The sequence below is a fragment of the Enterococcus sp. DIV1315a genome, assembly GCF_051712325.1.
Classification (GTDB): Bacteria; Bacillota; Bacilli; order Lactobacillales; family Enterococcaceae; genus Enterococcus; species Enterococcus faecalis.
Genome location: NZ_JBIOOS010000001.1, coordinates 2,028,602 through 2,086,272 on the forward strand (window position 1 = coordinate 2,028,602; position 57,671 = coordinate 2,086,272).

The 57,671-nt window shown below is 37.0% G+C and carries 53 protein-coding genes (2 of these 53 running past the window's edge); 15 read left to right on the plus strand and 38 right to left on the minus strand.

The annotated features are described in order from the left end of the window. The 14 genes from rnr to groES all read right to left on the minus strand — a co-directional run. A protein-coding gene (gene rnr / locus IGJ03_RS09615) for a ribonuclease R (protein ID WP_375804580.1) crosses the window boundary here: on the minus strand, positions 1-2,100 show its 5' portion. 270 nt of this gene lie to the left of the window's left edge; the window shows 2,100 of its 2,370 coding nt (coding positions 1-2,100); the start codon lies at positions 2,098-2,100; its stop codon lies beyond the left edge, outside the window. Further along, positions 2,100-2,873: an alpha/beta hydrolase gene (locus IGJ03_RS09620; RefSeq protein WP_002389815.1), complete on the minus strand. Its 774-nt coding sequence runs from the start codon at positions 2,871-2,873 to the stop codon at positions 2,100-2,102. The genes rnr and IGJ03_RS09620 overlap by 1 nt, the downstream gene beginning before the upstream one ends. Positions 2,874-3,018: 145 nt before the next feature. Continuing rightward, entirely contained in the window at positions 3,019-3,255 is a 237-nt protein-coding gene (gene secG, locus IGJ03_RS09625) for a preprotein translocase subunit SecG (protein ID WP_002356546.1), read from the minus strand. Positions 3,256-3,422: 167 nt separating this feature from the next. After that, the gene (locus IGJ03_RS09630) at positions 3,423-3,698 is read right to left on the minus strand and encodes a GNAT family N-acetyltransferase (RefSeq protein WP_375804579.1); all 276 of its coding nucleotides are present in this window, start codon (positions 3,696-3,698) and stop codon (positions 3,423-3,425) included. Then, positions 3,688-3,972: a (4Fe-4S)-binding protein gene (locus IGJ03_RS09635; RefSeq protein WP_002356543.1), complete on the minus strand. Its 285-nt coding sequence runs from the start codon at positions 3,970-3,972 to the stop codon at positions 3,688-3,690. The genes IGJ03_RS09630 and IGJ03_RS09635 overlap by 11 nt, the downstream gene beginning before the upstream one ends. 91 nt (positions 3,973-4,063) lie before the next feature. Further along, positions 4,064-5,893 carry a heavy metal translocating P-type ATPase gene (locus IGJ03_RS09640; protein ID WP_002368884.1) on the minus strand — a complete coding sequence of 610 codons (1,830 nt, stop codon included), beginning with the start codon at positions 5,891-5,893 and terminating at the stop codon, positions 4,064-4,066. Between the two features lie 168 nt (positions 5,894-6,061). Continuing rightward, a complete protein-coding gene (gene nadE, locus IGJ03_RS09645) occupies positions 6,062-6,889 on the minus strand; it encodes an ammonia-dependent NAD(+) synthetase (RefSeq protein ID WP_002356540.1) in 828 nt (275 codons plus the stop codon). A gap of 2 nt (positions 6,890-6,891) precedes the next feature. Then, the gene (locus tag IGJ03_RS09650) at positions 6,892-8,376 is read right to left on the minus strand and encodes a nicotinate phosphoribosyltransferase (RefSeq protein ID WP_002356538.1); all 1,485 of its coding nucleotides are present in this window, start codon (positions 8,374-8,376) and stop codon (positions 6,892-6,894) included. A 77-nt stretch (positions 8,377-8,453) separates the two neighbouring features. Further along, positions 8,454-8,864, minus strand: coding sequence for a GtrA family protein (locus tag IGJ03_RS09655; protein ID WP_002356537.1), 411 nt, complete (start codon positions 8,862-8,864; stop codon positions 8,454-8,456). A gap of 218 nt (positions 8,865-9,082) precedes the next feature. Then, entirely contained in the window at positions 9,083-10,630 is a 1,548-nt protein-coding gene (locus IGJ03_RS09660; RefSeq protein ID WP_010712728.1) for a glucosaminidase domain-containing protein, read from the minus strand. 16 nt (positions 10,631-10,646) lie between these two features. Further along, the gene (locus IGJ03_RS09665) at positions 10,647-11,357 is read right to left on the minus strand and encodes a hypothetical protein (protein WP_010712729.1); all 711 of its coding nucleotides are present in this window, start codon (positions 11,355-11,357) and stop codon (positions 10,647-10,649) included. 23 nt (positions 11,358-11,380) lie between these two features. Then, entirely contained in the window at positions 11,381-12,100 is a 720-nt protein-coding gene (locus tag IGJ03_RS09670; RefSeq protein WP_002382640.1) for a response regulator transcription factor, read from the minus strand. A gap of 303 nt (positions 12,101-12,403) precedes the next feature. Then, the gene (groL, locus tag IGJ03_RS09675; RefSeq protein ID WP_002362559.1) at positions 12,404-14,029 is read right to left on the minus strand and encodes a chaperonin GroEL; all 1,626 of its coding nucleotides are present in this window, start codon (positions 14,027-14,029) and stop codon (positions 12,404-12,406) included. Between the two features lie 57 nt (positions 14,030-14,086). Beyond that, complete coding sequence (gene groES / locus IGJ03_RS09680) at positions 14,087-14,371, minus strand: co-chaperone GroES (RefSeq protein WP_002356531.1); 285 nt, start codon at positions 14,369-14,371, stop codon at positions 14,087-14,089. A gap of 233 nt (positions 14,372-14,604) precedes the next feature. Here groES and IGJ03_RS09685 point away from each other — a divergent pair, with 233 nt between their 5' ends. Continuing rightward, positions 14,605-14,781, plus strand: coding sequence for a hypothetical protein (locus IGJ03_RS09685; protein WP_002356530.1), 177 nt, complete (start codon positions 14,605-14,607; stop codon positions 14,779-14,781). 18 nt (positions 14,782-14,799) lie between these two features. Further along, on the plus strand, positions 14,800-15,453 hold the full coding sequence (locus tag IGJ03_RS09690; protein WP_002356529.1) for a CPBP family intramembrane glutamic endopeptidase: 654 nt from the start codon (positions 14,800-14,802) through the stop codon (positions 15,451-15,453). A gap of 42 nt (positions 15,454-15,495) precedes the next feature. On the opposite strand, the gene IGJ03_RS09695 is transcribed toward IGJ03_RS09690, so the two are convergent. Beyond that, positions 15,496-16,146, minus strand: a complete 651-nt coding sequence (locus IGJ03_RS09695) for a redox-sensing transcriptional repressor Rex (RefSeq protein WP_002356528.1) — start codon at positions 16,144-16,146, stop codon at positions 15,496-15,498. A 213-nt stretch (positions 16,147-16,359) separates the two neighbouring features. On the opposite strand from IGJ03_RS09695, the gene IGJ03_RS09700 reads away from it, so the two are divergent. The 4 genes from IGJ03_RS09700 to IGJ03_RS09715 all read left to right on the plus strand — a co-directional run bounded on the left by IGJ03_RS09700 (position 16,360) and on the right by IGJ03_RS09715 (position 22,045). Then, positions 16,360-18,306: an ABC-F family ATP-binding cassette domain-containing protein gene (locus IGJ03_RS09700; RefSeq protein WP_010777871.1), complete on the plus strand. Its 1,947-nt coding sequence runs from the start codon at positions 16,360-16,362 to the stop codon at positions 18,304-18,306. Between the two features lie 14 nt (positions 18,307-18,320). Then, on the plus strand, positions 18,321-18,953 hold the full coding sequence (locus IGJ03_RS09705) for a GntR family transcriptional regulator (RefSeq protein WP_002356525.1): 633 nt from the start codon (positions 18,321-18,323) through the stop codon (positions 18,951-18,953). A gap of 199 nt (positions 18,954-19,152) precedes the next feature. After that, entirely contained in the window at positions 19,153-20,343 is a 1,191-nt protein-coding gene (locus IGJ03_RS09710) for a quaternary amine ABC transporter ATP-binding protein (protein ID WP_002388977.1), read from the plus strand. After that, the gene (locus IGJ03_RS09715; RefSeq protein ID WP_002356521.1) at positions 20,336-22,045 is read left to right on the plus strand and encodes an ABC transporter permease/substrate binding protein; all 1,710 of its coding nucleotides are present in this window, start codon (positions 20,336-20,338) and stop codon (positions 22,043-22,045) included. Before IGJ03_RS09710 ends, IGJ03_RS09715 begins: the two co-directional genes overlap by 8 nt. A 283-nt stretch (positions 22,046-22,328) precedes the next feature. Here IGJ03_RS09715 and IGJ03_RS09720 read toward each other — a convergent pair whose 3' ends face one another. The 5 genes from IGJ03_RS09720 to IGJ03_RS09740 form a co-directional block, all read right to left on the minus strand. Next, a complete protein-coding gene (locus IGJ03_RS09720; protein ID WP_002384134.1) occupies positions 22,329-23,063 on the minus strand; it encodes a YcjF family protein in 735 nt (244 codons plus the stop codon). A 119-nt stretch (positions 23,064-23,182) separates the two neighbouring features. Further along, on the minus strand, positions 23,183-24,085 hold the full coding sequence (locus IGJ03_RS09725; RefSeq protein ID WP_010713166.1) for a diacylglycerol/lipid kinase family protein: 903 nt from the start codon (positions 24,083-24,085) through the stop codon (positions 23,183-23,185). Between the two features lie 122 nt (positions 24,086-24,207). Then, complete coding sequence (locus IGJ03_RS09730) at positions 24,208-25,221, minus strand: CdaR family transcriptional regulator (protein WP_002374210.1); 1,014 nt, start codon at positions 25,219-25,221, stop codon at positions 24,208-24,210. Positions 25,222-25,362: 141 nt separating this feature from the next. Then, a complete protein-coding gene (locus tag IGJ03_RS09735; protein ID WP_002367172.1) occupies positions 25,363-26,511 on the minus strand; it encodes a glycerate kinase in 1,149 nt (382 codons plus the stop codon). Positions 26,512-26,532: 21 nt separating this feature from the next. Next, complete coding sequence (locus IGJ03_RS09740; RefSeq protein ID WP_002359581.1) at positions 26,533-27,825, minus strand: GntP family permease; 1,293 nt, start codon at positions 27,823-27,825, stop codon at positions 26,533-26,535. A 1,065-nt stretch (positions 27,826-28,890) separates the two neighbouring features. On the opposite strand from IGJ03_RS09740, the gene IGJ03_RS09745 reads away from it, so the two are divergent. Further along, positions 28,891-30,657, plus strand: coding sequence for a cell division protein (locus tag IGJ03_RS09745; RefSeq protein WP_425135937.1), 1,767 nt, complete (start codon positions 28,891-28,893; stop codon positions 30,655-30,657). Positions 30,658-31,627: 970 nt separating this feature from the next. Here the strand turns inward: IGJ03_RS09745 and IGJ03_RS09750 are convergent. From IGJ03_RS09750 to IGJ03_RS09770, 5 genes are read right to left on the minus strand one after another with little or no spacing between them, the layout of a single operon-like run. After that, entirely contained in the window at positions 31,628-32,701 is a 1,074-nt protein-coding gene (locus IGJ03_RS09750; protein ID WP_002359578.1) for an ABC transporter substrate-binding protein, read from the minus strand. Continuing rightward, positions 32,698-33,534 (minus strand): ABC transporter permease, encoded by an 837-nt coding sequence (locus IGJ03_RS09755; RefSeq protein ID WP_002356512.1) that lies wholly within the window; start codon positions 33,532-33,534, stop codon positions 32,698-32,700. Before IGJ03_RS09755 ends, IGJ03_RS09750 begins: the two co-directional genes overlap by 4 nt. Further along, complete coding sequence (locus IGJ03_RS09760) at positions 33,534-34,340, minus strand: ABC transporter permease (RefSeq protein ID WP_002356510.1); 807 nt, start codon at positions 34,338-34,340, stop codon at positions 33,534-33,536. Before IGJ03_RS09760 ends, IGJ03_RS09755 begins: the two co-directional genes overlap by 1 nt. 18 nt (positions 34,341-34,358) lie before the next feature. Continuing rightward, positions 34,359-35,444: an ABC transporter ATP-binding protein gene (locus IGJ03_RS09765; protein WP_425135938.1), complete on the minus strand. Its 1,086-nt coding sequence runs from the start codon at positions 35,442-35,444 to the stop codon at positions 34,359-34,361. A gap of 25 nt (positions 35,445-35,469) precedes the next feature. Beyond that, positions 35,470-36,012, minus strand: a complete 543-nt coding sequence (locus tag IGJ03_RS09770; protein WP_002356507.1) for a helix-turn-helix domain-containing protein — start codon at positions 36,010-36,012, stop codon at positions 35,470-35,472. Positions 36,013-36,275: 263 nt separating this feature from the next. On the opposite strand from IGJ03_RS09770, the gene IGJ03_RS09775 reads away from it, so the two are divergent. The 4 genes from IGJ03_RS09775 to IGJ03_RS09790 are packed head-to-tail and all read left to right on the plus strand — an operon-like array spanning position 36,276 to position 39,247. After that, the gene (locus tag IGJ03_RS09775) at positions 36,276-37,268 is read left to right on the plus strand and encodes a YhdH/YhfP family quinone oxidoreductase (protein WP_002356506.1); all 993 of its coding nucleotides are present in this window, start codon (positions 36,276-36,278) and stop codon (positions 37,266-37,268) included. Positions 37,269-37,283: 15 nt separating this feature from the next. Then, positions 37,284-38,057: a phosphopantothenate--cysteine ligase gene (gene coaB, locus IGJ03_RS09780; RefSeq protein WP_131639103.1), complete on the plus strand. Its 774-nt coding sequence runs from the start codon at positions 37,284-37,286 to the stop codon at positions 38,055-38,057. Next, on the plus strand, positions 38,054-38,608 hold the full coding sequence (coaC, locus tag IGJ03_RS09785) for a phosphopantothenoylcysteine decarboxylase (protein ID WP_002359573.1): 555 nt from the start codon (positions 38,054-38,056) through the stop codon (positions 38,606-38,608). Before coaB ends, coaC begins: the two co-directional genes overlap by 4 nt. Before the next feature lie 3 nt (positions 38,609-38,611). Beyond that, positions 38,612-39,247: an ECF transporter S component gene (locus IGJ03_RS09790; RefSeq protein WP_002356501.1), complete on the plus strand. Its 636-nt coding sequence runs from the start codon at positions 38,612-38,614 to the stop codon at positions 39,245-39,247. Between the two features lie 55 nt (positions 39,248-39,302). Here IGJ03_RS09790 and IGJ03_RS09795 read toward each other — a convergent pair whose 3' ends face one another. Beyond that, the gene (locus IGJ03_RS09795; RefSeq protein WP_010824834.1) at positions 39,303-40,508 is read right to left on the minus strand and encodes an aminoacyltransferase; all 1,206 of its coding nucleotides are present in this window, start codon (positions 40,506-40,508) and stop codon (positions 39,303-39,305) included. Between the two features lie 237 nt (positions 40,509-40,745). Beyond that, positions 40,746-41,252, minus strand: a complete 507-nt coding sequence (locus tag IGJ03_RS09800) for a QueT transporter family protein (RefSeq protein ID WP_002356499.1) — start codon at positions 41,250-41,252, stop codon at positions 40,746-40,748. 262 nt (positions 41,253-41,514) lie between these two features. Between IGJ03_RS09800 and IGJ03_RS09805 the strand changes: the two genes are divergently transcribed. After that, positions 41,515-42,474 carry a diacylglycerol/lipid kinase family protein gene (locus IGJ03_RS09805; protein WP_002356498.1) on the plus strand — a complete coding sequence of 320 codons (960 nt, stop codon included), beginning with the start codon at positions 41,515-41,517 and terminating at the stop codon, positions 42,472-42,474. A 66-nt stretch (positions 42,475-42,540) separates the two neighbouring features. Here IGJ03_RS09805 and recD2 read toward each other — a convergent pair whose 3' ends face one another. From recD2 to IGJ03_RS09825, 4 genes are all read right to left on the minus strand, one after another. Next, positions 42,541-45,150, minus strand: a complete 2,610-nt coding sequence (gene recD2, locus IGJ03_RS09810; protein ID WP_429861507.1) for an SF1B family DNA helicase RecD2 — start codon at positions 45,148-45,150, stop codon at positions 42,541-42,543. A 26-nt stretch (positions 45,151-45,176) separates the two neighbouring features. Further along, positions 45,177-45,821 carry a histidine phosphatase family protein gene (locus tag IGJ03_RS09815; RefSeq protein ID WP_425135940.1) on the minus strand — a complete coding sequence of 215 codons (645 nt, stop codon included), beginning with the start codon at positions 45,819-45,821 and terminating at the stop codon, positions 45,177-45,179. A gap of 216 nt (positions 45,822-46,037) precedes the next feature. Beyond that, positions 46,038-46,544 (minus strand): tRNA (uridine(34)/cytosine(34)/5-carboxymethylaminomethyluridine(34)-2'-O)-methyltransferase TrmL, encoded by a 507-nt coding sequence (trmL, locus tag IGJ03_RS09820; protein WP_002359567.1) that lies wholly within the window; start codon positions 46,542-46,544, stop codon positions 46,038-46,040. Positions 46,545-46,857: 313 nt separating this feature from the next. Then, positions 46,858-47,703: a methyltransferase domain-containing protein gene (locus IGJ03_RS09825; RefSeq protein WP_002362280.1), complete on the minus strand. Its 846-nt coding sequence runs from the start codon at positions 47,701-47,703 to the stop codon at positions 46,858-46,860. A 129-nt stretch (positions 47,704-47,832) separates the two neighbouring features. On the opposite strand from IGJ03_RS09825, the gene cutC reads away from it, so the two are divergent. Further along, a complete protein-coding gene (gene cutC / locus IGJ03_RS09830; RefSeq protein WP_010823105.1) occupies positions 47,833-48,462 on the plus strand; it encodes a copper homeostasis protein CutC in 630 nt (209 codons plus the stop codon). A 117-nt stretch (positions 48,463-48,579) separates the two neighbouring features. Here the strand turns inward: cutC and mgtE are convergent, their stop codons facing one another. From mgtE to IGJ03_RS09850, 4 genes are read right to left on the minus strand one after another with little or no spacing between them, the layout of a single operon-like run. Next, a complete protein-coding gene (gene mgtE / locus IGJ03_RS09835; RefSeq protein WP_002362548.1) occupies positions 48,580-49,941 on the minus strand; it encodes a magnesium transporter in 1,362 nt (453 codons plus the stop codon). Between the two features lie 30 nt (positions 49,942-49,971). Then, positions 49,972-50,865, minus strand: a complete 894-nt coding sequence (locus IGJ03_RS09840) for an RluA family pseudouridine synthase (RefSeq protein WP_375804577.1) — start codon at positions 50,863-50,865, stop codon at positions 49,972-49,974. A 7-nt stretch (positions 50,866-50,872) separates the two neighbouring features. Beyond that, on the minus strand, positions 50,873-51,670 hold the full coding sequence (locus tag IGJ03_RS09845) for an NAD kinase (RefSeq protein ID WP_002356486.1): 798 nt from the start codon (positions 51,668-51,670) through the stop codon (positions 50,873-50,875). A 12-nt stretch (positions 51,671-51,682) separates the two neighbouring features. Then, positions 51,683-52,357: a GTP pyrophosphokinase gene (locus IGJ03_RS09850; RefSeq protein WP_002356484.1), complete on the minus strand. Its 675-nt coding sequence runs from the start codon at positions 52,355-52,357 to the stop codon at positions 51,683-51,685. Positions 52,358-52,553: 196 nt separating this feature from the next. On the opposite strand from IGJ03_RS09850, the gene IGJ03_RS09855 reads away from it, so the two are divergent. Continuing rightward, entirely contained in the window at positions 52,554-53,132 is a 579-nt protein-coding gene (locus tag IGJ03_RS09855) for a CYTH domain-containing protein (RefSeq protein ID WP_375804576.1), read from the plus strand. 63 nt (positions 53,133-53,195) lie between these two features. Continuing rightward, on the plus strand, positions 53,196-53,855 hold the full coding sequence (locus tag IGJ03_RS09860; protein WP_375804575.1) for a ClpXP adapter SpxH family protein: 660 nt from the start codon (positions 53,196-53,198) through the stop codon (positions 53,853-53,855). A 91-nt stretch (positions 53,856-53,946) separates the two neighbouring features. On the opposite strand, the gene pepF is transcribed toward IGJ03_RS09860, so the two are convergent. The 3 genes from pepF to IGJ03_RS09875 all read right to left on the minus strand — a co-directional run. After that, complete coding sequence (gene pepF / locus IGJ03_RS09865; RefSeq protein WP_375804574.1) at positions 53,947-55,758, minus strand: oligoendopeptidase F; 1,812 nt, start codon at positions 55,756-55,758, stop codon at positions 53,947-53,949. A 47-nt stretch (positions 55,759-55,805) separates the two neighbouring features. Then, the gene (locus IGJ03_RS09870) at positions 55,806-56,984 is read right to left on the minus strand and encodes a competence protein CoiA (protein WP_002384101.1); all 1,179 of its coding nucleotides are present in this window, start codon (positions 56,982-56,984) and stop codon (positions 55,806-55,808) included. Positions 56,985-57,072: 88 nt separating this feature from the next. Next, positions 57,073-57,671 carry the 3' portion of an adaptor protein MecA gene (locus IGJ03_RS09875; RefSeq protein WP_002356478.1) on the minus strand. It continues 64 nt past the right edge of the window, so only the last 599 of its 663 coding nucleotides appear in the window; the start codon falls outside the window, past its right edge — the gene reads right to left on this strand; the stop codon is at positions 57,073-57,075.

The window sequence follows — 57,671 nt, forward strand, 5'->3', positions numbered from 1 at the left end:
TTGAACTTTCTGACCAATTTTCAAAGTCATTCCCGTCCGTTCACCAACTAACGCCATATGATTTTCAATAAAGTGGAAATAATCTTGTTTTAAGTTGTTCACGTGAATTAAGCCTTCTATTGTATTAGGCAGTTCCACAAAGATCCCAAATTTTGTGACAGAGCTGATGATCCCGTCATACGTTTCTCCCACTTTATCTACCATAAATTCAGCTTTCTTCATGGCGTCCACTTCACGCTCTGCATCAACTGCGCGACGTTCCATACTTGAACTATGATTGGCAATTTCTGGTAATGCTTCGTTCCATTTTTCTTGATTTTTTTCAGATTGATCTTGGCTATAGCTGCGAATCAAACGATGCACAATTAAATCTGGATAACGACGTATTGGTGAAGTAAAATGCGTATAATATTCAGCGGCCAACCCATAGTGTCCGTAGTTGTCTTCTGAGTATTTCGCTTGTTGCATACTTCTTAGCAACATCGTATTGATAACCACTTCTTCCGGCTTATTTTCAACTTGCTCTAAAACTTTTTGTAAATCTTTCGGTGAAATGTTTTCTTTTGTTCCTTTAACAAGAATGCCAAGTACTGCAGCAAAATCAAAGAAACGTTGCATTTTTTCTTCTTTTGGTTGTTCATGAATCCGATAAATAAATGGCAGTTTTAAGTCATGATAATGACGCGCCACAGTTTCATTCGCTGCCAACATAAAGGATTCAATTAATCGTTCACCCACGCCACGCGTGCGTAAAAGAATATCTTGAGGATGACCATTTTCATCAACTAGGACTTTGGCTTCACGATCTTCAAAAGAAATCGCACCACGGCGCATACGCATCTCTTCTAATATATGGTGCAGCTCGCCCATCTCTTTAAACATGGGAACTAGCTTTTTGTAGCGTTCTAACGTTTCAGGTTTTTGCTCTTCTAAAATTTCATTGACTGCTGTATAGGTCATTCGCTCCGTTGTTTGGATTACACTTTGGAAAATTTCATGCGAAATAACTTCTCCTTCTGGTGTAATTTCCATCTCACAACTCATGGTTAAACGTGGAACATGTGGGTTTAGCGAACAAATCCCATTTGATAATCGCTGCGGAATCATTGGCACAACTCGGTCAGTCAAATAGACACTTGTGCCACGTTCATACGCTTCCATATCCAATTGGCTTCCTTCAGTTACATAATAAGAAACATCTGCAATATGCACCCCTAAAAAGAAATTGCCATTTGCTAACTTTTGTACCGTTACTGCATCATCTAAATCTTTCGCATCTTCTCCATCAATCGTCACAATCAACTGATCACGTAAATCCCGACGACCGACTAAATCGCTTTCTGCAATAGTTTCTGGTACTTGGTCCGCTTCAGCCAAAACTTCATCAGGAAATGCTGTGGGAATTCCATGAGCCACCACGATTGATAAAATATCCATTCCTGGATCATTTTTATGACCAATCACTTGTTTGACTAGTCCTTCCATACTTGTTGGATATTCTTGATCTGGATAATAGGTAATTTCAGCAATGACAATACTACCATCTACTGGCTTAATCCCTTCAGGTGCAATTGATACAGTATACTGATTCAATTTCTTATCTTTGGGAATCATGTAGCCATACAGTCCCATTTCTGCCATTTCTTCTTCACTATATGCCACAAATTCTCCGACAACTTGGCTCACTGCTCGCTCTTTAATTTCTTTGACTTTACCTTCTGCGCCGCGATCTGAAAAAGGATCCGCATGTTGGATCACGTCGATTAAAACCGTGTCCCCATCCATTGCAAAGTTCGTTGCCTCTTTAGGAATGTAAACATCTGGTTCTTCAGGATCGATGGTCACGAAACCAAAGCCTCGTTCATTTGCACGAAACGTTCCTTCTATTAATAAGTCTTTCATTGGTAACAGGACTTTGCCTTTTTTGTTGAAACTAACTGACTTTTCTCGTTCCATTTGTGCAATGGTTTGCACTAAAATTTTAAAATCTGAACTTTTTTCTAAATTCAAGCCTTGTGCAATTTCTTCCATTGAAAAGCTTTTCTTTTTTTGGCTTTCCATGAAATGTAAAATTTGCTCTTTAATTGTTTGTTTTGTCATTATTTCTCCTCATTCCAAGGTAGTGTTGCTAAAAATTGCACCACATCTTGCTCTAATTGTTTATGTTCTCCACTCACCGTAATGACATGTCCGCTGTTTGGGTACCATTGTAAGGTCACACGTGCTTGTGTTAGCGCTTGGGCCGTTTGATAGACGCCCATTGGCTCAATCATTTCATCTTTGCCAGCTTGCGCTAAGAAAAGAGGTGCGTGGATTTTGTTTAGTTTGTCAGCCGTCTGACTAGCAATCGTTTCAATCGCTCCTAATTGTTGTTTGACTCGTTGCTCAATCGATTGCAACCGGCTTTGTTGTTCCTCTGCAGGAACTTCTGCGATTTTCATCACGTTTTCTGCGTATAATACAAAATTTTCTGGGACTTTATTTGCGACAGGGTAGATCGGTGAACAGAAAAATCCACCACCAATTAATCCTGTTAATTGTTCCGTTAATGCATGCATACTGAAAATCCCGCCCATTGATAAACCAAAAATGGCAATTTCTTGATAGCCTCTTTCTCTCAAAAAAGCGACTGCTTCTTGTGTATCTTGCCACCATTGTTCCGTTGTTTGATCTAAAATATCTTCAGGAACTAGCGTGCCATGTCCTGAAAAATTAGGCGAATAGACAGTATAATTTTCTTTTTCTAAACGTCTGCTTAACATCCGTACATCATTACTGCTGCCAGAATAAGCATGTAATAAAAGGACCGCCCGTTTTCCTTTTTCTGAAAATAACGGCTTCGGTAAATTGATTTTTTTTGCCACTTCGCTCACCTCAGCTTCATTCTATCATATTCTCAAAAGAAAACCTTCCGAAATGATAAGTTTCAAAGACTTTTTCAGAAAGAAAAAGAACAGAAAAATAAGTGTCCGCACTCATCTCTCTGTTCTAAACTTGTCATTTTAAAAGATTACGTACTTATTTTGAAGATAAGAACGCCAAAACAAATAATAAAATCATCCAAATTGCGCCAAGAACTGCTGTTGAGCGTTGCATAACAGCTTCAAAACCGCGCGCTTTTTGCTTCCCAAATAATTTATCTGCACCGCCAGTGAAGGCACTTGCTGCACTGTTTTGTTTGCTTGGTTGCATCATAACAGTAATGACGATTAAAACAGATAAGATGATGACCAACGTTAAGATTAGATTATACATGCGTTAATTCTCCTTTTTATACAAATATGCGAAATTCATCTACTTTAATGTAGCATATTTTATCTGTAAACACCAGTGAAATTTAATGTCTTTCCCTATTTGTCTCTAATAGCAACAGCCGCAAGTAGGAATCAGATTTCTACTTGCGGCTGTTGCTATTTTCTTCTTTATTTTCTCAATACGTCTCCGTATTCAGGTTTAGTATCAAATTCTTTTTTTGCAAATGGACATAGCGGAATAATTTTTTTATGCTCTTTTCTCGCTTTTTCAACACCGGCTAAAACAAGTTTTTCAGCTAATTTTTGTCCACGATAAGTTGGATCAACAAACGTATGGTCAATAATCATCATGCTTCCTCCAGCATCTGACCAAGTCATTTCACCAATTTCTTGGTTTTCATCGTTATATAGAGCAAAACGATTGTTTTCTTCTTTAATTTGCATATTCGTTCCCTGCTTTCCGAATATATTTTAGAGCACCACTTGGACATGAATCTACCACAATCATGTCATTTTCAACACTTCCGTTATCTGGAATAATCCATGGTTTCCGACCAACTTCAAAGACTTCTGGATTTCCGCGAACACAATTACCAATATGTTCACAAATATCTTTATTATAAAAGATATCAATTCCTTCCCCAGTATATTTACGGTAGCCTTCTTTTAATAGTTGTTCTTCCGTGACTGGTTGCCCATCTATTTGGTTTCCTTTCATTGCACAATCTCTCCCCTGTAACTTATTAATATTAAAAACGTACCTTTATTTTACCACTAAGCTGGACATTCAGGCAATTAATTGTTCCACCTTACTTGCCAATTCGACGAGCACGCAAAGCAGATAAGATTGACACAGTGTCCACAACTTCTTGTAGCATAGCCCCGATTAGCGCCGGAATGATCCCGGTACTAGCAATTAGCATTAGTAAAACGCAGATAAAAATTCCGATTAATACAGATTGTTTGGCAATTTTCATGGTATCTTGGGCAATTTCGACCGCTTGGCTGACTTTACTTAAGTCATCTTTTAAAATAACAACGTCAGCAGTTTCACTAGCCGCAGTAGCTCCATGAGCGCCCATAGCAATACCTACGTCTGCAGCAGCAAGCGAAGGTGCATCATTTACACCATCCCCTACCATGATGACTGGATGGTTTTCTTTGGGCAATTCTTTTAGAATAGTTAATTTATCTTGTGGTAAACATTCCCCATGTACTTCGGTAATTCCTACTTCTGCAGCAATCGTTTCTGCGACGGATTCTTGATCCCCCGTCAGCATTAAAATTCGTTGAAGATGTAATTGGTGTAATTTTTCCATAGTCTCTTTTGCTTCTGGTCGTACTGTGTCTGTAAAAGTAATTCGGCCTAAATATGTGCCATTACGTGAAATATGAATGGTCGTTTTATCAATTTTTTCAGTTGTTTGAGACTCTTGTGTCACAAAATTCTTTTTACCTACCCGTATCTCAGCACCATCCACAAATGCCTTCACGCCAGCACCAGAAACTTCCGCTAGATCTGTAATATTTTTTAATGGGACATCTTGCTTTCTGGCATAAGCAACAATTGATCTAGCTAAAATATGACTTGATTCTTGTTCCACGCTTGCTGCCAATCCCACTAATTCAGCAGCAGTTATTTCAGCATTGATTGGTTGGACTTGATCAACAGAAAGTTGTCCTTGCGTAATCGTGCCTGTTTTATCAAACGCAATCGTTTTTGCAGAAGCTAATTTTTCGACCATCGTTCCCGATTTAATAACGACCCCATGACGACTTGAACGACCCATCCCTGCCACTAAAGCAATTGGGGCAGATAGAATTAAAGGACACGGCGAAGCAACAACTAAGACTTCCGCAAAACGTGTCGGACTTTTTGAAACAAACCAAGCAACACCTGCAATTAAGTAGGCAATTAGTGTAAAAGGTACCGCATAGCGGTCTGCTAAACGTACAAAATGAGCTGGACGCGCCGCAGATTCTTTCACTAAGTTCACAATCGTTTGATATTGACTGTCTGCTACAGTTTTTTCAGCAACCATTTTCAAAGAGCCATCACCATTCACGGAACCCGACATTAATTCATCCCCAGGATTTTTTTCAATTGGTTTTGATTCTCCTGTTAATGAAGATTCATCGACTGTTGATGTCCCGGTTTTTACCAAGCCATCAACTGGAACTAGTTCCCCTGGTTTTACTACTAATTCATCGCCAACATTGATTTCCTCAACAGAAACATCTTCTAAATTTTCGCCATTCAAGCGATGAGCTTTTTGTGGCGAGTTATCCAATAATGACTTCAGCTCTTGGTTAGCTTTTCCAGCAGCATAGTCTTCTAATGAATCACCACCAGTCAACATAATTAAAATCATCAAACTGGCCCAGTATTCTCCCACAGCTAAGGTTGCAACGATAGCGGTAATCGCTAAAATATCGACACCATATTTTCCTTCACGTAAGGTTTGAATCATTTCCCAGAACATCATTAACGCCATTACAGAACCTGTTATTAAAATAATACCATACGCCCAATTCGGCTGATGTAAAATAAATTCAAATAATAATGCCAAAACTCCTGTTATAATTGTAATCCCCAATTTTGTTACATGCTTCATCTCTTTTTCTCTCCCATCATTCACTTTACATTATTGAGCGTACCTTTTCTGTTTTGAAAAAGAAAGTGAAAACGCCTAAATGAAAACGACTTTCATTATCATAGGATAGTTGCTGTAGCAACGTTTACTTTCTGAAAAGTAGTTATGTAAAAAAAACACAGACCATCGTTCATTCGCCGATGGTCTGTGTTTTTATTTCCAAAAATCATCAAAAATTGTAATGGGTAAATGCCGTTTGTGTTGTCCTTTTTTATACCAGTTTTCAATTGTTTGTTGATCTGTTTCCGAGACTTTTTTGCCTTCCAAATAGTCATCAATGGCATCATACGTGACACCTAAGGCAACTTCATCTGCAACTAACGGTTTGTCATCTTCTAGATCAGCTGTTGGTATTTTTAGATACAAGGCTTCTGGTGCCCCAAGTTCTTTCAGCAAAGCTTTTCCTTGGCGCTTATTTAAACGAAATAACGGTAAAATATCCGCTCCGCCATCGCCATATTTGGTGAAGAAAGCTGTCACATTTTCGGCTGCGTGGTCTGTGCCAATTACTGCGCCAGCATTTTCGCCAGCTACTGCATATTGTGTAATCATACGTTGACGTGCTTTCATGTTCCCTTTATTAAAATCGCTAATTTGAACGCCAGCGTTTTCTAGCGAACCAACCATTGCATCCACTGCTGGTTTAATATCCACTCGTAAAGAAACATCTGGCTGGATAAAGGCTAGCGCAGCTTGTGCATCAGCTTCATCTGCTTGCTCACCGTATGGAAGGCGAATCGCAATAAATTGATACGACATATCTCCTGTTTCTTCGCGCATTTCAGTCATCGCTAATTGTGCTAAGCGACCAGCTAATGTTGAATCTTGTCCGCCACTAATTCCCAAGACAAAGGTTTTTAAAAAAGGATGTTTAGTTAAATAAGCTTTCAGAAAATCAATACTTTTACGAACTTCTTCTTTTGGATCAATTGTCGGTAAAACACCTAACTCTTGAATGATTTTTTCTTGAAGTGTTGTCATTTCTAGGCCTCCTTATTCACCGTTTCCGTTAAATGTTTAACGTCTTTACGCACTTTTTCCAATAAATTCATTTTGTGGTTCCAACAATCTGTTGAAAGGTCCACTGGATATTTCTGCGGATTCAAGTCCCGCTTGTATTCTTCCCAAAGTGAATCTAAATTTTCTTTTGCATATTGTTTAATTTCATCTAAAGTTGGTAATTCGTACACACGTTTTCCTTCAACGAAAATATCTTGGAGTACTGGCCGTGCTTCAAAATCACGGACATACTTATTAATAAAGGTATGAACGGGATGGAACATATAAATTTCTTCTTCTTGGCGAGGATCTTCGTTCCAAAGTGTCACATAGTCCCCTTCTGACTTTTTATCAGATTTACGTGTAATACGCCAAACTTGTTTTTTTCCTGGTGTTGTCACTTTTTCAGCATTGCTAGATAGTTTAATGGTATCTTTCATTTGACCATCTTCACCTTCAATTGAAACTAATTTAAACACCGCTCCTAAAGCCGGTTGATCATAGGCCGTAATCAGCTTGGTACCCACGCCCCATACATCAATTTTTGATTTTTGCATTTTTAGATTCAAAATCGTATTTTCATCTAAATCGTTCGATGCATAAATTTTTGCTTCAGTAAAGCCTGCTTCGTCCAGTTGTTCACGAACTCGTTTAGAAATATAAGCCATATCGCCACTATCAATCCGCACGCCTAGGAAATTAATTTTATCACCCATTTCTCGAGCTACTCGAATTGCGCTTGGCACTCCCGCTTTCAAAGTATCATACGTATCAACAAGAAAAACGCAATCCCGATGTGTTTTGGCATACGCCATGAATGCTTCATAATCATTTCCATACGACTGAACCAATGAATGGGCATGAGTCCCACTAACCGGAATACCAAAAATTTTACCAGCACGAACATTACTTGTCGCGTCCGCCCCACCAATATAGGCGGCTCTTGTGCCCCAAATGGCAGCATCTAATTCTTGTGCCCGGCGTGTTCCAAATTCCAATAAAGGATCATCGCCTATCACGGATTTAATTCGAGCCGCTTTTGTCGCAATTAATGTTTGGAAATTCACCATATTTAGCAAGGCAGTTTCTACCAATTGACATTGTGCCAAAGGACCTTCAATTTGAATTAACGGTTCGTTATTAAAAACCAAATCCCCTTCTAAAGCAGAGCGTACAGTACATTTAAATTCAAAATTTGCTAAATACGTCAAGAAATCTTCTGGATATTCTTCAACTTCTCGGAGATATGCAATATCAGATTCTGTAAACGTTAAATTTTCGAGATAATTGACTAAACGTTCTAAACCTGCAAAAATTGCGTAGCCATGATTAAAGGGCATCTCTCTAAAGTAACATTCAAAAACAGCATGTAAATCTGCTCTCCCTAATTCCCAGTATGTTTGCATCATATTGATTTGATACATATCTGTATGCAATGTCAAACTATCATCTGCATATGTATAGTCCATCGTTTTCTACCTCTATTCTTTGTATTAAAAACTTGTTTATATTATAACAAAAAAATTTTTTTTAGCCTAAAATCTGCTTAGACCTCTTTTTCTTTAAAAATGAAAAATTTACTGAAGAAATAATTTAAAATCACTACTACAACTTGTGTAATCATTTTCGCCCAAAACGATGAAAAATGAATGCCATCAATTAGGAGAATCATTAAACCCATATCAGCCACAAAAGATAAAATTCGGTACCAATAAAATAAGCCCATTTCTTTAAAAAAACCAGCTATGCTTTCATGCTTACTTGCGAATACCCAATATTTATTCGTGAAAAAGGCAAATAGAACAGATAAAAACCAACTAATTGTGTTACTTATCTTGTAATCCAACCCTAACACATTTTGACAAACAAAAAACACAACTAAGTTGACGACAGTCGTTGCACCACCAAAAAATAAATAAGCCAGTACTTCTCGGTATTTACGAAATAATTCTTTCAATTTTCACGCATCCTTTCAACTAATCATTTTATCAAACTTCGGCAAGAAAACCTATCTATTTTGTGTAAAGACACAATTCTCTTGCTAATTTTACTATTTATTAAGTATTTATGAAAAACATAATAAGAGTAGAGGATAAGTTCATTCATGAATGAACTTACCCTCTACTCTTACTCTAATAATATATTGACTCCATCGACCGATAAGTTAAATCAGCATTAGTCCTTTAGCTTAGGAAGTGCTATCGTTTGTCCTTCGGTTAATACAGAATACGTTAAGTCATTTGCCTGCTTGAGGGCGGTTAAGGAATAGCCCGTTTTTTTAGCAATTTTTGCGAGTGTCTCTCCTCTTTTTACTTCATAATACTCAGTAGACTCTGTTTTTGAATCATTCGCTTTACCATTTGATTGCTCTGCTGTCTTCAAAGCATTAGTCACCGATTTACTGATTATTAGTGATTGAAGTAACGCTTGTTCTTTCGGTTCTAGAGAAGTCGCCGCTGTTTGCTGAGGAATTGTGATCTTTTGGCCAATATAAAACATTTCTTTAGTCTTTGAATTTTGTTTTAAGATGGCTGTTGCTGACACACCAAACGTCTGGCTAATGGTGGCGAGAGAATCTCCTTTGCTTACTTCATAGACGACTGCTTCTTTTTTTAGCTGTGCCTTGACTGCTTCCTTATCAAACGAAGGTTTCTTTTCTTCTGCCAAATTAGTCACTACTGGTTTCTTCTTTTCTTGATCGTATTTAGTTAATTGATAGGTTTCAATCAACGCATTTAATTTTTTATCGTAATATGTATCCGTTGCATAACGACCTGTTAAAAATTTTGTTGCCTGCTGATAATTCGTCGTGTTTGCTTTCAAAATGCCGTGATAAAACGTTGGATTACCCGCCAGCCCATTGATGATTAATTTACTATAGTCTGTTAATGACTCTTTATAGGAAGGATACTGACGAAAATCGGCATGAATGGTGGTCATCTTCCCTTTACCATCATCTTCTTGTGTGGGAAAGCTGACACTTTGACCTTGATAAGCGCCTTTAATGCCAAACAAATTATAATTAGGCGGCGCTGCTAACGCACTATTGCCCGAGCCACTTTCTAAAATAGCTTGAGCTATCATGACAGAAGCGTATAGCTCATGTCGCTGACCAATAACTCGTGCTTCTTCACCGATTTTTCTAATAAACTCAGAAGTAGAAGCATTCTCTTGGACAACAAAATTTGCCTCGGCTTGTTGTTGAATTCCTGCTTGCTTTTCCTTTTCTTGACTATTGTTCATCTCTGAATGTGCTAATGGCTCTTTGGTCTTTTCAGTTAATGTAGAATTTTGTGGTTCCTGATTATGAGGCGGCTTTTCAGTGAGTGCTTTACGCTCTTCAGACGCTGGTTGCTCACTTTGTAACGATTCGGTTGGTTTAGTACTAGCAATTGTCTTTTCTTGTGGCGGTAAACTATTTTCAGATTCTGAAGGTTCCACATTATTTTCCTGATGGTCACTGCTGTCATTTTGTGTTGAACTTTCTTGTTGTTCAGACGAACTTATTATTGTTTCGTTCAGCGTTGAAGAAGTAAGGGTTCCTTGGTCTTGATTGGCTTGGTCCGCTCTTTTTTCTTCCAGCGATAGCTGTCGACTTTCGTCCCTCGTTTCGGTCTCCTCTTGAGCGATTAATGGTTCTGAATTGTAGTAACTGGCGCCCGCATAAGCCCCTAAGACTCCAAGACATACCAACTTCAAATATCTTGCCTTTCTTTTTTTCATCGCATTTCTCCTTCATTTACCTCTTTATTTCTGCTAATAATTGCTCTATCTGTTGGTACATTCCTGTTGATTCATTCTTGATTGTCAGCATTTGTTCACAATAAGCTTGGTACTCTCTTGCCACTTGCTTCATGCGTGTTAAAGTTGCTAAACGTTGTTCCATCTCTTCATGAACTGTTGCAACTTGTTGGTTAGCTTGGGCAATTGTTTCTTTTGCTTGACGTTTGGCTTCTAATAAGACTTCGCCAATTTCTTTTTGAGAAAGCGTAACGGCTGTGTCTAAATTCTCTTCACTGGTCTGTCTCTGTTGCATCTTTTCTTCAGACAATTGTTTCTGTAAAGAAGTGATAGTTGCTTCTTTATCACTTAACGTTTCTTTAACATCTTTAAGTTGAACATCTTTTTCGACTACTTGTTTTTGTAATGCTTCCACTTCATTGGTTTGCATTAATAATTGCTCCGTTAGTTTTTTTATGGATTGCTGATATAGTTGATTTTCTTCTTCTAGTTTTTCAGCAAAAGAAAACGATTCTTCCGACAGTTCAGTCGGCACTTCTTGCTTGACCTGCTTAACTTTTGCAGCTTGCTCTTTTGCATAAACGACCTCGTCATCAAAGATTGCTTCCTCTGTTACCTTTGGTTGTGCTTTCCCCGATTGTTCATTTTCAAAATCCGGCATCTTCTCATACTCCTCATCTTCATTGTTTTTAGTCAAAAATTGCCACATTTGTTTCTCCTCCTTCGTACCTTTTACACCGTTAACATATAGCCTTTTGAGCGAATTGTTTTGATATATTGTGGTTTGTTCACATCTTGTTCAATTTTTTTACGCAAATGGAAAATCACATTAGCGACACGATATTTTCGTTCATTCGCAGTATCTTTCCAGACATTTTTGTAGAGTTCTTCATATGTAATTGTTTGTCCTGCGTGTTTGTATAAATACTCTATTGTGAAAAATTCCAATTTTGTTAAAAGAATTTCTTCTCCATTTCCCAAGCAAACACTCAAATTTGGCGCAATTAAATACAATCTCTCAGAAAGATTCTTAGTAACTGTTTGTTCCTCGTTTGCACTAACTAATTTAGGATAAAAACGTCTTTTTACACGTTGCAATAAATTACTCATGCTTAACACGCATTCTTGGCGATCATAAGAATGATCAAAAACGCCATCTGCGCCTAATTGTAAATAAATAATTCGATTGACTTTACTAATTGCTTCTGTCCGAGAAAATAACCAAATTGGCAAGTCTGACTGCTTGCGAATTGTCATTAATAACTCACAACAAGTATTTACTTGCTGGTGATCAGTAACTTCAATCACTAATCCATCAATATGGTGCAAATGAAGAAGTATATTTGTTCCTTGGATGATCTGACATTCTACTTGATTACTAACAAACCAATTTTGACAGTATTCTTTTGTTTCAATTGTCAAAGGGACGACACCAATTGTATATTTTTCCATTTTTTTACCTCAATCTTCCTAATATTCTCCTTCAAAATATAATAATTTTTATTTATATTCTATTAATAAATAAAAATCACCAACTACTAATTTTTCAAAAAATGATTGTTATTACTAAATTTTATCGAATAAAAACAAGGCTGTCTAGCTAAAACGAGGCCTTTAAATTATCATCTTTTTTGTTAAATGAGTAAATATTTGAGAAAACACTACAAGTAAAGATATTATTTAGATTATTTATTCTTTATGTAAAAAAAAGCTTACGATTTTTCAATCGTAAGCTTTTAGAATACTTTTTTATTTTTACATCATACCGCCCATGCCCATTGATGGATCCATCATAGGAGCTGGTGCAGCTGGTTCTGGTTTGTCTGCAACAACTGCTTCGGTTGTTAATAATAAAGCTGACACAGAAGCTGCATTTTGTAAGGCAGAACGAGTTACTTTTGTTGGGTCAACAATACCGGCTTCAACCATGTTTACCCATTCACCGTTAGCTGCATTGAATCCGATACCTAAGTCAACATTTTTTAGTTTGTCAACAATCACTGATCCTTCATAACCAGCATTTTCAGCGATTTGACGGATTGGTTCTTCTAATGCACGAACGACAATCTTGATCCCTGTTGCCACATCGCCTTCAGCTTCCAGCGCAGCGACTTTACCAATTACATTGACAAGTGCGGTACCACCACCAGAAACCATGCCTTCTTCTACAGCGGCACGTGTTGCGTTTAACGCATCTTCAATTCGTAATTTTAATTCTTTTAATTCTGTTTCAGTTGCAGCACCGACTTTAACGACAGCAACCCCGCCAGCTAATTTAGCTAAACGTTCTTGTAATTTTTCACGATCAAAATCAGACGTTGTTTCGCCGATTTGGTTTTTAATTAAATGAACGCGGGCATCAATGGCTTCTTTTGAACCAGCACCTTCAACAATTGTTGTGTTATCTTTGTCGACAACTACTTTGCTAGCATTTCCTAAGTTTTCAATGGTTGTGTCTTTTAACTCTAACCCTAAGTCGTCAGTGATTACTGTACCACCTGTTAAAATAGCAATATCTTCAAGCATCGCTTTGCGGCGGTCACCAAATCCTGGCGCTTTTACTGCGACAACATTAAATGTACCACGGATTTTGTTCAATACTAATGTTGGTAGAGCTTCTCCATCAACATCATCCGCAATGATCAATAGTGGACGGCTTTGTTGTAGAATTTGTTCTAATAAAGGTAAGATATCTTGAATATTTGAGATTTTTTTGTCGGTAATTAAGATATATGGATTTTCTAAAACAGCTTCCATTTTATCGTTGTCAGTAACCATGTATTGAGATAAATAACCGCGGTCGAATTGCATTCCTTCAACCACATCTAATTCTGTTTCAATCCCTTTTGATTCTTCAATGGTAATTACGCCGTCGTTACCAACTTTTTCCATTGCATCGGCAATTAATTGGCCGACTTTTTCAGAACCTGATGAAACAGCAGCGACTTGTGCAATCGCTTCTTTTGAATCAACTACAGATGAAATATTGTGTAATTCTTCTACTGCTGTTTTTGTTGCTAATTCAATCCCACGACGAATACCTAATGGGTTAGCTCCAGCAGTTACGTTTTTTAAGCCTTCACGAACAATGGCTTGTGTCAAAACAGTCGCTGTTGTTGTTCCGTCACCAGCAATATCATTCGTTTTAGAAGCAACTTCTGAAACTAATTTTGCGCCCATGTTTTCAAAATGATCTTCTAATTCAATTTCCTTAGCAATTGTTACCCCATCGTTAGTAATCAATGGTGAACCAAATGATTTTTCTAAAACAACGTTACGACCTTTAGGGCCTAATGTCACTTTCACTGTATCTGCTAATACATCTACTCCGCGTAGCATTGCTGCACGTGCATCTTCTGCAAATTTAATCTCTTTTGCCATGATTTCTTCACCTCATAATTTTTTTCTTCTATTATATTATTCTGTAAAAGTTGTTTATTATTCAACAGTGGCAATAATGTCTTTGGCTGATACAATTAAGTATTCTACGCCTTCGTATTTCACTTCTGTTCCTGAATATTTTTCAAACATTACTGTGTCACCAATTTTTACTTCCATCGGAACTTTTGTGCCATTTTCAAGCACACGACCTTCACCTACTGCGATAACTTCACCTGTTTGTGGTTTTTCTTTTGCAACGGATGCAAGAACAATTCCTCCAACAGTTTTTTCTTCTTCTTTCGCGACTCTAATTACGACGCGATCGCCTAATGGTTTTAACACAATAAATCCCTCCAAATAAAAAGTTTTCGCTTATTTTAGCACTCGGTACACAAGAGTGCTAACTCACACTATTTATAATACTCATTTCACTCTAAAAATGCAAGTCTTTTCTCTCTTTTTCTTGTCAATTATAAGATACGCATTTTTTATTGCGTATTCTTTTTTTCATGGAATGTTTTTCCAATCCTTTAATTCATGGTAAAATAAGTTGACTACGATTGGAGGCGAATAAAATGAAACAACGTTTACTTACAGCACTAATAGCAACATTCGTTTATTTTGTGATAGCGAATTTAGGAAATCTTGTTTTCAGTGTCACAGAAGGAATTGTTTCGACACTTTGGGAATCTCTTTTCTTTTTCTTATTCGTTTTTCTTTTATTAGGATATCGCAATAATCGTAAAAAATAATTATAGAAAGGATTAACCATGACCTTAAGAAAATCAAGTTTATTTATTTTAGTCACATACATTATCGCTTTTTTCGGGCCGTTACTTTTTTCGGGTATTTCCCCCAATGCAGCGATTAATGTGACAACTGCTCTCTACATTATTGGCGCCCTTGTAATGATTGGCATCTTTTTAAAAACCACAGAACCTTCTCCTTTAGAGGAAACCGCAACCTTGAAATCACCTATTTTTATTTTTTTACTAGGTGTTAGTGGGATTTTCATTGCCATGCTGATTCAAGGGGTTACTTTTGCCATTGAAGTAGCCATCACAGGAGAACAAGCTACTTCTCAAAATACGCAAGCTATTGTAGCGGTGATTTTGGCAAATCCTTTATTTATTTTGGCAACTACTATCGGTGGTCCGATTATGGAAGAATTCGTCTTTCGTTATGCATTTATCCATTTAATCCAGCCTTTTACAAATTTCTGGATTGCGGCTACTGTTAGTTCGGCGATTTTTTCACTCGCACATGCCGATGGTCACTTTTTTGTTTATTTCTTTATGGGATTTTTCTTTGCTCTTTTGTACAAGCAAACTGGAAAAATTTGGACCTCAATTATCGCCCATTGCGGCATGAATACGATTGTGATTATTGTTCAACTACTTTTGCATAATGGTGCAATTCAATAAGAAAAGGGCCTTCGTCTAAACGACTAGGCCCTTTTCTTTTGCTTATTCTTCTTCGTCAATCAATTCGTTGTCATGATGTAAGAAATAAATCAATGTTTGTAATTCGTTGGTTAAGTCAACATTTTGAATTAATACTTCAGGTGGCGCTACTAAACGCGCAGCCGTAAAGTTTAGAATTCCTTTAACCCCTGCTTCGGCAAGTTTGTTCACAACTTCTTGCGCTTTGCGAGCTGGAATAGTTAAAATAGCTACTTCGATTTGTTGAACACGGATTTGTTCCATCATATCTTCCATTGGATAAACCGGAATACCGTCAACAATGCGTCCCACAATATCTTCATTCACATCAAATGCGCAACTTACACGAATACTGTTGCTTTGATGGAATTTGTACTTTAATAAAGCACTTCCTAAATTACCAACCCCGATTAATGCGACATTGGTTAACTCATCTTCATTCAATGTTTTTGCAAAAAAGTTCATTAAGTTTTCAACATCATAGCCGTACCCACGTTTACCTAATTCACCAAAATATGAAAAGTCACGACGAATAGTCGCACTGTCTACTTGTACCGCTTCACTTAATTCAGTTGATGAGACTTTATTTTTTCCTGTATCATGTAACATTCTTAAGTAGCGATAATATAAAGGAAGGCGTCGCGCCGTTGCTTTTGGAATAACTTGATCTTTCACAATTGGACCTCCAATACTTTCACTTAAATCTTATCCATTAACATAATAGCAGTTTTTCACAATAAAAAGCAATTCTATGGCTCAAAAATAGCATTTTTCTTCAAAAGTTTGTGATAAAAGGTATAAACCTTCACAAAGCATTTTTTGATACGTGCTATTTTAGCAGATTTTATGCTACACTAAGGGCAATGAATTTAGAAATGAGGACTACTGATGATTTTATTACAAGCAAATCAAGTTGCCCGGCATTTTGGCTCGGAAACATTGTTTGAAAACATACATTTAGAAATTGCAACAAAAAGTCGGATTGCCTTAGTTGGTCGTAATGGTGCTGGAAAATCGACTTTTTTAAAAATCATTGCAGGCATTGATGCTCCCGATAGCGGAACCATTGCCAAAAATAAAACTGCTACGTTAGGTTATTTAGCTCAAAATACCGGCTTAGAATCAGATAAAACCGTTTGGGAAGAAATGACAAAAGCCTTTGCTGACATCCTAGAAATGGAACAGCGTATGCGAGAATTAGAAACCAAAATTAGTGAAATGGAGCCAATCACTTCCGTTTATGAAGGAATTTTAAAAGAGTACGATCAATTGCAACATACGTTTTCTGAAAAAAATGGCTACGGCTATGAAAATGAAATTCGCTCAGTCCTTCACGGCTTTGGCTTTGATGAATCCTTTTACAAGAAAGATATTCAAACCTTATCTGGTGGTCAAAAAACCCGGCTTGCATTAGCAAGAATGCTTTTACAAAAACCAGATATTTTAATTCTGGACGAGCCTACAAACCACTTAGATATCGAGACGCTTTCTTGGCTGGAATCTTATTTGCCAAGCTATGCCGGCGCCCTATTAATTGTTTCCCACGATCGTTATTTTTTAGATAAGGTAGTTAATGAAGTTTATGAACTGAGCCGCAAAAAAATGACTCACTACAAAGGAAACTATTCCAAATACTTGGAGTTAAAAGCAGAACAATTAGCCAGTGAATGGAAAGCGTATGAAAAGCAACAAGAAGAGATCAATAAGTTAGAAGATTTTGTTGCCAAAAATCTGGTTCGTGCATCTACAACGAAACGTGCACAAAGTCGCCGAAAAGTATTAGAAAAAATGGACCGTTTAGACCGACCTCAAGGAGATGAAAAATCGGCGCATTTTCTTTTCGATAGTGAAAAAGTCTCGGGAAATGTTGTTTTACAAGTCGAAGATGCCGCCATTGGTTACGACCAAGAACATATTTTATCCGAACCTATTCACTTGGATATTCGTCGTAAAGAAGCCATTGCCTTAGTCGGACCGAACGGAATTGGTAAATCCACTCTCTTGAAATCAATTATTGACCGCATTCCTTTCATTAAAGGAAGTAAAACTTTTGGCACCAATGTTTCTGTAGGTTACTATGACCAAGAGCAAGCCAATTTACATGGCAATAAAACGGTCTTAGCGGAATTATGGGATGAACACCCAACCACACCTGAAAAAGAGATTCGAAGTATTTTAGGCGGCTTTCTCTTCAGTGGAGATGATGTTGAAAAAACGATTCCTTTATTAAGCGGTGGCGAAAAAGCCCGTGTGGCATTAGCAAAATTAGCGATGGATCGTGACAATTTCTTGATTCTCGATGAGCCAACCAACCACTTGGATATCGATAATAAAGAAGTTTTAGAAAATGCGCTGATTGATTATGAAGGAACCATCCTCTTCGTTTCCCATGACCGTTACTTTATCAATCGAATTGCAACAAAAGTTGTTGAGCTTTCTGAAAAAGGCAGCAAACTTTATTTAGGCGACTATGATTATTATTTAGAAAAGAAACAAGAGGAAGAAGAAATCGCTGCCCTCTTAGCTAATGAAGAAGCGGCGAAAAAACCCGAACCAGTTACAGCCAAAAATACCTTTTATCAAAACAAGGAGCAACAAAAATTACTCCGTACTTTGCAAAGAAAAATAACACAAGTCGAAGAAAATCTTGCTCAGTTAGATACGACAATTGCACAATTAGAAGCACAAATGAGTCAACCAGACATTCTAGAAAATCATGTTGAATTGCTGGCTTTAAACCAACAATTAGATGACGCTCGTCAGCAACAAGATGAACTACTTGAGCAATGGGAAAATTTCAGTTTAGAATTAGAAGAAATGGAAAATAACAATTAACGGAGGGATTCACTATGGCTTCCAAAAAAATCAGTTTAACGAAGCCCAAATATCAACAAATCGCCGTTGATGTTGCGGAAAAAATTGCAGAAGGCAAATTACATGTTGGAGATAAAATCCATGCCCGTTCCACCCTAGCTAACCAATACCAAGTGTCGCCAGAAACAGCTCGCAAAGCCATTATCGTTTTAGTCGATTTAGAAATCGTTAAAGCCAAACACGGCAGCGGCTTCTATGTGGCATCAAAAGAAAAAGCGCAGGACTTTGTGACACAATATCAAGACGTTCAAACGATTGCTGAAATTAAAGAAGAATTGCTAGATAGCGTAGCGAAACAAAAAGAAGAACTTACTCATTTTTCTAGCATTCTAGATACTCTTGTTGAACAAACAAAGCGTTTTGATTCTTTCAATCCAATGAATCCCTATTCATTAGTTTTAACAGAAGAAGCTGCTTATCTTGAGGCGACGATTAGCGAAATGAATTTTTGGCAAAACACTTCGGCAACGATTATCGCCATCAAACACAAAGAAGAGCTTCTAGTCTCACCTGGTCCATATGCAAAGATTTCGTTGAACGACACACTTTATTTTGTTGGACATGACGAATCAACCTTACAACGTGTCCAAAATTTCTTTTATCCTTAAACAAAAAAGTGACTACTTATCTTGCGGTAAATAGTCACTTTTTTTATTTATTATTTCTATTTTTCATAAAAACCCACTATAAAACCTAGTTAAAATACTGTTTTTCTTCATTTTCAGAAAGATTTTCATCTAATTTGACAAAGTGACAACTTTATAGTAGTCTGATGTAGTCACTTTTTTAATGAGGAGGAACAATGATTTGCCAAAAGTAAAAGTAAATCACCTTACCAAGATCTTTGGTAAGAAAACCAAACCGGCACTTGAAATGATTCGTGCCAACAAAAGCAAAACAGAAATTTTAGAAAAAACGGGTGCTACAGTCGGTGTTTATGATGTAAATTTCGAAGTTGAAGAAGGCGAAATTTTCGTTATTATGGGGTTATCAGGAAGTGGGAAATCAACATTAATTCGTTTATTAAATCGTTTGATTGAACCAACTTCAGGAAATATTTATATTGATGGACAAGATATTTCTTCTTTAGATAAAGAAGGATTACGTGAAGTACGTCGAAATAAAATGAGCATGGTTTTCCAAAACTTTGGTCTTTTCCCCCATCGAACTATCTTAGAAAATACGGAATATGGTTTAGAAATTCGTGGTGTTCCTAAAGAAGAACGCCAAGCAAAAGCTGAAAAAGCCTTAGAAAATTCTAGCTTAATTGCTTTTAAAGACCAATTACCAAGTCAATTATCTGGTGGGATGCAACAACGTGTCGGCCTTGCTCGTGCCTTGGCTAACGATCCGGAAATTTTATTAATGGACGAAGCATTCTCTGCTCTTGATCCGTTAATTCGTCGTGAAATGCAAGACGAACTATTAGATTTACAAGAAAATGTCAAAAAAACCATTATCTTTATCACACATGATTTGAATGAAGCTTTACGAATCGGCGACCGGATTGCCTTGATGAAAGATGGTCAAATTATGCAAATTGGGACTGGAGAAGAAATTTTAACCAACCCAGCCAACGAATATGTGCGAACCTTCGTGGAAGATGTGGATCGTTCAAAAGTCTTAACTGCCCAAAATATTATGGTACCTGCTTTAACTACTAACATTGAAATTGATGGCCCAACTGTTGCTTTAAAACGGATGCGTCAAGAAGAAGTGAGTATGTTACTTGCCGTGGATAAAAAACGCCAACTAAAAGGCGTTGTACGCGCAGAAAAAGCTTTAGAAGCGCGTAAAAACGGGACTTCTCTTGTAGAATGTGTGGATCCAGAAATTCAAACAATCGACAAAGATATGTTAGTGAATGATATTTTCCCACTGATTTATGATGCACAAACACCTCTTGCCGTGACTGATAACGGCAAACTATTAGGCGTGGTCATCCGTGGTAGCGTACTTGAAGCACTTGCAGAAACAGAGGTGAACGAACATGAATAAGTATCAATTACCTGTCGCATCTTGGGTTGAAAGTTTTACTGATTGGTTAACTTCAACATTTGCTGGATTATTCAGCTTTTTACAAACAATTGGTCAAAGTGTAATGGACAACATTACTGCATTACTAACAGCCGTACCACCACTTGTGCTGATTGTGCTATTAACGATTGCTGCTTTCTTTATTTCTAATAAAAAAATCGGCTTAAGTTTATTCACGTTTATCGGCTTAATGTTTATCTATAATCAAAACTTATGGAACGATTTAATGAGTACCGTTACGTTAGTTTTACTTTCTAGTGTTATTTCCATTATCATTGGTGTGCCACTAGGGATTTTAATGGCGAAAAGTGAAAAAGCCAAGAGTATTATTACACCGATTTTGGACTTCATGCAAACAATGCCTGGTTTCGTTTACTTGATTCCAGCCGTTGCATTCTTCGGAATTGGTATGGTTCCTGGGGTCTTCGCCTCTGTTATCTTCGCTTTACCACCAACCGTTCGCTTTACGAACTTAGGAATTCGACAAGTGCCAAATGAACTTGTTGAAGCAGCTGATTCTTACGGTAGTACTGGCTGGCAAAAATTATTCAAACTAGAATTACCTTTAGCCAAAAACACGATTATGGCTGGTGTTAACCAAACAACCATGCTAGCCCTATCAATGGTAGTTATTGCTTCAATGATTGGTGCGCCTGGATTAGGACGTGGCGTCCTTTCCGCTTTACAACGTGCACAAGTCGGGAACGGTTTCGTAAATGGTGTGGCTTTAGTTATTTTAGCGATTATCATTGACCGTTTTACTCAACATTTAAATAATAAAAAAGCAGCCCCTAAAGCAGCTGGTGCCACCTCTAAAAAGAAAAAATACGGGATTATTGCAGCGGTTGTTGTAATTGTCGCTGGCTTAGTTGGTGCTTCAATTTTTACAACAACAAATGATAAGCAAATTTCCCTTTCTTATGTGGAATGGGATACCGAAGTAGCCTCCACACATGTGGTTGCCGAAGTCTTAAAAGATATGGGGTATGATGTTAAAACGACTCCTTTAGATAACGCAATTATGTGGGAATCTGTAGCTAAAGGTGAAACAGATGCCATGGTTGGTGCGTGGCTGCCAGGAACTCACGCAGAGCAATATAAACAATATAAAGATAAATTAGACGACCTTGGTGAAAACCTTAAAGGTGCGAAGCTAGGAATTGTCGTCCCTTCTTATATGGATGTTGATTCTATCGAAGATTTATCTGATCAAGCTGGGAAAAAGATTACTGGAATTGAACCTGGGGCTGGTGTTGTTGCAGCAGCAGAGAAAACTAAAGAAGCTTATCCTAATTTGAAAGATTGGTCTGTTGAAACTTCTTCATCAGGTGCCATGACTGTCGCCTTAGGACAAGCAATTAAAAACAACGAAGACATCGTTATTACTGGCTGGTCTCCTCACTGGATGTTTGCAAAATATGATTTAAAATATTTAGCCGATCCAAAAGGCACTATGGGCGGCGAAGAAGCGATTCACACAATGGCTCGCCAAGGCCTAAAAGAAGATCAACCAGAAGCTTACAAAGTGTTAGATAATTTCCATTGGACAACTAAGGATATGGAATCTGTCATGTTAGAAATTAACGAAGGCAAAGACCCACAAGAAGCTGCACGCGATTGGGTTGATTCACATAAAGACCAAGTAGCAGAATGGAAAAAATAATTCTTAACAAATGACTTCCCCATCTATTAAAAGAGGACGTTGAACAAATTGTTCAACGCCCTCTTTTTTCGCCAAAAAAACCACTCAGTTGGGTAGACTGAGTGGAAAGGAGTTATTTTTACTTGAGGAGTAAAAATGAAAAGTGTTTATGTTGGGTGTTTTGTTGGTATGCTTATATATTAACGAGAACCTGTGAATAATTTGTGACGAAAACCTTGGAAATTTGCTACGAATTACTTAAAAAATTTTAAATGTGTCTCACCCTAGTTAATCGATACAGCGATTATTTCTTTTTAGCATTTTGGATGGCTTTAAATAATGTTGAAAATTGTCCTTTGAAAGACATCACATCATCAAAGATATCAACACCATCATTTAACATTTTGACAGTAACCCAGCCAAGCGCTTCCGTAATTGCTACCGCAACTGAAGCATTGACCATGCCACCAGTCACAGTTCCGACAACAGGAATCACTTTTAGAATATTCCCGACTGCGCTCTTACCTAAACTAACCACTACTAATTCTTTGGTTAAACTTTTACCTAAGCTTTCAGACCAAGACTGACCAAAAATTTTATGCAGCCGTGACATCATAGTTAATTGAACAGGTACCAGTAAAAAAGCATCCGAAAACGGAATTGGCGAAAACCCAATAATTGCTGCTGACAATGCAGCAAAATGAATCGTTTGATGACTTTTCTTTTTCACGTCAGGTGAAACACCAGCCAAAAATTCATCAAATACTTTGTCGAGTTGTGTTTGACTGTTCGTCACTAATTGTTCTGCTTTACCTTTAGAAGTTGCGAAAGCATTCATTATGGCCGTAGACGTTTTTTGTGGAAATTTTTTCAAGACATCTTGAAAAAAAGAACGAAATTCTGGGTCTTCGATTTCTTCATTCAATTGCTTAGTTTCTTGTTCTGCTAATTCTTGTTTTTCAATCTCTTCAAAAAGTTCTTGTTTCTTTTTGTTTTTATGTTTTTTTCTTCTCATCTCATTAACTCCTTTATCTATCAATATGTAGAAACAAAGTATAGCATAGCCCCTGATTGATTCTCTTTTAGATGATTTGAAAAGCCAGAACTTATCTGTTTTTTAAACAAATAGAAATGTTCTAGCTTTTCTCAAAAAATCAGCTATTTTGTTTGTTCTTCACCGCAATAGACCGTCAAGTGTTTAGGCAAAATTTCCAGCGTAATTGGCAAAGCAGCTCCTTCATCACCATCCACATTAGTGGTTAATTCTTCTTGGTTTTCTAAGGAGATTGTTCCTTCTTTAAAGGTTAGGTAAACTAAATTATCAGTGGACTGGTCGACGCCTTTTAACAAATCTGGGACTGCTTTTACTGCATCCCATAATGATTGATCTTTTAAATAAACTAAATGAAGTTTGCCATCATCCACTTGGGCCTCTGGTAATAATGTTTCAAACCCACCGATTGAATTCGTTAAGCCAACTAAAACGGTACTACTTTCAATGGTTTGTTCTTTTTGATCCAAGCTTAAATGAAAAGGATACGTTTGAGCATTTGCTAAATGTTTGGCACCTGAAATAAAATAAGCGAGTTTTCCTAACTTCGTTTTTTGTTCAACGTCCACGTCGTTAATTGACTCTGGAATCGTCCCAATCGCAACGACATTCATAAAGTAGTCATCATTGATTTTCCCCACATCTAAAGCACTGGTTTTTTCTAAATCTAATTGTTGAATCGCTTCTTCAGGATCCATCGGTAAATTCAAGGCTCGCGCTAAATCGTTCACCGTTCCTAAAGGAAAAAAGCCAAATTTTGGGCGGTAAGCTTGTTCTGCCAACCCACTAATTCCTTCATTAACGGTTCCATCTCCCCCCATTACGAAAACACTGTCGAAGTGACTTTCCGCAGCTTCACGGGCAAATTGTTCTGCATCGCCGCCTTTTTCTGTTTGTTTCACTACAACTTCATCAAATAACTGCTTTAATTTTTCTTCTGCTAACGTTTCAAATTCTTTGGCTTTTTCACCACCAGAACTGGGGTTAACAATTAAAACTGCTTTTTTCAATGGCACCACTCCTCGTTGATATCTAAATCGTTTGATTCCTTACAATTATTATAAAAGATATTTTTGATTCTGGCGAAAAATATGCTGACACTTGCTTAACAAACAAGCATTCCTGCTCCTCACTACTTTTCAAAACGTTCTTTAAAGCAATAGGCAAAATAATAGAACAATTTCCAAAAATCTTGCCAAACTTTTGGATCCATCCCCGTCAATTCATGAATTCGTTTCAAGCGGTAATTCAATGTATTTCGATGGATATGTAATACTTGTGAGGTTTCATTGATGTTTAAGTTATGATTGGCGAAAAAAATAACGGTTTCATAGTATTCATCATAAATCGTCTGGATGGTTTCAAAAAAATCCAATTCAATATGAAAAGGAAAATTAAAAATTCCTTGAATGAAAAAATCTTCTGCTTGGTAAAACTTAGCCTTTTCTAATTGGAGAAACGATAGAAGTAAATACGTGTTTTGTGCCTCTTGGACCATTTGTTGAATCGTGGCTTTTTCCGAACTTATCACAAGGTATTCTGTTACTGGCTTTGTTATCTGAGGTGGTTCAGAAGTAATCACCAGATAACAATTTTCCCATTCAAATATTTCATGGCCAGGATAATAACTGGATAATAAGCGCTTGTCCTTGGTCAGTACACAATGATTCTGGTCATCTAATTGAAGGTTATATAGTTCCAACGCTTCAAATTTTAAGGCTTCTGAGTAAGCAGAATCAACATGCATTAAGTGCTGGATAAACTGATTTTTTTGTTTCTTCTTTTTTTCGCGTTCTTGTTGTGTATTTAATTCTTCTGTCAGTAAAAGAACAATCGAGCGCACAAGCTTGGTAAATTTGCGCACCTCGTCTGGTTCTCCTGAAATGCCTACGACACCTAAAATGTGATCATTCAAAATAATCGGTTCATTGGTGCCTTTTTTCTCTAAAGAAGTATCTTTATAAATTTCAATATTTTTTCGTTCATTGATGGCTCTTTCTGCACCACGATGGCGCTCCCCAATTCGAGCAGAATCTCCACTCGCAATAATTTTTCCTCGTTCATCCATAATATTGATGTTATAAGGAATATCTGCCATCAACTTTTCAACAATTTTATTTGCTTGGATTTTGTCTAATTTTAACATTGCTATCGCCAACTTTCTAAAAAGCGAGTAGCGTTTGGGACATAAGCCGCAATGACTTATGTCCCAAACGCTTAATTCTTCAGATCAACGACTGAACATTTTTATTTCAGCTTTCATTACTGATGATACCATGGTTAGTTCTTAGTCACAAGGCACCAGCTGTAATGTACGAGCAATATTTTCAACGGTTCTTTCTAAGTTAACTGGTCCATTTTTCAATGCTGCTTCCAATGGTTCAGCTTTGGCCAAAATTCCAAAAATAGCCGTCATCCCTTCTTCATAGAGGACATCCACATCTTTGCCGATATAGCCAGCACAAGCGAAAACCGGTTTTTGATACTTCTTGGCCAAACGTGAGACGCCATAAGGGGCTTTGCCGAATTTTGTTTGAAAATCCATCCCGCCTTCACCAGTAAAGACATAATCAGCGGCTTTTATTTTTTCTTCTAATTGATTCACTTCTACGACAATATCAATCCCTGGGCGTAACTGAGCTTTCGTGAATGCTAGTAACCCTGCACCCAAACCACCAGCAGCTCCTGCGCCTGGCATCATCTCAACATCAATGCCGATCTCTTTTTTGATGATCGCTGCATAATGGGCTAAGTTTTTATCTAATTGAGCCACCATTTCTTCTGTCGCACCTTTTTGCGGGCCAAAGACATGAGACGCCCCTGTTGGCCCTGTTAGTGGGTTATTCACATCACTTGCTACTAGAACTTCGGTAGCAAAAATACGTTGATCAAACTGTGTTAAATCGATCTGCGCCAGTTTATCTAATGCACCACCGCCACGTGTCAATTCTTGCCCTTCCTTGTCTAACAAACGCGCACCAAGTGCCTGAATCATACCTGCACCCCCATCATTTGTCACGCTACCACCAATGCCGATAATGATTTTTTTTGCCCCATGATTGAGCGCATGTTGAATCATTTCTCCTGTACCATAAGTAGAAGTGATCAAGGGATTACGTTCTGCTGCTTTGACCAATTCAATTCCGTTGGCTTTCGCCATTTCAATGACCACCGTTTCTTGGTCACCTAATAAGCCGTAATAGGTTTCAACGATTTGATCAGGAAGCGGTCCTGCCACACGCACTGGTACTCTTGTGCCTCCTGTTGCATCCACTAAGGAATCCACCGTTCCTTCCCCGCCGTCTGCCATCGGGACGTGTTGAATGTCTGCATCTTTAAATACAGCTAAAATCCCTTTTTCCATTGCCAGACAGGCTTCTTTTGCACTCATACTTTCTTTAAATGAGTCTGGAGCCAAAACAAATTTTTTTGTCATCTTTTCGCGCCTACTTTCCAACTAGTTTAAAATAAAGCCATATAAAATGGTTGCAACAATCGTCATTACCCCACCGACACACATTTCATAAGGAATCACTCGAATTCTTTCTTTAATCGTCATATTCATACTTTGTGCCGTAATATGGAAATAATTGCCTTGAGGAACACTATCAATCACAGTTGCCCCAGTATGCACCATGACTGCTGCTGAAAGTGAAGATGTGCCCATATCTAAAATCGCTGGTCCAAAAGAACCTGTCGCTAAAATAACCGCTGTGGATGTTGAACCAACTGCTAAGCCCATTAAAATACCAGAAATCGGTGCCAAGAAGGTTCCAGAAATTCCCATAACAGAAATTAAGTGGACAATTTGTGTTGATAAATCAGAAACAGAAATTAATCCAGCAATTGCACCTGCACCAATTAAAATTAAAACGGTATCGGTTACTCTCTTCAAGCCAGAAGATGCATAAAAGGCCAGTTGTTTTGTTTGCCCAATCGCAATTGTCCCAACAACTGAAGCGAACGGCAAAATATACAGAGCATCAATATTCAAACTTTTGATGAAAGAAATATTTAAAACGGCGCCAATCGGATTAAGTAATAATAAGACAATCGCTAACACTGGCGCGATCAACGCCTTTTTCAAAGGTAATAATTCTTTTGTTTGTTCCTCTACAAGATCCGTTTCTTTGACCATTGATCCTTTGCTTCTCATGATATTTGCAAGAACAACAGCTGTAATTAAACCAAATACGGCTGGAATAAAGCCAGCAATCATAACGTCACTTAGAGGTAAATCAAAGCCGTTCGCCGCTGCAATAGTATTTGGATTAGGCGAAATAATATTGCCCGCTTTGCCGCCACCTGATAAGGCAATCAATAATGATAACTTACTGATACCCGTACTTTTCCCAACAGATAGAGCAATCGGGGCAACAATCAACACTGCAACAGGAATGAATACGCCCACTGCTGTAATTACCATTGTGGATAATGCCAAAGATAAAATAGCTTTTTTCTCGCCAAGCTTTTGTACAATGGCGTTGGCAATTGATTCTGCCGCACCGGATTCCATCATCACACCCGCCAACATACCGGCTGCTAAAACACGGATTGCGGTTCCCATAATACTTTGTGTTCCGTTTAATAGAACAGCGACTGTATCTGACAGGGAAGCGCCTCCAATAAGACAACCAACAATTGCACCAAAAAACAAGGAATACACAGGATTAAATTTTTTCAAAATTAATACTATCGCTACAACTAATCCTAAAATTGCAGCAACCCAAGATATTGTAATATCTGGCATTCAAAATCAGCTCCTTAAATTGTTTACGCTTTCATTCTATCAAAGTCCTTTCTTTTTAAAATTGTAAATTTAACAGGATTTATTGTTCAAATGCACAAAAAAACTAGTTTAAACTTTTCCTCACAAATAAAAATTAGTACATGGTGAGGCGATCCTTGAATTAGAAAGTCAAAGTATTTATAACATCGTGGTTTAACGTTTTTTGTTTATTTGTTCGTATCTTTTTATGATTTATGTAACATAACTGTTGTTTATTCCTTATGTCAATGAGTATCCACTATTGTTGTTTTATCGATAACTAAGCTACATTACATGACTATTCGTATTTTTTAAAACTTGTCAATACATTGCTAGAAGCTTTGTATTAATGACGTGAGTTTTAAAAATGACACAACTAATTTTATCGATATTTTTAACTGAGCTCAGACACTTTTTTGAAAAAAATTGTTCAAATACCATTGCTTTCCTAAAGATTCATTTTGCATCCCAAATGAGCTGATTGGCTTTTTTTCTGGGATCTTCTATATTCAATTGCTCACCTAGAAACTCATATTTTACTCCTATTCAAGTGTACCAAAAACTACTTGAATTTGTTTTATATCCCTTACTGATCCATTGCTCTCACAAGCTTTTTTTATAATTTTCGAATGTCGTCGCTTCATAAATACTCTTTATGTTACGTTTTTTTATCCTTATTAAAATATAGTTGACTGTCTATAGAAGTAATAATAGCAATTTAGAGAATCTATTTACTTGTGTATTCATAGATATAATTGTTTTTGATAAATTAACCAACATTTCTTTACTCACATATGCCTTTATTTTCATACAAAGAATGACGCTTTCTCCCAAGCTACCGGTCTGGCCACAAACACCCAAAACACTTTTATTAAATATAATTTTTAATATGAGTATCCTACTTTATTAGTATTTTTGTCTACTTTTTGAATTTTATTAATAAATAAAATTTTTTCCATGTTCACTCATTATAGTTATTAAATCAACATTTTATTTTATTCCATCCTATGATAAAATGAAATAAAATATAATTAAGGAGTTATCAATGTGTTTTTAAAAAAATTTTCAATTAATAGGTCTGCTTTATTTTCAATCATTGGTATTTTGTTGGCAGCTGCCATTATTGTCTCAGCTCAGTTATTTCGTCATTCTATAATTTTAGGGACCGACAGCAACTTTTTTATGAATAAAGTTTATGAAAGCTACATGCAACAAAAAAATCATACCTATAACTATTTCCAAAGTCTTTACGGATTTCAACAATCTGGTCGAATTATTAATACGGTCTATGCACCTGACTTCACTTTCATCATGAGCTTATTATTAGCTTTTTCAAAGACTTGGTTTAGATTTCAAATTATTTCCAGCTTTCTTTGCTTTGCTCTCGCAGGATTATCAATGTTTACCTTAGCTCGTTACAATAAGATAACTTATAAGCTGGCAGTAGGCTTATCACTTTTCTACATGTCTACTAATGTTATTGCTTCCTTTAGCTTAATACAAACTTCTTCCAGCTGGGCTAGTGCTATTTTGCCATTGGTTTTTATTCCCGCTATAAAAATGATTAAAGATAAAGCTCAACCGATTCAACCTTTAATTTTAGCCATTCCGGTTGCACTAACTATGCACTTACACGTTTTTACTTCTTTACTTACAGTGCTAGCTTTGCTACCATTCTTTATTGTTGGTTTCATACTAACACCAAAGAAAGTCAGAATGCTTATTAATGCAATCTTGGCTGTTTTAATAACGATGCTATTAACCTCTCGTCTTTTGATTGGTATGTTAGAAGTTTTCTCAAGCAATCATTTGTTAAAGCCTTATCCTATTGAAAGAATGATGCCTTATACTACAAGTTTTACACTTGGTGTTCAAGATTGGGGATCGTTAGGGCTAATTTTTTCTTTGATTGCTACTTTCATGTTTGTTTTTACTATTTTTAATTGGAAAACCTTAGTATTGACTGAAAAAGTGATCAATCTTGTCGGTCTTTTTTTTCTACTTCTTTCATCAAGTTTGCTACCTTGGGATGACTTACCTACAATATTTAAGATGCTTCAAGGAATACAATTTCCATTACGTTTTGCTAGTATTTCTTATGTTCTCTTATTTTTAAGTTTTACACTTTATTTGCAAAGAATAACTTTAAAAGAAGAAAATAAATATACCAGTATAAGTGTAACTTATGTCACTGTTGCCGTTCTTTCTTGTTTGCTAATAAATCAAGCTCTTTTAACACAATCAGAGGCATGGCAATCAGCTACTCCTTTATCTAATGACACTACCTCTACACTCACAAAAATTAAAGATATGAATAAACTTAAACAAGCTTTTAATGGCAAACATGCCTTAGGTGATGGACTCGAGCTAGTAATCAAACCGCTTTCTGATTATTTGCCTACTCATAACAAAGAAGACATTGACATCATTGTCAGAAATAAACCTTATAATATTTATTGGAAAGAAGTAGCAAATAATGAAATTAAAGGTAAAAAACAAGTCACCCCTGAAGGGCAGCTACAATTTAATTGGATAAACGCTAGCAATAAAACAAGTCAAATGTTATTACCACTTACTGCTTATTCTAATAGTGAAGTATGGCTCAACGGTCAAAAATTAACAAAACAACAATATAAAACATCTGAAATTGGTAGCTTAATTGTGCCTGCCCAAGCTGGTAAAAATTCCTTAACCATTGGTTACAAACCCAGCCTAGCCTTTGTTATTGCATCATATATCCAAATCATAGCTTATATCTGTTTAGGAACTACTTTTATTTATTACTTTTTAAAAAAACATATTAAAGGTAACTAAAGAGAAACTGAGGCAAGTACTTTTTTCATTTATTTTATCAAGAAAAAGTATACAAAATAAGCCTCATAAATTAGAAATTTAAGTATGTTATAACTTATTAGGTAAGGATACATTCCTTATTGGCCGTTAGAGTCCGTGTATGAGTAATCATACGTACTTGAATGCCGTACCATCGAGTGGAGACATTTCAAGAGCTTGTTGATACAAGTGATGAGCGCAACCTTATGCTTTTTGGGCGAAGGTTGCGTTTTTAATTTGTAGTAATAACCCACTAGATGATTGGGGCTCGCTGCTTGTTACCGAATCATGTTCATAATAATAAAATACAAAATTCTTTCATATCTTCGGATTCCCATGTTTATCCATGTGTTCATTGACGGTATGTTTTCCATAGTGATATCTTCCGGTGTTGACACCGCCAGAAGCGTTTAGTTATTTGTGAGAAGAAAAACGCAAATGTCTCCTAATACACCAATAATGAGTCCTGCAGAGAGTTCATTAATTTCTAGAATACTTTCGAATTATTCTATTTGTTCGGCTGCTTCAACTAGCAGTTTAGCTAAGTGTTCTTTAGTTGTCAGTAATTGTTTCAATTGTTGGGACTAGTATACAACTTTTTGATTGGAGATTTTTTATCGGTATTTTTCTTTAAAAAATTTTTTTAATTTTGTTTGCCTCAATTCTTCTAAATAATCAGGATATAAACAAAAGTCAAATGATGATATTTTCTTAAAAAGTATCTATGCTTAGTCTTACATTGTAATGACACCCAAAAGTTAGACTTTCAGATTTAACTTTTAGGTGTCAACTTACATATATCAAACTTTTCAGTTAGAATTATCTAATAGAAAACATCAAAAAAGCGACATGTTCGTCGCTTTAGGTAAAATTTTGGAAAATAGCAATAAAAATAATAGTTTATTCCCCTGCATTTGTGTCAATTTAAAGTCATTCTTACTGAATTTACTCCCTATTTCCGATACATCTTAAACTCCAAGAACAGATCGTTATAAATTCCTAAGTATTCTTGACCTAAATCTTGGTAAACTTCTAAATGTTTGATGGTTTCATCATCTGGATAAAATTGTTTATCTTCGGCAACTTCTTTTGGTAATAGTTTTTTAGCTTCTTTATTTGGTGTGGAATAACCAATATATTCTGCATTTTGTGCTGCATTTTCTGGTCGTAACATAAAGTTCATAAATGCATAGGCGCCGTCTTTATTTTTGGCTGTCTTAGGCATCACAATGTTATCAAACCAGAGATTAGATCCTTCACTGGGAATCACATAATGTAGATGTTCATTGTTTTCTAGCATTTCAGCAGCTTCACCAGAGAAAGTTACAGCAACTGCACTTTCTTCATTAGCCATGTACATTTTGATTTCATCGGCAACAATTGCTTTGACATTGTTCGTTAATCGGTTTAACTTATCGGTAGCCTGACGTAATTGTTGGTCGTTTTTACTGTTTAACGAATAGCCTAAACTGTTCAAAGATAATCCTAACACTTCGCGAGCGCCATCAATCAGCATGACATTATTTTTTAATTCCGGGCGCCATAAATCATCCCAATGTTGGATCTGACGACCGTCAATAAATTTATCATTATAAATAATCCCCAACGTGCCCCAGAAATACGGAACGGAAAACTTATTTTTGGGATCAAAGGATTGATCTAAAAAGCGTGCATCAATGTTTTCTAAGCCTTTTAATTTGCTGTGATCAAGTGGTAAAAGCATCTTCGCTTTCATCATTTTTTGAATCATATATTCAGAAGGAATGGCAATATCATAGGCTGTGCCACCTTGCTGAATTTTTGTATACATGGCTTCATTAGAATCAAAGGTTTCGTAATTGACTTTATAACCTGTTTCTTTTTCAAATTTCTTAATCAAGGCCGGATCTATATAGTCCCCCCAATTGTAAATGGTCAAGGTATCTGCTCCTGCCATGCCACTTGCTTTCTCCAATTGGCGCACGCCAAAAAACAAGATGACAATAATAGCGATAATTCCAATAAAAAGTGACTGTAATTTTTTCATTTTAACTTGGCCACCTCACTTTGTTCCCGACGCATTTTCTTTAAACGTTTTGGCGTATTGTCTTTACTGATAAAGTAATAACCGACAACTAGAATCATTGAGAATAGGAATACTAACGCACTTAAGGCATTGATTTCTAAACTAATTCCCTGACGTGCTCGTGAATAAATTTCAACAGATAATGTTGAAAAACCATTGCCTGTCACAAAGAATGTTACGGCAAAATCGTCCAACGAATAAGTAAAGGCCATAAAGTAGCCAGCAATAATTCCTGGCGCTAAAAAAGGCAAAATAATATTTTTAATCACTTGAACATTATTGGCCCCTAAATCCCGTGCCGCATCTACCATAGAATCGTTCATCTCTTGTAGTTTTGGTAAAACCATTAAAACAACAATTGGAATACTAAAGGCAATATGCGACAATAACACACTTGTAAAACCTAAACTGATAAACCCTACTGCCGTGAAGAAAATTAAGAAACTGGCTCCAATAATAACATCTGGTGAAACGAGTAAAATGTTATTAAAGCTAAGCAACGTGTTCCGGTTTTTACGACGTTTTGTATAATAAATCCCCATCGCGCCAAATGTTCCAATGATGGTTGCTATTAAAGCCGATAAGAAAGCTAGCAAAAACGTATTCAGAACAATGGTTAACAAGCGTGTGTCTTCGAAAACGTTCCGATAATTATCTAACGTAAAACCAGTAAACTGATTCATCGTTTGCGTGTCGTTAAACGAATAAAAAATCAAATAAAAGATTGGTGCGTACAGTAGCGCAAAGACAACGAATAAATACACATAAGACCATTTAAACTTTTTCTTTTGCATTATTTGCCACGCCCTTTCTTCTTCTCACCCGTCAGCAACATCACAATAAACATGGCAACAATTAAAATCACACCAATTGTTGAACCCATGCCCCAGTTTTGCGTTACTAAGAAGTGTTCCTCAATCGCCGTTCCCAACGTAATCACCCGATTGCCGCCAATTAAACGCGTTAACATAAAGAGCGAGAGCGAAGGAATAAAGACAGCTTGAACGCCACTTTTCACACCGTTTAGGGAGAGAGGAAAAATGACACGGCGGAACGTCTCCGCACTGCTAGCTCCTAAGTCCCGACTAGCACTAATCAATGAAGGATTCATCTCTTCTAAAGCATTAAAAATCGGCATAATCATAAATGGAATTTCTATATACGTTGCGACAAATAAAAAACTGAAATCTGTAAACAGAATCTGGTGCGTACCCAAACCCATAAAACTCATAAACTGATTGATACTCCCATGAATACTGAAAATCCCAATAAAGGCATAAGCTTTTAATAATAAATTCACCCACGTTGGTAAAATAACGAGCATTAACCATAACTGTTTATGCTTGAGCTTTGTCAAAAAATAAGCCGTAGGATAACTTACCAATAACGTAAAAATGGTAATCAGAAAAGCATACCACACTGAATTAATGGTCATACTTAAATACGTTCCTGATGTAAAATACGTTTGGTAATTCGCCAAAGTAAACTGGCCATTCATATCGAAAAATGATTGATAAATAATCATTAGCACTGGCGCAATGACGAATAAAAGTAACCACATTACATAGGGAATCGAATAAATTCGACGCATTGTTTTCATTTTATTTTCCCCTTTCGTTTACTCGTCGTAACTTTCTAAACGGGCATCAAAGTCTTCTTCTGATTCATTGAAACGCATCACGTGAATATCTTCTGGCTCAAAAGAGAGCCCTACTTGAGCACCTTCTTTGGCTTTTCGAGTGGAATGCACCATCCATTCGTTTCCTTGTTCATCAAAACAAATAATTTCATAATGAACGCCGCGGAATAACTGTGTACCCACCGTTACGGTTAGCTTGCCTTTTTCAAGCGTGGTAATCGTTAAATCTTCTGGACGTAAAACGACTTCTACAGGTTCATTTTTCCGCATGCCACCATCGACACATTCAAACTTTTTGCCCACAAATGAAACTAAATTATCTTCCAGCATCACACCGTCCACAATATTACTTTCCCCCACAAAGTCAGCAACAAAGTGATTAATCGGTTCATCATAAATATCGACTGGTGTGCCACTTTGCACGATATGACCTTTATTCATGACAAAAATTTCATCACTCATCGCTAATGCTTCTTCTTGATCATGGGTCACAAAAATAAAAGTAATTCCTAAACGTTGTTGTAAATCACGTAGTTCATATTGCATCGCTGTGCGTAATTTCAAATCTAAAGCGGATAACGGCTCATCTAAAAGCAATACTTTTGGCTCATTGACAATCGCTCGTGCAATTGCGACCCGCTGACGCTGGCCCCCAGACATTTCACTAATTTCACGTGTTTCGTAGCCCGGTAATTGAACCAAACGTAATGCCTCTTTCACTTTTTTTTCAATTTCTGCTTTGGATAGTTTTTTGATTTTTAAACCAAACGCAACATTATCAAAAACATTCATGTGAGGAAACAAAGCATAATCCTGAAACACGGTATTGACTTGGCGTTTATTGGCAGGTACATCATTTATTCTTTTACCATCAAAATAAACATCGCCAGAAGTCACGTCATTGAATCCCGCAATAATACGCAAAATCGTTGTTTTGCCACATCCTGAAGGTCCTAATAACGTATAAAATTTTCCTTCTTCAATTTCAAAGCTGACATTTTTTAATACTGGTTCATCGTCAAATTGTTTGACAACATTTTCAAATGAAATCACATGGTTTCTCACTGGATAAACTCCTCCATTTCGTCCTTTATAAATACGATTCTGTCGCCACAATTAACGCACGACTTTTTCCTCGACCATTGTTGCTAATTTGGTGAGGTTCTGTTGCTTGGTAATACATGGTTTGACCTTTTTTAGCAATATACGTGGCTTCCCCTAATGTCAAACGAATGGAGCCATCAATCACATAAATAAATGTTTCCGATAGAGAAGGTTCAAACGTTTTATATTCGCCATTTTTATCAAAAGTAATAATGACAGGTTCCATTTCTTTTTCATTTGAGGCTGGAATTAACCATTTTAGTTCATAGCCATGTTCTTCATCATAATAGAGGGTACTTTCTTCTTCATTGTAGACAATTTTCTGTTCAAGCGGTTGCTGACTAAAAAACTGCTCTGGCGTCACGCCTAGTACTTCTAAAATTGAGAAAAATGTTTCCATTGATGGTGAGCTTAAATCCCGCTCCAATTGGGAAATATAGCCTTTGGATAAATCCGTTCTTTCGCCTAATTCTTCTTGTGTTAAATTTTTCTGAATGCGTAAATTTCTCAACTTCTCACCAATTTCCATGGCACACCTCGTTTCTATTTTCAGCTAATCTTTACAACAAAAGTTTTGTAATACTAAACTTACAGTTTAGTTTTACCTTTTTTAGTATACGAACTTTTTGAAAAATTTCAACCATTTTTCTTTATTTTTCTAGTCTAATTGTCACACAATCTTTCTTTTCTGTATAACTTACTGTTTATAAGAAGAAAAATGATACGAAAAAATCAGAATATGATAAAATAAGACGAGTTGCTTTTTTACATAATTGGAAGGAGAGTTTTTATATGAATTCATTTCAAGCATTTACGTTAAGAGAACAAGATACATCTGTTATTGGTCAACTAGAAACCATTACTTTAGACGATTTATCAGAAGGCACTGTAGTAATCAAAGCAGCCTACTCCTCAGTTAACTTTAAAGACTCTTTAGCTTCAAAAAAAGACGGCGGTGTGATTCGCAATTATCCAATGATTCCAGGAATTGATGTCAGTGGCACTGTTGTCACATCGGAAGATCCTCGTTTCAAAGAAGGCGATAAAGTGATCGTAACAGGCTATCAATTAGGGGTTAGTCATACTGGTGGTTATTCTGAATATGTGCGTGTTCCTGGCGATTGGGTAGTTCCACTTCCTGAAAAAATGAGTCTCAAAGAAGCAATGATTTTCGGAACTGCTGGCTTTACGGCCGGATTATCTGTCACAGCTTTAGAAGACGATGGCTTACGCGACGACAAAGAAGCCCCCATTATTGTAACTGGTGCGACAGGCGGTGTTGCGACATTGTCTATTGCGATGTTGCATCAATTAGGCTACACTTCAATCACTGCATTAACTAGAAAGCCAGATTCTTTTGAGCTTTTAAAAGAGTTAGGTGTTAGTGAATGCTTATTAGTAGAAGATTTCTTAGCAACTCCTGTTAAAGCATTGATGAAACAGCGTTTTGCTTTTGCAATTGATACCACTGGTGGGGAAATTACTTCTGCTGTTTTACCACAACTTCGTTATGATGGCCGTTCAGCCATTTGTGGCCGCGCTGCTGGAATTACATTAGAGACAACCGTTTTACCCTTTATTTTACGGGGCGTTCATTTATTGGGCATTGATTCGGTTAATGTTGGTATGGACAAACGAAAAATAGTCTGGCAACGTCTTGCCACTGATTTAGACATCACTGAAAAAGCTGTGTATCAAGAGATTACTTTAGAAGAACTTCCCCCTGTTTTTGAAGCATTACAAGCAGGCCAACATATTGGACGGACCATTGTCCGAATTTCTTAAGGAGGCGTTTTGATTATGGATGTTTTAGTTACTGCTGGTGGAACGTCAGAACCGATTGATAATGTTCGTTCGATTACCAATCATTCTTCTGGCGGACTAGGAAAAGCAATTGCTGAAAGTTTTTTAGCTGCTGGACACACCGTAACCTACGTAACAACCAAACATGCATTACGTCCAACCCAACAATTGGACTTATCAATTAAAGAAATAGAAACAACGGTTGAATTAGCCACTACGTTAGAACAACTCTTTGCTGAAAAGCAATTTGATGCGATTGTTCACGCAATGGCAGTCAGTGATTTTACGACGGAAACCGCGCAAACGGAAGAACAATTTATTGATTCTTTTGCGCAACAATTAAGCGAACAAACATTGCCAAAGACCAAAGAAGCCTTGGCAACTATCGTTCAAAACACATTGAATCAGATTGCTGATATTCCTCAAACAGCAACAAAAATTTCATCTGATACGGACCGATTATTAATTTTTCTAAAGAAAAATCCTAAAGTCATCCAAATGATTCGTGACAAGCAACCCCAAACTGTTTTAGTGGGCTTTAAATTACTTGTCGACGTTTCACAAGCAGAACTTGTCCAGGTTGCACAAGCCGCTTTGGTTAAAAATCGGTGTGACTTTGTCTTAGCCAATGACTTAATGAACGTTCATGAAACAGAACACGAAGGATTATTAATTAACGAAACGGGCATTGTCCAAGAAGCTTGTTCAAAACAAGGGATTGGTTCAATGATCGTTAAAAATGTTGAAAAGAAATGGAGAGAACAACAATGAAAACTATTTTATTAGGCGTCTCTGGCAGCATTTCTGCATATAAAGCAGCAGATATTACAAGTCAACTAGCTAAGCTTGGCTACAATGTGGAAATTTTAATGACTAAAAGCAGCACAGCGTTCATCACTCCGCTGACGTTACAATCACTTTCTAAGAATCCAGTGCATACGGATGTCATGATGGAAATTGATCCCAGTAAAATTAATCACATTGAGTTAGCTAAAAAAGCGGATTTATTTTTAGTAGCACCTGCTTCGGCCAATACAATTGGGAAATTAGCCCATGGGATTGCCGACGACTTATTATCAACAGTTGCTTTGGCACTTTATCCTGAAACACCAAAAATTATTGCGCCCGCGATGAATACGTATATGTACCAAAACCCCATTGTCCAACGAAATATTGGCATTTTAAAAGAAGTCGGCTATCAAGAAATAATCCCACGTGAAGCTCTATTAGCTTGTGGCGATTATGGTCGTGGCGCACTTGCCACTGTTGAAGATATCCTTCAAACAGTGATGAAAATTTTAGCATCTGATAACAAGGAGTAATTTATGAATAACACGAAAAAATTTACGTTAACAGCAATGTTCTTAGCTATCTTACTTTTACTGGCTTTAACCCCGCTAGGATTTATCACATTAGGTCCTTTAAATTCGACCACGATGCATATTCCTGTAATTATTGGTTCCATTGTTTTAGGGCCAAAAATCGGTAGTATGTTGGGCGGCACGTTTGGGATCATTAGCTTAATTAAAAATACGACAGCACCAACACCTTTGTCGTTTGTTTTTTCTCCATTTATTCCTGTGATCGGTACCGATCATGGTAGTTGGAAGGCACTTTTAATTGTGCTCATTCCGCGGATTTTAATTGGGGTCGTTCCTTATTTCGCTTACAAATGGCTAAATAAATTAACGAAGGAAAAAGCGCAACCTGTCTCCTTATTTGTGGCTGGTGTTTTAGGCTCAGCAACGAATACCATTTTAGTCATGAACATGATTTATTTTCTTTTTAATTCAGCTTATGCTGAAATTATTGGTAAAGCTGGAACTGCTGTTTACCTAGCTATTATTGCGACGATTTTCAGTTCTGGTGTGCCAGAAGCTCTTGTTGCTGGTGTAGCTGCTTCAGCAATTGCTAGCGTTTTGCTTCGCTTAATGAAACGGAATGCAACACAAAAACTATAGAAAAAAACACATGGACTAAAAATCAAGTTTGATTTTTAGTCCATGTGTTTTTTATTTATTTTTTTTGTTTTCGTAATTTATAGGCATATTCACTGGCTTTAAATAATAATTTATTAACCGGTAAATCGAATTCCCCAATAAATTCATTAATCGTTGGGTTGAAGTTCGCTTTAAACTTAATTAAGCCATCATTTAAACTACCTTCTAAGCCGCCCATATTACAGCTTTCGCAGCCACGGTTAAAACATTCTTGAATGGCATCTCGCCAAGTCACATATGTTGGCATGTAGCGTTTATAACGATCATCTAAGCCAGCATAAAGGATTTCACTTGTTGGACCAAATGTCACAGCCAAGGCGCCAGCAACCGTGACGATTTCACCAGCTTCTGCGATATTTTCTTCTAATTCTTTTAGTTCCCGAGTCAAGGAAGCATCTAATTCTTCTAAATTATGGCGCTTTTTCACTTGATTTTCTTTCAAATTACTCAAGTCTTTTTGATTTTTGTCATAGCGTTGTCGCGTGCTATCTAAGCGTTCCTTTAAATTGACTTGCGCCAGCATAATAAAGGAGTCTTCTGGGTAAATGTTCAACAGCTTCTTAAAGTAATCACTATTCCGCAAAGAAATATGTTGGCGTTCCATGGTTGATTGAATGACTTTTTCAAATTCATCAACAAAGTCAACATGCCCTTGCTGCACAACGACCCCTTTTTTTTCAGCTGTTTTAATCATTTTCTTGGTGCTTTTTGACAATTGTTCCTCACTAAAATCTTTACGATAAATATTCGCTTGGAAGCGGGGCTGGATGGTGGCCCCCATATCCATTGTCAGTCCTTGATATTTGGCCCCTGCTTTTTTCAAGGTCTCAATAATAGCTGTCGCTTCAGCATGCGGTTGATGTTCTTCTCCCAAATGAAAATCTTGATAGTGAACCGCTGGATCCATTTTTATAAATAAAGCTCGTTTTTTCTTGCCAAATTTTTTCAATTCAGCCATAAAGTAGCTGACCAAACGTTCATTTGTATAGTCCATTACTGGACCTCTTGGTGTATATAACATCGTAAAACCGGCTGGTAATGGTTTGATTAAAACTAAACTTGATGCGACTAATGTATCCTTTTCATAAACCCCAACAATTTCAGAACCCCAGTTATCCTTGACTTTTGCCCATGAAGATGACTGTAGTAAATTACATAATGGGTGGTTTTTAACAAATGTATCGTGTACTTCTGCCGGAATACCGATTTTAAATGTGTACATGTTCAAACTCCTCTGCTGTGACTTTCCAATAGTCCGTTTATCTTACACTATCATAGTGTATTCCAACAGACTAGTAAAGTTTTACATGAAAATTTTTAGAAAAAATGTAGATCTTATTCTTTATGTAAAAAAGACGAGGTAGAAACAGTTCATTCTATCACTTAGTTCACTAATAGCAACGACACTTTTCTTCACTGCCATTCAAAGGATGAATCATTTCTATCCACATCTTTTCAATTAAATACGTGTTTCAAATTTTAATGACTTGTTGATAAAATACATGATTGGTGCTGAAATCGTCATAATAATCGCTTCACTTAATGCTAACCAACCATAAGTTGTCCAAAATGCTTGACCGCCACTTGGTACTAGCATAAAGGCAATAAAAAACATACTTACAGTGAAAAATAGACTATTTAGACACATTCTAACAGGAATACTTGGTACCTTTTTTTGTAAAAAAGCTGTTAAGCTCAACGCAAATAATGTTTGCGCTCCACCAAACAGAGCATCCATTACACCGAAACCAAAAAATAAGTTAAAAAAGATAACGCCGCCTAAAACACCCCACATCAATTTGCGATTGAAAACGACTAGGTGATTCAAACTTTCTGAAATTCTAAATTGAATCATACCAGAAGAAACTGGCCGAACCAATAAAGAGAGGACAATATATAAGCCCATAATGATACCATTGGCTAAGACTGTTCTTAGCTTTCGATTGGCTTGAAACGAATTTTGCATACTTTTTCCTTCTTTCTCCGAGTTTTTTTACAAGGGATGGTTGATGAACCTTGGTTACAATTGCAACAGTTCACATTCTAATATGGAAAGTCAAAATAGTCAATGAAAGCCCTGTTTTACTTTGCACTTATTTGCAGTTTTCACCTCTCATGCATTGTTTCGTGCCTTTTTCTAGTCATTTTTTACTTTTTTAAGCAATCTTTATTCGCAGAAGTTCCTCCCTCTGGTATAATGGACAATAGCGATTCAAAGGAGGAGCTCAATGAACATTCACTACTATCTTATTATCAACGAGCAGGCAAGTAGCGGCAATGGCCGAAAAGTCGCTAGAAAAGTGATTCAACAACTCAAGCAACAAGAACTTAAATATACGGCTCTTTACACTGATTACGCTGGACATGAAAAAGAATTGACGAAGGAACTTGCAGAAACAACTTTACTTCCTTGGTCTGAAGACTTAGACGTTTCAACTTTTCCAATCCTAGTCGTGCTAGGCGGCGATGGCACCCTACATAATGTCATTAATTCATTACTTCCATATGATTCAGCTATTCCTTTAAGCTATATTCCATGCGGCTCTGGAAATGATTTTGCACGAGGGGTGGGATTATCAAGAAATATTGATAAAGCATTGCATCAAATCCTGCGCACCAGACGACCAAAAGAAATTCAAACAATTCATTATGTAGAAGCCAACCAAGAAGAAATCGGCTTAGCCACCAATAATGTTGGCTTAGGGTTGGATGCGGCAATCGTGGAAAAAACCAACGAATCGTCATCAAAAAAAGCCTTAAATAAATTTAAGCTTGGCTCGCTTTCCTATATTTCTTCAATCATTCATGTCTTTTTTAAACAAAAAGGTTTTCCAATTTTAGTTGAAATGAATGGTAAACAATACACATTTAATCGTGCTTTCCTATGTACGGTCACAAATCATCCTTATTTTGGCGGGGGCGTATCAATTATGCCGACGGCCAATCCTCGCAAAGCAGTCGTGGACTTAGTTGTCGTGGAACGAATCAATATTTTTAAAATTTTGTGGCTTATTTTCCTATTGCTTCGCCAAAAACAAGGGAAATCTAAACATTTTCATCATTTTCAATCAAGTAAAATTCGAATTGTTTCGACGATTCCACAAACCATTCACGCAGATGGCGAGATTTTAGGCAAACGAAGTATTGATATGGTTTATACCACACAAAAACGTTTGTTTTGGTTTTAACTGAGTCCCTTAAGGTTGAAAAAGAGTGCCATAAGTCAAAACGACTTATGGCACTCTTTCCTTTTCTCACATAAATTGATAAGGCGTCGTATCCTTCATTCCAATCATTGGATCAACAGCATTTGTTTGAATAATTTCGACTGTTAGTCGTGGTTCTTTTGGTAATGATTCTTCGACAACTTTTGTCGCTTTATTTGCTGTTTCTGGGGTTGACTCTTCCCCTTCATCAGCAAATAGTGAAACTTCTTGTACCGTTGTGTCAACTAATTGCTCGTCTGTTTCTTTGATCTGATCGGCTTTCGTTGATTGCTGTTCAGTTTCATAAGAGACAGCTTTTGTTTCCTTTTCAGTAAATGGATGGTCTGCCGTTAAACCTTCTTCATAGGCTTCTAACTGAGTTCTAGTCGTTAAGGTCATTTGTTCTGCGTTCACGATTCGTTCTTTTAGCATCGTCATGCGACTAGCCGATTCGTTTTTGACACATGTTTCAAAAGCAGAAACCTCACCTAGTAGAATTAATAATTCTTTACTACGTGTCACTGCTGTATACAGCAAATTTCGTTGCAGCATTCGGCTATACTGATGAACCATTGGCAGTAACACCATGCGGAATTCACTACCTTGCGCTTTATGAATCGAACAACAATACGATAGCGTAATTTTATTCCATTCATTTCTTTTATACGTTACTTCATTATTATCAAACTGTAAAACCAACTCGTCCACTTTGTCCTCTGAGTCTTTGGCTAAAGTAATTCCGACGACTTCTCCCATATCTCCATTGAACACATTTAATTCTGGCGTATTGACTAGTTGCAAAACTTTGTCCCCGATCCGATAGACGGTGTCATTCCATTTGACTTCTTTTTTCTTACCATCATTTGGATTGAAGATTTCTTGCATCATCTTATTCAAGGCATCAATGCCGGCTGCGCCACGATACATTGGCGCTAAAACTTGGATATCTTGTGGCGTAAACCCTTTTGCTTTTGCCTTTGTGACGATTTGTCGAATGTATTCTTCGATATGACCAATATCACTTGCAAAAAACGAGCGATCCTTTTGATTTTTTTGAAAATCAATAGGCAACTTTCCTTCTTTAATTTCATGGGCAAGAGGAATAATACTTGAACCGTCTCCTTGACGATAAATTTCGTTTAGCTCACATTTGGGAATTTCGTTAATTTGCAATAAGTCATGTAAGACTTGACCTGGACCGACAGACGGTAGCTGATCCTTATCACCAACAAAAATCACTTGCATGTTTGTCGGAATAGCTTTTAATAATGTATTGGCTAACCAAGTATCCACCATTGACATTTCATCTACAATTAGCAAACCACCTTCTAATTCTTTGGCGGTTAAACTCGGATTTTTTTCACGACCTGTCAAGCCTAACAAACGGTGGATGGTACTTGCAGGTAAACCTGTCGTTTCGTTCATACGTTTCGCTGCTCGCCCAGTTGGCGCCGCTAGCAAGATTGGAAACATCTCCTGCGTATAGTCTTTGAGATCTAATGAAAGACCATTTAGTTCCGCAAACAACGAGACAATCCCATTAATAACAGTTGTTTTCCCTGTTCCGGGCCCTCCAGTTAAAATAAATAACGGTGATTTAATCGCTTCTTCAATCGCTGCTTGTTGCGAGTCGCCATACTGAATATTTAAACGTTTCTCAATCATTCGGATATTTTTTTGGACTTCTTCTTCCTCATAATGAATTTCTTTTTTACGAGAAAGTAAACGCTGAATCGAAGTACCAATGCCCCATTCAGAAAAATAGAGACTGTTCTCAAAAAGTTTAGTCTCTTCTTGTTGGATTTTTCCATGTTCGACTAACGTAATGATTTCATTGGCCACTTGATCAGGTGAGATTTCCACTGGGCGACTTGCTTCCAAGGTCCGAATCGCTTCTTCTAACAAAACATCTGCTTGAACATACGTATTGCCTGAGCGAATGGAGTGCTCAAACACTTCATGTAAAATCGCCGCTCGAATTCGAACAGCAGAATCCGCCTGAATGCCGATTTGTTCAGCAATATTGTCCGCTCGTTTAAATCCGACTCCCTCAATATCTTCAACTAACTGATAAGGATTTTCTTGAATCACAGAAAGGGTTTCTTCTTGATAAGTTTGATAAATTGAAAAAGCTAACTGACTACCAAAGCCGTATCGATTTAGTCCCACAATCACTTGCTCCATCCCGTGATTCAAGCGAATTGTTTCGACGATTACTTGACGTTTTTTTTCATTTAAAACAGTAACTTCTTCCAAAACACTCGGGTCATCAATAATTCGGTCAATCGCACTTTCCCCTAATACTTCAACAATTTTTTCAGCTGTTCGTTTACCAATGCCAGGAAATTTGTCACTTGATAAATAGTTAACCACCCCACTAGCCGAAGTCGGTCTTTCTTGCTGATAACTATCCACCTGAAACTGTCTGCCATAACGAGGATGGTCCACAAAATGACCAAAGAAACGATAGGGTTCCTCTTCTTGAACTTGGCCAAAACTTCCAGTTACTACAATTTCTTTTTCTAAATAATCTGTATTTGTATCGGTCACATTTACAAGAACGACTTTATAAAAATTACTGGGATTTTCAAAAAAGATTGCTTGTACAGTCCCAACAATAAAGGCTTTTTCTTCGTCCTCACCAAAAAGTGTTACCACTACAAGCCCTCCTTTCTGTTGTGCGCTTATTGTGCTTTTTCTTTAGCTAAAAAAGACGTATCATTCCATAACGTTAAGTCGTACGGCAGGTTCCTTGATGCCTCTTTGGTTTCAAGGATTGAAAGGCTATTGTTTAACAGCCCGCCCATTGTCCGTAATTCTGATAATGGTTTACCAGCCATCGCTTGGATTGCCGCTGTCAGGGCTGCTCCGTGTCCGACAAATAGAACTGGACCTTCGTGCTGCTTCGCCGCTTCAGCAACTGTTTCTGAAATCCGTTGAATCGCTTGCTCGATTGGTTCACCATCAAAAATTGTTGGATCATACAAATCTAAACGATGCCGTAAATGATCTAATTCTTCTCCATAAAAATTACGCATTTCTTCAATATATTGTCCTTCTAGACGACCTAAACCTAATTCTTTTAAGGTATCTGTATAAACAATTTCAACTGGATGATTCAATTCTTGTTGAATTCCCCGCGCAGTATTTTTGGCACGTAATAGCGGACTAGAATAAATTTTTTCAAACGGAATATCTTGTAAATATTGGCCTAATTGTTTAATTTCGTCATAACTAGTTGGTAATAACGGCGAATCTCCTGTCATTCCTTGAAATCGTTTCTGTTGATTCCATTCAGTTTTTCCATGTCGTGTAAAATATAATTTCATGTAACTTCTCCAAACTTCTTTATCTCTTCATATGTCTTTCTAGTTTATCACTTCCCTGCGAAAATATCCATGGAAGTTTCTAGTAATCCAAGCAAAATAAGCCTAGAACAAAAATCTAAATTGTTTTTTGTTCTAGGCTTGAAAATTTGGCAACAGTAAAAATAAAACCACTTTCTTCTGACATTTTTGAAAAAAGCGCTACTGTCTTAACTTTTTTTAATCCAATTTATCATTTTCATAATGATGCGTCAGTTCTAAGTTCGGAAAATTTTGCTGACGTAAGGCTTCATAAACAATTAGTGCGGCAGTGTTAGAAAGATTCAATGAGCGCACATGTTCATCATTCATAGGAATTCGGATACACTTTTCTTCGTTTTCTCGCATAAACGTTTCTGGTAAGCCCGTTGTTTCTTTTCCAAAAAGGAAATAATGGTCCTCGCCATCATTATAATTAACCTCGCTGTATGTTTGGTGAGCAAATTTGGTTACTAAATGCAAGTGTTTGCCTGCCACATGGGCTAAAAAGGCTGCCAAATCTTTATGATACGTAATATTTACATCATTCCAATAATCTAATCCAGCACGTTTTAAGTGTTTATCATCTGTTGAAAATCCTAAAGGTTCAATTAAATGCAACGGTGCATTCGTCGCTGCACATGTCCGTGCAATATTTCCAGTATTTGCTGGAATTTGTGGTTCAAATAAAACAATATGGTTCGTCAACTATCTTCAGCTCCTCAAATATCAATCGTGTTCATTTTAGCATAAATTCAAAATAAATAGCGCCCACAATACTTATTTTCAAAAAAAAACCGCATGACGCGATGATGTCAGGCGGCAGCTATTCTAACCAATAAAAAAAAACGTACCGTCTCGGTGTCTAGCACGGCGAGTCGTTACGTTAGTGAAGGTCTCTTCACTAACTTTTATCAGAACAGGACCCTGATAAAAACCAATGAAAAAACAACTTGTAAGTAATATAACACCAATGTCACTTTATTGCAAGACTTTTTTAGGATTTTCTTCACAAAAAAGTCTATCTTTTACGACCTACTAACAAGCGGACGTCAATCGTAATTTTTTCCAACGGTCGCTGTTGTAGCTCGGCTTTAACTTCTTGAGAAACTTGCCACTCTAATGGCGACATTTCTAATAAATCCAACCGTCTTTCCTCGGGAATGTCAAAGCAATAAGTTATTCGTTCATCTACTTCCACTGCTAATTCCTCGGCAAAACGTTGGACTACTTTTTGATTGGAATAACTTTGTTTCTTTTCGTCATTGGGATAAAAAGCCGCTCGTAATTCCTTTAAGTAATTCTCTTCAGGAATAATTTTAATCACAGTCCCGTCAGCTTTTAGTACTCGCCGAAATTCTTGATAATGTGAAGGAGAAAAAATATTCAAAATCGTATCAAGCCCTTCATTCGCAAATGGCAAATTCGTTAAATCCGCCACACACCAAAACGCATCAATTGGCTGATTACTTGCTAAATAGATTCCTTCCTTTGATAAATCAAACCCGATTTTCAGTCCAGATAAGCCTGCTTGACTTAACTCAGCTAGAAAACTCCCTTCACCACAACCAACATCGACTACTGTTTTATTTTGAGGAAGATAGTGCATAATTTTGTTTAAAACAGGCGCGTACATGCCACTTTGAATCATTTTTCCTCGAGAAGTAAACATTTTTTTATTATATTCTGTCTGAACGCCATGATTTAGAAAGTATAGCGTGCCTTTCTTGGATAAATCAAATTGATGCCTCTGTTGACAAATCAGACCAACCCCTTCTACATGCATTGGTTCATGACAAGTTGGACAGCGAAATACGGCTGCTTCTTTTTTCAATAATTGTTGTGCTCGTTCAATTTTCTTTAACATTTAAAACTCCTTACGTTCATTAAATGAACATTTTCTCTTATAAAAAGTTGCACTCTTTTTTTCAGGGCTATGGTAGTAAGCAGAATTATGGTACAATGCCTGTGAAGAAAAAGCAAGGAGCGATAAGAAATGATTAAAGAATTCTGTGCCGAAAATTTCACTAAGATTCCCCAAGCCATTCAAAAAGGTGCGAATCGCATCGAATTATGCGATAACTTAGCCGTGGGTGGAACGACGCCAAGTACTGGTGTTATTGAAGAAGTCTTAGCATACGCTGGCGAACATTCTGTACCAGTGATGACAATCATTCGTCCTCGTGGCGGCAATTTTGTCTATAATGATATTGAATTAAAAATTATGCATACCGATTTAATCGAAGCAAAGAAATTAGGAACCGACGGCATTGTTATTGGCTGTTTAACTGAAGACGGTTGGTTAGATGAAGAAGCTTTGGACTTATTCATTGAAACAGCTGAAGGCTTGCAAATCACTTTCCATATGGCTTTTGATGCCTTGTCGAAAGAAAACCAATTTAAGGCGATTGACTGGTTAGCTGAGCGTGGTGTGACGCGTATTTTAACTCATGGCGGGCCAGCTGGTACCCCTATCGAAGACAACTTTAATCATTTAAAAGAATTAATTGCCTACGCAGATCAACGGATTCTTATTTTACCAGGTGGCGGTATTTCCACAGAAAACGTTCAAACTGTGATGGACACTTTAAAAGTCACAGAAGTCCATGGCACAAAAATTGTTTAATTTCTTGTATCTAAAAAAGTGAGATAGCCGTCGTATTAACGGCTATCTCACTTTTTTGATTTCAAGCAAACCAACGAATCCTTTTACCTTAGTCTCATGATAAATAAGTGCAATTTTTTAAACAAAATAACGCATAAACATGCTGGCAATATTGAAATAAATTAATACACTGGTTAAATCACTTAAGGTAGTAATAAACGGACCACTGGCAACTGCGGGATCAAACCCTAATTTATCCATTAACATTGGGATTAAACTCCCTGCTAAATTAGCCACAGTAATTGCACAGAGCATTGCCATCCCAATCACAAATCCAAGCGGAAGATTATGTTGCCACACGCCAACCACAATCATAATGGTTAAACCTGTCACAGCTCCCGTCACTAGTCCCGTGAGCACTTCACTTAAGATTAAGCGACCAAAATTACTATCCTTTTCATCTTTCATAGCCAAACGGCGTACCGCGACCGCCAATGATTGTGTTCCGGCATTGCCGGCTGTTCCGGTAATTAAAGAAATAAAAACGGCTAAAATACTCGCTTCGCTAACTAACGACTCATAATTACTGATTAACGAGGCCGTAGACATCCCTAAAAACAGCAGCGTAATTAACCAAGGTAATCGTTTAGAAGCGGCTTTTAAAGGGTTCTCACTAACTTCTTCAACGTCGACCCCGGCTAAACCAGAGTAATCGCTAGCGGCCTCATCATCGATAACATCAATAATATCATCAACTGTTACAATCCCCAACAAATGATCATCATAATCTGTAACTGGCACAGCCAAGAAGTCATAGTCACGAATTGTTTGCGCGACATCTTCTTGGTCATCGCCAACATGAACTGAAATAACCCGTTCATTCAAAATATCAGCAATCAAGGTATCATCATCATTAACAATTAAATCCCGCAACGAAATAACGCCGACTAAATGATTTTCTTGGTCGACTACGTAAACGTAATAGATTGTTTCCGCCATGTCCGCTTGATTCTTTAAGACGTACATCGCAGAACGCACTGTTTGATTCGCCACAATCGAAACAAATTCGGTGGTCATAATCGCCCCAGCAGTTTCATCTTCGTAATGAAGTAACTCTTTAATTTCGCCTGCTTCTTCACTACTTAACAAACTAAGATATTTCGCCTTTTGACTCTTATCTAACATATTTAGTAAATCCACCGCATTATCGGTATACATCTCAGCTAACATATCGGCTGCATAACTTGGACGCATTTCAGCTAAATAATCTTTCATATTCTCATTATCTTCTTCGATAACATCAAACATATCCGCTAGTTCTTTCGGAGATAGGTAATTGTATAAATGTTGTCGGTCTTTTTCATCTAACGATTGGTAAAATTGTCCTTGTTCATAAATGTGTAACGCTAAAAATAGCTCACGAAATTCGTTCATTTGTTGATTTTTTAGCGTTTCTAAAAGAAGGGCAAATTGCTCTTCCATTTCTTGGCCTTCATTCATCTTACACTTTCCCCTCCTGCCTCTTTATTATTATAACGTATCATCTACACTTTTCATATCCTCCGCTAGTGGGGAAATCAGATGAACCGTTTCTTTGGTAAAAGGATGAGTAAAAATTAGTTCCATGCAATGCAACGCTTGCCGCTCAATTCCTTGATCCATCTTTCCATGATACATCTCATCCCCTAACAATGAACAGCCAATTGCTTCAAAATGTACCCGAATTTGGTGTGTTCGTCCTGTATGGAGCTGAATGCGCACAGCTGCTGCTTGGGCTCCTCTTTTTGCGAGCCAATATTCTGTACTAGCAAATTGACCTGTTTCGATAACTTGGCGTTTTAATAAAGAGGACAAGTCGCGCCCAATTGGCTTTTCAATCAATTGATGCTCGCTTAACTGCTCAATCGCTCCACCAACAAGGGCATAATAAATTTTTGTCACCTTTTTTTCTCGTAATTCTTGGTCAATTAAAGCATGAGCAAAGCCGTGTTTCGCAAATAACATCAGCCCAGAAGTATCTCGATCTAAACGAGTCACGACATGAATAACTTGATTCACGTAATTTTGACGCTTGTAATAGCCCTTAACACGATTCGCCATCGTTCCTGAAGGATGATACTGAGCAGGTATCGAGGCAATGCCAGAAGGCTTATTAACTACTAAAAAATGATCATCTTCAAACACAATTTCAATCGGTTCATCATCTGTTAATAATGTCTCATGTTCCGCTTCATCTGGAATCGTCATTTTAACGACATCGCCAGTTTGTAAAGGATAGATGACATTTTGAACGGTCCCATTCACTTGAATTTTACCGCCCTGAAATTTCACCTTTGCTAATAACCCTTTTGAAACACCTTGTTCCTTTAAAAAATATTTCACTTGTTGTGTTGTTTCTTTGTCATATGTCCATTGAAATTCCATCGTTTAATTAATCCTCACCAATAAAGGCATCTTTCACTCGATGCCAAAAATGCATGTGCCGATAAGAGGCAAAATGAATCCGTTCGTCTGCAATTCGATAGCAGACGGAAGCGATATTTTCTTGATAAATATCTAATTGGTCCACCGTGACAAAATAATCATCACTTTCCTGTAATTTAATCTCCAGCCACTCCGTATGTGCGATTACAATCGGTGACCCCAATGTTCGAAAGACACGATTGTTTAAGGAGGCGATTTCGGTTAACTGAAACGCATTAATGCTAGGATGCAAAACAGCTCCACCAATACTTTTATTATACGCAGTAGAGCCGGTTGGGGTCGAAATCGACAACCCATCACCACGAAATCGTTCAAACAGTTCGTCTTTAATAAACACATCGCCCACCATCGTCCGGTTTCCTCGTTTAATTGTCGATTCATTTAATGCTAAAAAATGTTTATCTGGTTTCCCATCTCTAAACCGAATCCGCACATCTAATAATGGATAACTCGTACTTTTTTCACGATGAATACATAAACTTTCAACTAGTTCTTTTAATTCATAATCACGCCAATCTGTATAGAAACCCAAGTGTCCGGTATGTACACCTAAGAAACTTACTTCGTTTAACAGATGATTAAATCGATGAAAAGCGGAAAGAAGCGTACCATCTCCGCCGACTGAAATCACAAGTTCAGGTTGACGATTGTCTATTTGAATTTGGTTTTGCTCTAATAGTGTTGTCAGTTGTTTTGTGACTTGTTTCGATTTTTCTTCCGAGTTATGAACAATCGCCACTTTCATAAGCAGACTCCTTTACTGATTTTCTGGTGTTTCATTTTTAATTTGCTTATAGTATTCGTTTTCTAGCAATCCACGGCCATGAGAGAAGTAATGTTGTGCTTCTTGAATTTCTTCACGAATAGATGACATTTCTTCATCTAATAAATAGGCTGCCTCTGCCGCTCGCTGAAGGCGTTCTTTCATTTCTTCAGGAAAGACACCTTGATATTTATAATTCAAAGAATGTTCAATCGTTGCCCAAAAATTCATGGAAAGTGTCCGAATTTGGATTTCGGCCAAAATAATCTTTTCCCCGGTGACTAATTGCACAGGATATTCCACCACCACATGGTACGAACGATAGCCACTTTCTTTTTTATTTTCAATGTAGTCCCGTTCTTCCACAATTTTTAAGTCTTTACGATTTCTTAAAAGTGCGACTACCTGGTAAATGTCTTCCACAAATTGGCACATAATCCGCAAACCAGCAATGTCTTGCATTTCTTCTTCAATCCGATTTAAAGGAATATGCCGAATAGCCGTCTTTGTCAAAATACTATCTACTGGTTTCACACGTCCTGTAACGAATTCAATTGGTATGTGTTTATCTTGCTCCCGAAATTGTTTACGAATACCTCGTAGTTTTACTTTTAATTCGCTGACCGCCTGTTCATATGGCGCTAAAAACAGCTCCCACTCTCGTTCCATGGTAGATCCCTCAATTTCCTTGAATTTCATTCACTGATTATTTTACCACAGTCCTTCCTAAAATAGGGTGTTATTCGCTATTTGATTTCCAAACGCCTTTCATTAGAAAAAATTTTCACAGAGAAGACCACTTTTCTTGACGGAAACCTATATAATATGTGAAAATTGGAGTGATTTAAGAAAGAGAGAGAACCCCATGAGTGAGCACTTAGAAATTGAATTTAAAACATTAGTTAGTCCGCAAGATTTCAAACGATTAATCGACCATTTTTCTATTCAAAAAACGGACTTTTTTACGCAAACAAATCATTATTTTGATACGGACGATTTTCAATTAAAAGCACAACGAATGGGCTTAAGAATTCGCGTATTAGCAGATCGTGGTGAGTTAACCTTAAAAGTTCCTGCGCCAGAAGGATTATTAGAAATCAATGACCCTTTATCGCTTGAGACGGCGAACCACTTTATCAAAAAGAATCAACTCCCTACCGAGGGGGCTGTGGCGAAGAAATTACAAGAATTAGGTATTGAAATCGCCTCGATTCATTTAATTGGTTCATTAAAAACAGCACGTGCAGAAAAACAAATTCCTCAAGGACTACTTGCGTTAGACGAAAGTTGGTATAACCAACAGCACGATTTTGAATTAGAGTTAGAAGTTACTGAAGCTGAAAGCGGCAAGCAAGCGTTTCAAACATTAATGGCTGATTTGAACATTCCCATTACGCTTGCACCTAACAAGATTCAACGCATGATGCGGACCACTGCCCCTTAGTATTCGAAGCACTGACGTTCTGGCACCTGTATTTGAAAAAGCATGGCATTGGAGGAAGTATGAATGGTTGAAATTTATTTGTTCGTCAATCCTTTAGGCGGCGTCTGTTTAGAAATTGAAAAAGAAATTATACAATTGTCTGTTAACGACAAGAAGAAAATACAATTGCGCTTTATTCCTTTATTAAACATGAAAACGATCAATGAATTTTTGAGTCGTCAACATATTCCGATTAATGACATTAAACGACGGAATCGAATTTTTGAAGATTTATACTCAGCCGCTCTTGACTATAAAGCAGCACAGTTACAAGGCCGAAAAAAAGGCCGAAAATTGTTGATTGGCTTACAAAAAGCAGTAGCTGAAGACGGTCTAGCTTACTCTCCTGAGTTATCAGAAGAACTACTTCTAGCGGCCGGCGGGGATATTGATATGTATCGTAAAGACCGACAATCCGATTTTGTCAAAGAATCTTTCCAAACCGACCAAAAAGTTGCTCGAGAAATGGGGATTAAACAACATCCTACCGCAGTCGTTTACAACTATACTTGCGAGAACGATTTCGGCATTTTAGTCGAAAATTTTGAAAACATGGATGAAATTAAACAACTTTGTCGTGTCCATCCACATAACGAACCGTTGCTGAACCATGGTGACGCAACCTTTGAATTTAAACGTCGCTCCAATTATCATTTTCCAAATGGACATTTACATTTATTATAAAAAAGATGCTGCGACGAAAGCTGTTAACCAATTATCTTAAGAGTTAAAAAGTGGGATATAAGTCATTTCGACTTATATCCCACTTCTTTGTCTATAATTTTTCAACCAAAGCTTCTAATTCCGTTAAACGTTCTTCAAAAACTTTCATTGCATCTTCGATATACGCGGCTTGTGTCATATCCACGCCCGCTTTTTTCATCACTTCAATTGGGAAGTCACTACTTCCTGCTTTCAAGTAGTTAAGGTACTTCTCTAAAGCTCCTTCTTCTCCAGCTAAAATATGTTTAGACAATGCCGAAGCGGCTGAGAAGCCAGTTGCATATTGATAAACATAGTAATTGTAATAAAAATGTGGAATTCTCGCCCATTCGTAACTGATTTCTTCGTCTCTAACTACTTCTGGTCCATAATATTTAGCATTGAGCTCGCCATAATACTCACTTAAATATTCACTTGTTAATGGCGTGCCTTTAGCATCTTCCGTGTGAATAAAATGTTCAAATTCCGCAAATTGCGTTTGACGGAAAATGGTTCCCTTAAAGCCGTCTAAATAGTGATTTAAGACATACGCACGTACTTTAGGATCTGTTTCTGTTTGTAATAAATATTCTGTTAAAATATTTTCATTTGTGGTTGAAGCAATCTCAGCTAAGAAAATTGAATAGTCGCCATAAACATACGGCTGATTATTTCTTGTATAGTAACTATGAACACTATGGCCCATCTCATGGACTAATGTAAATAGTTGATCCAAACTATCATGCCAATTCATTAAAATGTATGGGGCTGTATCATAAGCTCCTGAAGAATATGCGCCACTTCGTTTTCCTTGATTTTCAATCACATCAATCCAACGACTTGAAAAAGCTTCTTTAACAATAGATAAATAGTCTTCACCTAGTGGTTTTAAAGCCTCAATTGCTTTTTCTTTTGCTTCTTCATAGCTGTAACGAATTGGTGCTTCACCTAGCAAAGGCGCATACAAGTCGTACATGTGTAATTTTTCTACGTTTAATAATTTTTTTCTTAATTTTACATAACGATGTAGCAAAGGTAAATGTTTATTTACTACAGCTACTAATGTTTCGTGAACACTTTCAGGGATATGATTACTTGCTAAAGATGCTGCCCGAGCAGAATCATAATTTCTAATTTTTGCTTTATAATTATGCGTTTTAACATGTGCACCTAAAGTTGAGGCTAATGTATTTCTAAATTGTTTGTACACTTTGTACAAACCTTTAAATGCTGCTTCACGAACAGATGGATCGACACTTTCCATTAACTGACCATAAACGCCATGAGAAAGTTGAATCGTTTCGCCTTCAGCATTTTGCACAGTTGGAAATTCTAAGTCTGCATTATTTAAAATTGAAAATGTATTACTTGAGGCACCAAAAATTTCACTAGCCCCCGCCAGTAAAGCTTCTTGTTCCATCGATAAAACATGGGGACGTTCATCTAAAATATTTTGAATATAGTGACGATAAACAGCTAATTTCGGCTGCTCTTCAAAATATCCCCAAATTTGTTCATCACTTAATGTTAAAACCTCTGGATCAAACCAAGAAACAGCTTCACTAACTTGTGCATATAAAGAACTAGCTCTGGCATATAAAGCTTGGTAAGCTGTATTTGTAGTGTCTTGATCATTTTTTAAATGAGAATAGACATATAATGTTTCCACTTTTCTATAGACATCTAAAACGTATTCTAACGCAGCTAGAAAAGCTTCTGCACCATTCCCTAAGGTACCTTTAAATGATTCTGCTTGATTTAGCTCTTCTGTCAACTGATTATACGCAACATCAAAAGCAGCATCATCTTTAAAAATTTTGGTTAAATCCCAAGTCAATGGAGTTGGAACTTCATCACGTGTTGGTAATTGTTTAATTTCGCTCATAGTTTACTCTCCTTTAAGAAACGTTTTACTCATTATACTATCATAATTTAACACGTGTGACTAAAAAAATGTTGTTTTTTCACTTTTTTTAGCCAATGAATGAGCTTTTCAGGATCTTCTCTTAGGAAAATACTAGTTATTAGGTACTTATTGTTTACTTTAATTAACACATAACATTCTTGTAACCATCTCAGTAAGTTATTTCCCACAATTTTAAAAAGCTTTTTTAAGCCAATATTCGGCAGTGGCTGCCAAACAAAGTTCCCTTCTTCCAAAAAAATAGCTTCCAAGATACGCCATAGTTCCTGTTTGGTCACTAAACGCCCTTCTTTGGTTTTTAGTGCTTCCCAAACAAGCATTTTTAAATGAATATCTTCTTCAGAAGAAGGTAATAGCTTCAATCCAGGATAGTAAAACCAAGGAGGTAACTGGAGAAGGTGACAACCTTTCGTATATAAAAAGCTTTGTGTTCTAAGCAACTGAGCATTTCTGTAACCAAGTTGTTGCGTCAATTTTTGATAATAATCATGCATCAATTGACCAGTATGCCGTCTATCTGGCAGTAAATTTAAATTAGCGGTCGGTAGTCGGAAGATTTCTAGTAATTTTTTTTCGTAAAAATCCCATGATTGTTTTCTTCTATAAAATTGTTGACATTGACTCTCTTCAATATGACAAAGTAATTCTATTCGTTCTTGTTTCTTATTGGCCGTCCATAAATAAAACCCCAAGGACTCCGAAAAGTAAAGAAATTGTTTCGTTAATTGCGTGAGCTTGTCTTTAGGCACTAATCGTTCACCTAAAATCCAAACAACTTGATAGCCATGAGCTTGATAAGTCTCCGTCCGTTCCACCAAACGTTTAATTGGCAATGGACTACATTGAATTTCAATGGCTATCTTGCCAATGAGTAAATCTGGGCGTTGCTTCAAGTTGGGTAAGTATGCCTCAACTTGAAAGGACAGCTTTTCGCGTAAACACTTTTCCGCAAAAAGCTGCTTCAAGCGGAGGTGTTCTTCTGTTTCAGCTTCTGCTTCGTACCAACAACTATTCTTTTTACGATGAGCAAAATGGGGTATTTTAATGGGGCCTGCCTTCAAAATGACCGATTGATGACACATTGGACACACAAAAGCTTGTTCGCTTCGTATCTGTGTTAATTCATCAATCGAGCAATCGATTAAAGAAAATAATTCTTGGTTGTCTGCCGTTAAAGCTGTTAACATGATTTTCACCTCTCATAAATAAACTACGCAAAGTTTCTTAATTTTCATCAAAAAAAAAGCAAAAACTCGAAAGTTTTTGCTTTTTTGCTTAATCATTAAAGTAATAACGTGTTAATTCCAACGCACTGCGTTCCATAATACAAGTGCCATATTCGACTAAAGTATCCTGAGTGACAGTTGTTTTATGAGCAAATTCTAAAATCTGTGCAATTTCATTGTCAACATTTGTTTTTTCTAATTCATCGGTTAAGAACAAAACTTGTAAGTAATAACGATCGTTGTACGTGTATAAGTTAGTCAAAACAGATTGCATGAAGACTTCTTTGGATAATTGGATCATCGCTTCAAAATTATCTAATTCAAAGATTACATTTCTGTTTGTTTCATCTGTGGCTTCCATCTCATCAAGTTCATCGGCGGCTGCTTTGTCTGCTTCAATTTGTTTGCGAATTAATTCGCTAACATCTGCATTGACTTCGCTCAGACCTTCTAAGGAAGACAAGTCGTCCATAGCGACATTTTTACTAATAAACAGTTCTAAACCATCATTTTTAGGCAAGACTTGGAAAGTGACTGCTTCACTGCCTTGGAATTCATCTTCGACATCAACTTCTTCTAAAATACTATAAAAGAAATTTTCAACATCTTTGTGGTTTCCTAGTAAGTCAAGAAAAGTAATCCCTCTAT

Excerpts from the sequence above, each read along its gene's own strand:
- secG (WP_002356546.1), bottom strand. The coding sequence starts at position 3,255 with ATGTATAATCTAATCTTAACGTTGGTCATCATCTTATCTGTTTTAATC.
- IGJ03_RS09630 (WP_375804579.1), bottom strand. The coding sequence starts at position 3,698 with ATGCAAATTAAAGAAGAAAACAATCGTTTTGCTCTATATAACGATGAA.
- IGJ03_RS09635 (WP_002356543.1), bottom strand. The coding sequence starts at position 3,972 with ATGAAAGGAAACCAAATAGATGGGCAACCAGTCACGGAAGAACAACTA.
- nadE (WP_002356540.1), bottom strand. The coding sequence starts at position 6,889 with ATGACAACACTTCAAGAAAAAATCATTCAAGAGTTAGGTGTTTTACCG.
- IGJ03_RS09650 (WP_002356538.1), bottom strand. The coding sequence starts at position 8,376 with ATGGACTATACATATGCAGATGATAGTTTGACATTGCATACAGATATG.
- IGJ03_RS09660 (WP_010712728.1), bottom strand. The coding sequence starts at position 10,630 with ATGAAAAAAAGAAAGGCAAGATATTTGAAGTTGGTATGTCTTGGAGTC.
- IGJ03_RS09665 (WP_010712729.1), bottom strand. The coding sequence starts at position 11,357 with ATGTGGCAATTTTTGACTAAAAACAATGAAGATGAGGAGTATGAGAAG.
- IGJ03_RS09670 (WP_002382640.1), bottom strand. The coding sequence starts at position 12,100 with ATGGAAAAATATACAATTGGTGTCGTCCCTTTGACAATTGAAACAAAA.
- groL (WP_002362559.1), bottom strand. The coding sequence starts at position 14,029 with ATGGCAAAAGAGATTAAATTTGCAGAAGATGCACGTGCAGCAATGCTA.
- IGJ03_RS09685 (WP_002356530.1), top strand. The coding sequence starts at position 14,605 with ATGAAACAACGTTTACTTACAGCACTAATAGCAACATTCGTTTATTTT.
- IGJ03_RS09690 (WP_002356529.1), top strand. The coding sequence starts at position 14,800 with ATGACCTTAAGAAAATCAAGTTTATTTATTTTAGTCACATACATTATC.
- IGJ03_RS09700 (WP_010777871.1), top strand. The coding sequence starts at position 16,360 with ATGATTTTATTACAAGCAAATCAAGTTGCCCGGCATTTTGGCTCGGAA.
- IGJ03_RS09705 (WP_002356525.1), top strand. The coding sequence starts at position 18,321 with ATGGCTTCCAAAAAAATCAGTTTAACGAAGCCCAAATATCAACAAATC.
- IGJ03_RS09715 (WP_002356521.1), top strand. The coding sequence starts at position 20,336 with ATGAATAAGTATCAATTACCTGTCGCATCTTGGGTTGAAAGTTTTACT.
- IGJ03_RS09730 (WP_002374210.1), bottom strand. The coding sequence starts at position 25,221 with ATGTTAAAATTAGACAAAATCCAAGCAAATAAAATTGTTGAAAAGTTG.
- IGJ03_RS09735 (WP_002367172.1), bottom strand. The coding sequence starts at position 26,511 with ATGACAAAAAAATTTGTTTTGGCTCCAGACTCATTTAAAGAAAGTATG.
- IGJ03_RS09740 (WP_002359581.1), bottom strand. The coding sequence starts at position 27,825 with ATGCCAGATATTACAATATCTTGGGTTGCTGCAATTTTAGGATTAGTT.
- IGJ03_RS09750 (WP_002359578.1), bottom strand. The coding sequence starts at position 32,701 with ATGAAAAAATTACAGTCACTTTTTATTGGAATTATCGCTATTATTGTC.
- IGJ03_RS09755 (WP_002356512.1), bottom strand. The coding sequence starts at position 33,534 with ATGCAAAAGAAAAAGTTTAAATGGTCTTATGTGTATTTATTCGTTGTC.
- IGJ03_RS09760 (WP_002356510.1), bottom strand. The coding sequence starts at position 34,340 with ATGAAAACAATGCGTCGAATTTATTCGATTCCCTATGTAATGTGGTTA.
- IGJ03_RS09770 (WP_002356507.1), bottom strand. The coding sequence starts at position 36,012 with ATGGAAATTGGTGAGAAGTTGAGAAATTTACGCATTCAGAAAAATTTA.
- IGJ03_RS09775 (WP_002356506.1), top strand. The coding sequence starts at position 36,276 with ATGAATTCATTTCAAGCATTTACGTTAAGAGAACAAGATACATCTGTT.
- coaB (WP_131639103.1), top strand. The coding sequence starts at position 37,284 with ATGGATGTTTTAGTTACTGCTGGTGGAACGTCAGAACCGATTGATAAT.
- coaC (WP_002359573.1), top strand. The coding sequence starts at position 38,054 with ATGAAAACTATTTTATTAGGCGTCTCTGGCAGCATTTCTGCATATAAA.
- IGJ03_RS09790 (WP_002356501.1), top strand. The coding sequence starts at position 38,612 with ATGAATAACACGAAAAAATTTACGTTAACAGCAATGTTCTTAGCTATC.
- IGJ03_RS09795 (WP_010824834.1), bottom strand. The coding sequence starts at position 40,508 with ATGTACACATTTAAAATCGGTATTCCGGCAGAAGTACACGATACATTT.
- IGJ03_RS09800 (WP_002356499.1), bottom strand. The coding sequence starts at position 41,252 with ATGCAAAATTCGTTTCAAGCCAATCGAAAGCTAAGAACAGTCTTAGCC.
- IGJ03_RS09805 (WP_002356498.1), top strand. The coding sequence starts at position 41,515 with ATGAACATTCACTACTATCTTATTATCAACGAGCAGGCAAGTAGCGGC.
- IGJ03_RS09815 (WP_425135940.1), bottom strand. The coding sequence starts at position 45,821 with ATGAAATTATATTTTACACGACATGGAAAAACTGAATGGAATCAACAG.
- IGJ03_RS09825 (WP_002362280.1), bottom strand. The coding sequence starts at position 47,703 with ATGTTAAAGAAAATTGAACGAGCACAACAATTATTGAAAAAAGAAGCA.
- cutC (WP_010823105.1), top strand. The coding sequence starts at position 47,833 with ATGATTAAAGAATTCTGTGCCGAAAATTTCACTAAGATTCCCCAAGCC.
- mgtE (WP_002362548.1), bottom strand. The coding sequence starts at position 49,941 with ATGAATGAAGGCCAAGAAATGGAAGAGCAATTTGCCCTTCTTTTAGAA.
- IGJ03_RS09840 (WP_375804577.1), bottom strand. The coding sequence starts at position 50,865 with ATGGAATTTCAATGGACATATGACAAAGAAACAACACAACAAGTGAAA.
- IGJ03_RS09845 (WP_002356486.1), bottom strand. The coding sequence starts at position 51,670 with ATGAAAGTGGCGATTGTTCATAACTCGGAAGAAAAATCGAAACAAGTC.
- IGJ03_RS09850 (WP_002356484.1), bottom strand. The coding sequence starts at position 52,357 with ATGGAACGAGAGTGGGAGCTGTTTTTAGCGCCATATGAACAGGCGGTC.
- IGJ03_RS09855 (WP_375804576.1), top strand. The coding sequence starts at position 52,554 with ATGAGTGAGCACTTAGAAATTGAATTTAAAACATTAGTTAGTCCGCAA.
- IGJ03_RS09860 (WP_375804575.1), top strand. The coding sequence starts at position 53,196 with ATGGTTGAAATTTATTTGTTCGTCAATCCTTTAGGCGGCGTCTGTTTA.
- pepF (WP_375804574.1), bottom strand. The coding sequence starts at position 55,758 with ATGAGCGAAATTAAACAATTACCAACACGTGATGAAGTTCCAACTCCA.
- IGJ03_RS09870 (WP_002384101.1), bottom strand. The coding sequence starts at position 56,984 with ATGTTAACAGCTTTAACGGCAGACAACCAAGAATTATTTTCTTTAATC.